A 49,399-nucleotide genomic window follows, 5' to 3' on the forward strand; every position below is an offset into this window, starting at 1 on the left:
ATGCCACGCGACGTAGTTCACTGCCGGCGAGACCGTGATCGAATAGGTGTTGCCGGACTTGGTCACCGAGATTCCAGCCGTGGTCTTGTCGTAGTGGTCGTCGGTGACGGCGACCGTGGCAAATCGGCTGACGGTCTTGCCCTCGGTCAAGGCCGCGTTGAGCAGCACCAGCCAGTCCTGCGTCACCCAGACCGGCTGGCTGAAATTGACAGCGGCCTGGCTCGAGCGACCGGTGACGTCGAGCGCGACGAACGGCCCCTGGACGATCTTGATCTTGCCTTCGGTATAGCTGACGCCGGCGCGGCCGCCCCAGGGATTGACCGGGATGCTGTAGGCGACATTGCCGTTGAGATTGCCGTCGGAGCGGACGCCGTAGAAGGTCAGGCGGTCGTCGACGCCGAACAATCCGTGGCGCTTGTAGAAGGCACCGCCCTCCCAACGCCCGGTGTTTTCGGAACCCTGATTGTCGGTGAAGAGCTGCAAGGTGTCGACCGGCGGCTCGATCACCGCGAACTGGAGGTCGGTGAGGCCGAAGCTCGTGCCGGGCTGCAGCAGCGCCTTGATCTGCACGTCGTTGGTCCGGTTGAACCAGATCACGTCGCGGTTGAGTTTTGGAACGTCGAGGACCTCGCCTTCGGGCTCCTTCACGCGATCGAGGATGTAATCGGTGCGAGTCTGCTTGTTGCCCTCGACGGTCGTCTTCTGCAGCCGTCCCTCGGTCAGCTTGACGCGGACGACGCCGCCCTTGGCATCCTGCTCGGGCAGGGTCGCGATGCCCGTGACGATGCCGCGCGCGGCATAGACCGCATTGATGTCGGCAACGAGCTGCAACAGCGAGGCGATGTCGACGTCCTTGCCGACATATCTCTTCGCGATCTCATCCAGCTCCGCCGGCGTGATGAACTTGGACTCGTCGAATGTGACCTTGCGCAGGCGAAATTTCGGCCCGCCCGGCTTCAGGAGCTGGGACTTTTCCCGCTCGCCGCCGATCACCGCCGGCCCGGTGAGCTTGGGCGGCGCGCCTTGCTGCTCGAGCTGCCGCCGCTGCCGGTCGACGTCGTTCTGGATCACGCCGGGATTGATCGACTGGGCGCGCGCAGAGGCGATGCAGCAAGCTGCAAGCCCGATCGCCAACGACGCCCCCAGAATCCGCATCCCGAATCCAATTACCATGCCTGTGCGAGACGGCCAACGGCCGGCTTTTCCGTTTCAACCGCCGCATCCTTCCAGCCCGGACGTCCCGCACGCTGCCCCTTCTGGCGCAGCTTGCGCATGTCGCTGAGCCCTTCGACGTTGACGGCGGGGCCGGAGCCGACGGCCTCGACCGGCCGTGGCGTCAGCAGCGCGTCCAGCCGCGCCTGGCCGGAGAGACCGAGCAGGTAGAAGGTCCCCCCATCCTTCTTTGCGAGCCAGGTCTCGATGCTCTCTTTGCCCTCGCCGTCGACCGCGATGTTGCGCGCCATGCTGGCACCGGTGAAGACATTGCAGCAGCTGTGGGTCGGGCCGAAATTGGTGACGGTCGCCGAGACGTCGCCGGTGTAGAACACCACATAGGCATTGCTGACATTGGCGTTGCCGAGCTGGCTCATCGTGAACACGCCGCCCGGCTGATACAGCTGCAGCGACGGCCAATTGGACGGCGCCGGCGTACGGTTGTTCAGGAGTATCTGCTGGGTCGCCGTGGTGAGCATGAGCTGGCCCGGCACGTAGCCGTTCAGGATCGAGACGGCCGGCGCATCGGTCCAGAAGGTCGCGTCCACCACCCTGAACTGGTTGACGATGATGTGGTCGGGGTCGATCGAGATGTTGGCAGACTTCGCAACGCCGCCGTTGTAGCCGGTGACGTTCAGGATCAGCGGGACCGCCGGGTTCGAACGGATCTGCTCGCCCTTGACGTTAATCGTATCAGCCGCGAGGTCGAGCTCTCGCACGACGCTGACCCAGTTGATCGTCAAATCACCCGACGAGGTCATCTTGACGATGTCGCCGCTGATCCGGTCGAGCGAGACCGGTCCGACCACATCGAAATGCGTGTCGCCGTGGGCGGAGATCGATCCGCCGCGGAGCGAGCCCGTGTCGGACTTGACGTTGAGATCGCCGGCATCGCCCGGGATCCCCGTCGTGGTGAGCTGGCTGAAGACGACGTCGTTCACGGCATGCAGGGTCTGCGTGCCGCCGCTGATGGCGGTGCCGACGGTGATCCCTCCGGTCGTCGCGGTGACGTCGAGCGTGCCGCCAACGTTGAGATTATCCCAATGAACGACCGTGCCGCTGAGGACTGCATTGCCGGCGGTGGCCGTGAGGTTATGCCCGGTGTTCGCACCCGCCGCGATCAGTCTCGCCGAGCCGTGGGCCGAGACCGAGCCCAGCGTCGGCACGCCGCCTGAAATCACGGTCTGCGCGAGGATGAAACCGGTGTCCGCGTTGACGTTGATGCTGCCGGCATCGCCGTTGATGCCCGTCGCCGTCAACGCGTTGAAGGTGACGTTGTCATGGGCGTGGATGGTCTGCGTGCCGCCGCTCTGCGCTGTCTGGAACGTGATGCTGCCTTGCCCCGCGGTCGCGCCCAGCGTCGTCCCGACATTGAGGACGTTCCAGTTGATCGGGCCGGTGGCAGTCAGCAGGCCCGAGCCCGTCGAAGCCGCGAGCGTGTTGCCGGTGATGGTCGTGGCCGCAACGAGGCTCGCCGAGCCGTGGGCCGAGACCGAGCCGAGCGTCGGCACGCCGCCTGAGGTCACCGGCTGCGCCAGGATGAAGCCGGTGTCGGCGGTGACGTTGATGCTGCCGGCATCGCCGTTGATGCCCATCGCGGTCAGCGCGTTGAAGGTGACGTTGTCGTGGGCGCGAATGGTCTGCGTGCCGCCGCTCTGCGCGGTCTGGAGGGTGATGCTGCCCTGCCCCGCAGTCGCGCCCAGCGTCGTCCCGACGTTGAGCGTGTTCCAGTTGATCGGGCCGGTTGCCGTCAGCAGCCCCGAGCCTGTCGAAGCCGCGAGCGTGTTGCCGCTGATGGTCGTGGCCGCAACGAGGCTCGCCGAGCCATGGGCCGAGACCGAGCCGTACGTGGTCACACCGCCCGACGTCACCGTCTGGGCCAGGATGAAGCCGGTGTCGGCGGTGACGTTGATGTTGCCGACGTCGCCGCTATTGCCGGTGGCCGCAAGCGACTTGAACGTCACATTCTGGGTCGCGTGGACCGTCTGCGAACCGCTGCTCTCGGCGGTGCCGATGAGGATGCTGCCATTGTTCGCGACGGCGCGGAAAGATCCGCTCGCGCCGGTCGCCGTGCCCGCCAGCACCTGGTCGAGCCTCAGTCCGCCGGTGCCGATGATGTCCACACTGCCCTTCACCGCGGACAGCAGGCTCACCTCGGTGTCAGCGAGAACCTTGACGTAGATATCGCCGGCGCTCGCGCTCGCAGACAGCCGCGCGGCACTGAAGGTAAACCGCCCGGTCGCACTGCCGATGCCGTTCGATGCGCTCAGCGAGAGCTCGGCGCCCGCGCCGGAGGCGATGAACTTGGTCTGGCCGTCGCCATTGTCGATGATCGCACCGAGCGAGGCGACGCCGCCGGCGGTGACGATGATCGACGGGGCGTTCGAGGCGGCAGCGTAGGACTGCGAGGAATTCAGCTGGCCGATCGTCGCATCGCCCGTGGTGGTCACCGAGATCAACCCGGGCGCGTTGATGGCCGAATAGGCGCCCATCGATAGCGTCGCGGCAACCAGCGTCACGCCGCCCGTGCTGCTGGTCGCAACCACCGGCGCCGCACTGGTGCCGGCCGCGAAGGTCATGCCGCGATTGGCGAGCAGCTGCATCAGGCCGTCGCTGGTGATGCCAGTATTGATGGTGAGCGCGCCGCGCGCCACGTTCAGCGTCAACGCGCCGCCAGCCGTCAGCGCCCCATAGGGGCCGCTGGTGCCGACCGCGAGATCGCCGGTGACCGCGAGGATGCTGAGATCGCCGACCGCCGAGCCGGTCACCGCGCCGGAGATGTTCACCTGCAGCGGCTGGAAGGCCCCGCCGTTGAAGCCGATGCTGCCGCCGGCGCGCAGGTCGAGGTCGGTGCCTAGGATGTGGATCGCGGAGCGGTCCGTGAAATCGGCCTCGGCGTAGATGCTGCCGGTCGCGGCGAGGTGGATCGCATTGCCGGCGGCGATGTTGCCGAGGATGAGATCGCCGGTGGTCTGCTTCACATAGATGCCCTGCGCCGACGAGACCTGGTCGAGCTGGTCGTTGCCCGGATCGGCAAACGCGATCTGAAGCGCGTTGGCGTTGGTCGCGGGATTGCTTCCGGCAGCGCCCGGCGCGCCGACATTGCCATGCTCGGCGATCAGGGTCAGGTTGGCGATATCGCCCGAGATCACGGCCCCGCCCACATTGGCGGAGATGCTGGTCACGGCGTCGAGCTTGACGTCGCCGCGGCCGGTCACCTCGATGCCGTTGGTCTGCGCGGCCGTGACCGGGCCGTAATTGGCGGTGACGCCGCCGAGCGCGAGGCTGTTTTTGCTGCCGAGATAGATGTTGGTCAGCGCCTTGGCCGAGATCGCGATCGGGTTGTCGACGACGACGAGGTTCTGCTGCGACAGGCTGACCGTATAGGTCGTGACATGGGTCGTCGGATCCGTGACCGCGCCGACGGTGAGCTGGCCGGGGCCGGCGGTGGCCAGCAAACCCCTCTGCTCCGGCGTCAGCGACGAGGAATCGACGCTGGTGAAGGTGAAGGTCTGGGGCGCCGCCGAATTGCCGACCGAGCCGCGCGGCGCGTAGAGCATGATCTGGTTGGCGCTGACATTGGCGATGACGTTCTCGTCGATCGGCGGCGGTGCCGCACCGACGGCCGACGACGACACCGTGTAGGCGAGCTGGCTCTGGGTCCACTGCGAGCCCGCGGTGATGATGCTGTAGACCCGCTCGGTCGATGCGAGCGTGTAGCTGTAGTTTGCATTGTAAGCGCCAAGCGCCGTTTGCAACGCCGTGTTGCTCGGCATCCGCTGGCTGGTGGTCGCCACGCCGTCGAACAGCTTGGTGAACAGGGTCGCCGACAGCGAGCTGCCGAACACGGTCCCCAGCGGATCCGCGGGAGCGGCACCGAGCAATGTCGTCAGCGAGGTCTTGAGCTCGTCGGTGGTGATCTTGCCGAGCAGGAACTGATCCCTCAGGAACCGCGTCGTGGCCTCGGTCTTCATCTGCGTCGCGGTGACGTCGGCAGGGTCGATGCCGAGCTTGGCCGCCACCTGCGCCCGCAGCACCGTCTGCCCCACCGAGGTCGGGTTGTAGGTGCTGCCGTTCGGGAAGGCGATGTTCTTGAGCTGGAAATAGTCGTTGTAGGCCGACGTCACCATCGACTGATAGCTGTTGACGGCGTTGGTGGCGGCGTTGCCACTGACAAGGTCGAGGCTGGCCTGGACGTCCTGAAGATGCTGGCTCTGTGCCTGGGTCAGGCCGACCGCCGCCCGGCCGTTCAGGATGTTGGCCTGGTTGCCGTCGGAGCCGGCGGCCTCCAGGAACACCGGGCCACCGGTCGACTGGATCGTGCCTAGGCGGAGGTCGCCCTTGGACTGAATGATGTAGGTGCCGGTGGCCGAGGCGCTGTCGAGCACGCCGCCATCCACGCTGCCGCCCGCCTGAACCGTCCCCGTCGCCTGGATCACCAGCGGATTGATGTTGGTCAGGGTGGACGCGCCGTTGACCACCGCGCTCGTCGCGCCGATGGCACCGGAGGCGGAGTTGATCTCGATGTTCTTGCCGATCACGACGGGATTGGCGGGGTTGTAGGCGGAGGCCGAGTTGATGTCGCCGGTCGCCGACAGGAACACGTTGCCCTGCGGCGTGGCGCCTGCCGAATTCACCTTCGCCTGGTTGATCGACAGCGCGCCGATGGCCGAAATCGCGATGTCGCGGTCGATCGAGCTGGCGGTCAGGCTGCCACCATAGATCTGCACCTGGACGGGCGTCCTGTTGGCGCCGAGCGTGCCGATGCCGCCGTCACCCCGAAGCGTCACGCTCGTCCCCGAGATCACCGGGTTGTTGGCATTGGCGCCGACCGTGATGGACGAGTTGGCGCCGGTGGCGGCCAGCGTCGTCGTTCCCTGCTGGTTGTTGATCGACCCGTTGATGACGATACCGGAGGTCGAATTGACCACGACGTCGCTGCTACTGCCACCGGTGAACTTGATGTTGATCGGGTTCGACGCCTTGACCGTGTTGGTCAGCGAGAGCGTCAAATGATCATAGATCGCCTGGTACCAGTTGTACTGGGCATCTGCGCCGCAGCACGCGTTGGAGTGGGTGTTGAGTCCAACGGGGCTCCCGTCCGGGTTCGTGCCGCCCGCCCAGTGATAGCTGCCGGTGGCGGTCGTGACCTTCTGGTAGTTGGTGCTCTGCGTGCCTGAAACCAGGCTGGTCGAGCGGGTCCAGCTCTCGCCGGTGGTCTGATTGGGCGTGAAGCTCCAGCCGTAGTCGAACTGCGTGCTGGTGGGTAGACGATCCAGCGTCGCGGTGTCGACCCATTGATAGAGCATGTTCTCCTTCGTCGCGTACTGGATACCCGCCGTACCGGTCCTCGCTGCAAGCATCGACGGGTCGATCGCGGCCGCAGTGACACTGTTGGTCTCGTACCGCGACACCTGCTGGCTGCTTGCAGCCTTGGGATCGTAGACCCACCACGTCGTCTTCCCCTTGAGCTGGTCGACGATCTCGACCACGCTCTGGGCAGTGACGCTGGTATTGATGGTGTTGGTGACGAGCTGGAGCCCGCTGGTGTTGTTGACGGTGACCGTGCCGGCGCCGCCTTTGATCTCGATGTTACCCTGGGTCTGGGTGCTGTCGGTCGAGGTCGAGATGATCTTGCCGTTGAGGTAGACGTAGCCGCCGGCGCCCTGCGCCACGCCATTCAGGATGAGCTGGTCGGTGAGAGCGTTGTACCTGACCCCGATCTTGGCGTCGCCGCTGGCCGACGCCGTCACGGAGCCCGAGATATCGTAATAGACGCCGTTGCGCGCATTGGCCTGGGCCGCGGCAAAGTCCGCGCCGCCGTTGCGGTTCTTGAGGCCGTTGCTGCCATAGATGGCATCGTACGCCGCGGCGCCGATGTCGACCGAGTAATTGCTGCTCGAGCCGGCCTGGATGGTGCCATTGATGTTGATCACCGACGCCGAGATGATGACCGCCTGGCCGCTGATGGTCCGGGAGGCTGTCGCGGTGGCCGGCGAATTGGCGGTCTTCGGCGTGATCGCATCCGGCTGGATGTTGATCACCTGGAAGAAGCCCGAGCTGTCGCAGGCTGACGCACAGTTGAACGGCGTCTTGTACGGACCGCTATCGGTGTAAACGTTGCGGCCGTCATAAGTCGTTTTCTTCCACTGCGCGAGCACGACATTGGTCGAGTCCTGCGACTGCCCCTCGATGATCTTGAGGGTCGCGATGTCAGGCACGCTGCCGGCATCGGGAGTGCTGGTGTTCCCAGGCGTACCCCTGCCCACCGGCAGGAAGATCGATGAATAGAGCGAGGTGCCGTCGTAATACGTCATCAGCATGCGCGCGGTGAAGATCGTGCTGGCGTCGGCGTTGCCGACGGGTTGATACACGCCGTGGCTGCCGTCGGTGCAGCAGTAATAGAAATAGGGGTGATCGGTTCCCGAAGCGATATGCGGAGCGGTATAGTAGTCGCCGTAGGCGCCGAGATAGGTCGCCGCCGTCATCACCGCGGTCAGCGTGTCTTCCGGCCTGTTTTCAGTGGTGGCCCATTGCGAGGTGACCGCGCTGCCGCTGTCGTAGAAGCTCCCGATACCGCCGAGGAAGGTGAAGGTGCCTTTTGGCACCACGATCTGGACGGTCGCGGCACTGAGCGACTGCGATGCGACGACGCTGCCGAGATTGTTGATGATCTTGAGCAGGCCGTTCGCGTTGTTGACGGCGCCATTGAAATAGATGTCGGGCGTGCGGGTCAGCACGTTGCCGTTCTGGTCAATGCCTTGACCGGAGTCAGGATCCAGGCGGTTATAGGTGGCCGAGATGTCGATGACCGGTGTTGCGCTCGGCATCGCGGTGAAGGTCACATTGGAGTGCGAATCCGGGTCGACATGGTCGATCTGGCGGTAGGTGATGTTGCCTCCGCTCACGTCGGTGACCGTGAGGTTGCCGAGGCTCATGAAGTCGAGGCCCTTGTTCTCGATCTTGATCAAGGGCGAGCTGCGCGCGATGACCGCGGGCGCGGCCGGGTTCGTGCCGCTGTTTCCGGTCAGCTTCTGCGCCAGGATCGAGACGTTGCCGGCGGACACCAGCATGTCGCCGAACGCGAAGGCGTTGCCGGGTGCGTCGGAGGTGAACGGCGCCTGCTTGATCAGCGTGTCGATCTGGCGCTGGATGTCGCCGGTCGGATCGGTGCCGGACGGCGCCATCGTCGCGGGCGCCGTAGGCGTGGCCGCCGCGAGCTGGGAGCGTACTTGCGCCTCTGTCAGGCCGGTCAGCGACGCCAGCTGGTTGACCACCAGCTGGTACGGATTGAAGTTGCCGACCACAGTGTACTGGACCGTCTGGTGGTTCCAGCTCATCACCGGGCTGAAGTGATTGACATCGGAAACGGCCTCGAGGGTCAGCGCGGAGTAAGGGCTGGTCGTGCTCAGGGTCGGCGTGCTCGCGCCGAGCACGATCGTGATGGTCACGTCGTTGTTGATGCCCGCCACCACCAGGCCGTTGAGCGCGACATCGCCGGTTCCGCTGGTGTGGCTGTGATTGTCGCTGTTCTTGGCGCTGAAGATGTCCAGATACGGATTGTAATTGCTGCCGTTGCCGGCGGCCGTGACCTGCCCTTGCGTTGCGCCCAGATAGATATTCCGCGCGCCGAGGATGCTCGAGGTCGGGGCCAGCGTCAGGCTCGTGCTGTCGTCGGCATTGGCCGTGCCGCGGTACAGCGTGGAGATCGGAATGGCGGTGTTGTTGTAGACGACCGTCGTCGCCGTCGCCTGCACGCTGCTGAAAACGAGGCCATCGCCGGACAGGCCGGCATACATGGTGATGTCGCGCCAGGCCATGATCTTCGCGCCGGCGCCGACATTGACGGACTGGTTGGCGTGAACCCAGCTGTTGGTGCTGGCGCCGACGCCAGCGATCGCGCCATAGAGGCTGGCATTGGCGTTGTTCGCCGCCGCCATCTTCGCGGCCGTGCCAATATAGATCTTGCCGGCGCTGAACAGCTCGCGGGCGTTGATGTTGACCGCGAGCGTGGCATTTGCCGTCATGTTGGACTCGGCACCGCCGCCGGCGAAGAAGCTGGCGGTGGCGAGGCTCGCGGTGTCGTTGGTGTTCAGCGTGTTGTAGGCCTCGATGTTGATCACGGCCGTCGAGGTCCTGGGATCGTCGTTGAGGCTCAGCACCGTGCCGGCGCCGATATTGGTGGTGACGTTCTGCGTCACAAAGGACTCGCTGAGCGCGGCCGCCCCTGAGAACGAGCCGCCGGAACCCGAACGCGCGCCGCCGCCACCCTGGTTGACGATGTCGTTGGCGATCACGACCATGTCGCCGGCCGCCGAATTGATGATCAGATGCGTCCCGATCTCGGCCGTGGTGGTGGAGTCGACGTCGTTCCGCGCCTTGCCGGCGGAGACGCCGGCCGTGGACGCCTGATAGGCATCGCCGCTCGCCGCGTAATTCGTGGTGTGCTTGGCATTGATGCGGAGACCGCCGAAATAGAGCGTGTCATCAGCCGTGCCGCCGTCGAAGCGCGCGTTGGTCACGGCGGTCGAGCTGGTCGTGGCGACCGCGGCCGCGCCGGCATAGGTGCCGCCCGCGCCGACCGTCGCGTTGGAGACGTTGGCATCCGTGCCGGTGGCCGTGATCCGCAGGATACCGGTGTAATTGCTGTGATTCAGATTATCCATATCGGCAGGCGCACCCAGATAGGCGTAGGTATGCGCGCTGGACGAGGTCTGCGCGACGGTGGCGCCGAGCGCCAGGAATCCGGTCGAAAGGCCCGTCGCCTCGGCGTATTGGGCACTGTCGTTTTCGGCCGCGATGGTCACGTCGGCGTTAGGCAACGTAATCCCCGTCCCGCCATAGGCGCTCACGGTCGCGTTTTCCGACGCCTTGGCGTAGCTGCCCTGTGCCCCGATCAGCGAGCCGCCGCCGCCGGCGAGCGCCTTGGCCCATGTCGACGTGCCGCTGGTCGGAACCAGCGCCATGGCGGTCACCGCAAGCGCACCACCCGAGAAGCTCGTGTTGTCGCCAACATCGGCAGTGACCGTGGCGCCGACCGTGGACTGGGCGATGGCGACGCCGACCGCGGCGCCGCCGACCGAAACGCCGATCGCCTCGCTCGATAGATTGGGCGTGATCGAGGCCGACACCAGTGTGCCGACGCCGGTCGCGGATGTCGTGATCGAGGCACTGCTGCCGATCTCCGCCAGCACGGACGAGTTCTCGTGCGCCTCCGCATCCGCACCGACGCCCGCGACGATACCGCCGCCGAGCGCGGTGGCCGTCGTCGTCAGCGTGCCGGCACCGCTTGCGCCAACTGCCAGAGCCGCGACGTTGACGGTGGAGCCGTTCAGAACCCTCGCGGCGACCGAACTCGCTCGGCTTGCCGTTGCGACCGAAGCACCGGCCGCCACGGCACCGCCGGTGACGCCGCCGGTGAAGACGACCTGGGTCGTCGAATCCTGCGCCATGACGGCGGCGCCATTGCCGGTGCCGCCCGTGCCGGTGATCTGGCCGCCGAGCATGGCCACCACGGAGTTGCTGACATTGCCGACCGCGACAGCCGCCTGGGCGCCAAAGTAAAGCGCCGCACCGCCGGCGATGGCCTCGGTGTCGACGGTCTTGCCGGCATAAGGCCCGGTAGTCGCGTCCTTGACGACCGCCGCAACGGTGATAATCGGCGCCGAGACCGCCAAAGGCGTATCGGCGGCCACCAGCACGCCGGAGCCGTTGCGTCCGTAGTCACTCAGATTGGCGAGCACGGTGCTGTTGACGCTGGTGTAGCCGATGCCCGCACCGATGCCGACATTCTTGGCAAAGCCGGCGCCGAGCAGATACATCTTGGCCGCGTTGGCGCTGGTGGCGGCAACGTTGACCTGCGTGCCCGTGACGTTGCCGCCCGCGATCTGCGCGACGACGACGTCGTTGCCGCCGCTCAGCACGTTGCTGACGTCGTAGGTCGAGCTGACATTGGCGCTGTTCGGATTGCCGGCCGTGCCGCTGGCGACGGCGTTGCTCCCGTGGGTGTTGCTGGTGCCACTGTTGACCGACGCGATGGTGCCGCTGCCGCCCTGATTGAGCTGACCGGTCTGCTGGCCCTGGGTGTCGGCATCGGCGGTGTTGGTGCCGATGATGATGACGCCGACGGTCGCGCCGATGCCGACGCTGCCGCCGATGCCGGCGGTGACCGCGTAGGACAGCACCTCCTTGGTGCTGAGCGCATTGACGTTGATCGCGCCTGACGAGTTCAGATTGCTGTTCCAGCTCTCGGCAACGGTCCGGCTCTTGAACACGATGACGTTGGCTGCGGCGCCGACGCCGACGCCTCCCCCGCTGGCGCCGACCGCAAGTGCGCCTGCGATCTCCTTGATCGCCACGTCTTCGTTGGCGTTGATCGTCACCGCACCGGCCGTACCGCCCGTCACCCCCTGCAGCGTAGTGTCGTAGACGCCGGCGATGGTAGTGTTGTTGGCGACCTCAATGTTGGCCATGCCGGCGATAGCCGCCGTCCCGGTCGAGAGCGCGCCGCCGATCGCATAGGCCTCGAAACGGTTCTTGGTCTTGGCCTCGACGTCGAGCGCGCCGCTCAGATTGAGCGCGGTCGTGTGCGCCGCGCCGTTGCCCTGATAGCGGAACTCGTCGCCGACATAGGCCAGCGTCCGGTTCGAGGAGACCTGGACCAGGAACGCCGCGCCGATCGCGGCCTGGCTGCCATAGGCGCCGGAGCCGTTCGCGGAGAAGATGCCGGTGTTGTTGTTGGCGTTCACCGTCAGTGACGAAGCCGTCAGCGCGCCGCCGTCAACATAGGCTTCCGTGGTCGCCTGGAAGACGTTGAGCCCGACCGAGCCGGTGTTGAAACCGATCGCGATCGACGACGCATCCTGCTCCGCATTGGCCTTCACAGTGACGGCGCCGACCGTCTCGCTCGACGACTGCACGCCGCCGACAGTGGCATTCGTGATATAGGCCAAGGTCTCGCGCGACATCGTCGTCGAGATGATCGTCGCGCCACCGCCGCCACTGCTGCCGTAAGCGATGCCGGCGCCGAACGCGCCGGAATAGGAGAAGCTCGACGCGGCGACCTCGATCTGCGGCTTGAGCGTCGAGGAGGTCAGGCGCGTGTCGATGGCCGCGCTGTCGATATAGGCTCGCGTCGCCCCGCTCATCACATTGGTGATGGGGTTGATCATGATCGCGATGCTGGAACTCGCGGCAAGCGAGGCGACGTTGGTCACGACGGCCTGGTGCGAGCTCGCGACCACGGCAAGGCCGCGCACGGTGTCCTGGTTCTCGGAGAGGTCGGGCGTGGTGTCGGTCGGCGCATGGGCGGCGCCGAGATCGAACGCATGGACGAGCGTGCCGTTGTTGACCGACAGCGTATCGGACGAACTGGTTCCGCGCGCATCGACTTTGGTGTTGGCACCACTGATATAGGCTGCGGTGGTTCCGGTGATCTGGTTGGTCACCAGCGAACCCGCGCCGCCGGCCGCCCCCTTGCTGATCGACAAGGCACCGGCGAACACGGCCGCCTTGTCGTTGTTGCCGGCGATCACCCCGACATTGTTGGCGGCGGTGACGTCAGCGCCGTTGATGCCGTTGGTACCGGCGGCGGTGATGCTAGCCGTGACATTGGTCCCCATCAGATTGGTGGCGACCGAACCGGCCAGCCCGACCTGCGAGGACATCGCGACACCGACGGCGACCGTCGAGATGCTGGCATTCGAGTTCGCACCGACGGCAACGCTGCCCGAGGCCGTCAGCTTGGAGCCAGTGACGCCGGCACTGACATTGTTGGCGATGCTGCTGTAGACCAGCGCCAGGCCCGCGGCGCTGCCTTGCGTCGAGGCGCCCGCAATGGCGGCGGTGCCGGTGATGCTGGAATTGTCGGTCGCGTTGACGGATATGTTGCGTCCGGTGACGGAGGATTGCGACGCGCTCGACAGGTTGTTGCCGATGGCGGCCGAAACGGTGTTGGCGATCGAGCTGATCGTTGTGCCGCCGACGCCGGCAAACTGGCCGGTCGCAAGGCCGAACCCGATCGTAACCGCCTGGATCTTCGAGGAATCGACCGCACTGACGCGGACATTGCCTGGGGCCGACATCAGCACGTTGGCTATGTAGGCCGAATGCGTGGTGGCGATGGTGTTGTAGACAATCGAGGCGCCCGCATTGTTCTTGCCGGCCTGGATGAGACCCGCAACGGAGACGATGCTAGCGCCGGGACCATTGCCCGTGCCGTCGTTGAGCGCGGCCGCGCTGAAGTCGATGCAGTTCTGCCCGCCCGTGCCGCCAGCGACCGTGCAGGTGTCGGTGGCGAGATGGTTGTTGTTCGACTTCTTGACGAGGTTGCCGAGCGCGGTGTCCAGCGCCGAGACGGCGCCGCTGTCGGCCAGCACCGTCACGCCACCGACATTGATGTTCACCGTCGCGCCGCTGTTGATGTAGGCCGTCGTGGTCGGCGCGATCTCGCTGACGACGATCGCACCGGCAAGCCCGTTGGACCCCGCCCCGCCCGAGGCCGCACCGGCCGCAATCACGCTGGCGCTGTCGGCCAACACCAGCAGGGTGTCGTAGTTCGAGATCGACGTGCTGCGGATATGCGCATCTGTCGCGTTGCCGCCCGTGGGATCGGCGACCGACGCATAGGTCAGGCCGATGCCGACGCCGGCCTGGCCACCCGATATGTAGAGCGAGCCACCACCAATCGCGATGTTCGTGGTCTGGTAGGCATCGACCTCGAGCGCGCGATTGACGCCGGTGGACTGGCCCGTGATCGTCGAGCTCTCGATATAGGCGTTGGCACTGTCCGTGACGATGCCGACGGAGGCCGACAGTGACGCGGCATTGGATTTCGATCCTGCCACGCCGAGCGCGACGACGGTCTCCGAGCCGCCATTGAGCGCTTGCACCGTCACCGAACTCTGGTCGCTCAGGGTGGTGCCGTAGATATAGGCGAGCGTCGCATTGTTCGACATCGCCGCGGCGATCGCGCCGCCGATCGCGGCCCCTTGAGCGGATGCTCCGGCTAGATTGAGCGCCGCGGAGCCGGACCCATTGTTGAGCATGGTGTCGTTCAGCGCCTGGACGATCGTGTTGGTCATCACGGTCCCAGTCGTGGTGAACTTGTTGACCGTCGTGTTCCTGATATAGGCGCTGGTGCCGAGTGCGACGTCGCTGATCGACGAGCTGCCGGCGAGATCGATGCTGAAGCCTTCGGTGCTCGATCCCGAGGACGAGCCGATCTTGCTCGCGGCCGTCGTCACGCCGGCGGTGCCTCCGGTCGAGGCGGCGCCGGCAGCGCCTGCCTTGTCGGAGAAATTCGACGACGCCGGGTCGGAGACGGCTGCCGCGACGGCGGCAGCGGTGATGCGCCCCGAAGTGGTCGCGCTGAGTGTCAGATTGTCGACATTGACCGCCCCGCTTCCGCCGCTGGTGCCGGCGAACGGATCGTTGGCGCTGAACACGCCGGGCCGGATGTCGGAATGGTTGTCGCCGATATAGGCGGAGGTGTCGGTGTTTGCACCGAGATAGGCGACAGCCAACCCGACGGCCGAACCGCCGCTGGTGTTTCGGCTCATCGCGCCGGCCAGTGTCACGACCGACAGATCCTGCTGTGCCAGGATATTGACGGTCGGGGCATAGACAGTGGCTTGGCTGGAGATTGACGCATGCGTCGTGTTGTTCAGGAAGCCGAGCGAGGTAATGCCGTTCAGCGCCAGCGCGCCCGCGGCCTTGCCGGACGACGGCGCGACGGCGACGAACTGGTCCGACGTGATCGCGTTGACGGCGATGTCGTCCGCCGCCCGGAGCGTCGCGCGGTCCGAGACGCCGGCAATGGTGTTGGTGTTGAACTGGACGAGATTGAGCGCGCCGCCGACCGAAGAGCCGCCCGACGTGTTGCCGGTCAGGAAGCCGAGCGTACCGACATTGCCGGCGGCGTCGATCGACGCGGTCATCGTGGTCGCCGCAACCTGAATGCTGGTGTCGTAGGTGTGGAGGTCGCCATTGTCCATTCCGACCGACCAGCCGGTGCCACTGCCGCAGGCCGCCGCGGCGCAGTTTGCCGTCAGGTTCGCGCTGCCGGCGACCCACGCCGTCGTGTTGTTCTTCACGACGAAATGGTTCAGCGAGCCGGCGATGCCGATCGTGTCGCCGGCGTCCGCCGTGGCGTTGGCGTAGCTGGTCAGGATGTTGCCGCCGACGCCGAGATTGCCGTTGAGGTGGCTCAGCACCGCGCCCAAACCATCCCACTTCAGCCAGGAAATGGTGATCGGCAGTTCGGTGGTGGCATCGACGGCGATGTTCGCCGCGTTGATCAGCGTGCCATTGCCGACATAGGCGTTCGAATTGTGGGTGAAATTGCCCCAGGCGACGGCCGCGCTGATGGCCGTGCTCTCGCCGGACACCACGTCCTTCGTGATGGCGCTGGCCGTCGCGTTGCTGCGAACGCCGCGATCGATGACGTTGCTGGCGACGGCGACGTTGCCGCTGGCATAGATGCTTGGCGCGCCGCCGCTCGGGTTTTGCGCGATCGCAGCGGTCGCACTCTGCGTACTGTTGGCCAGGGAAAGCGCGCCTGCAGCCTTGAAATTGAAGTTCAGCGGCACTAGCGAGGACATGTGGTCCTGGATGATCGACGTCGGCGCGGTGACGGAACGCAGTCCTCTCTCGATCGCCGCGATCAGCGCCGGCAGGCCGGCGATGGACGAAGCCATCGTGGAATTGCTCGTCGTGTCGGACGTCGCCTCGACCAGAACGGAACCGTTCATCCGGTTGGCGGTATCGGTTCCGAGTGATGCGCCGAGCGTCGCGGTCACGGACGTCGTGATGTCGCTGATGGCGAACGCGCCGCCGACGGCGCCGCTCGCCCCCAATCCGGGTGCAGCAACCGACGTCGCGCTGGTTGAGAACGAATTGTTGTTGATCGCGCGCACCTTCAGGGTGCTGCCGCTCGTGTTCACCGTGCCGGCAGCAATATGCGCGCCGGTCTCGACGTTGGCGGTCGTCGTCACCGAGCCCTTGGAATAGGCCACCGTCGGGACGATCTGCGCGCTCGTCGATGCCGCGAGGGCAGAGACGGCGATGGTCGCATCGTTGAGCGCCTTGATCTCGAGGTTGCCGCCGGCGTTGATCGTCGCGCCCGAGGCGATGTTGGTGGTCACGTTGCCATCGATCTTGCCGACGACCACACCGGCCGCGACCGGCGTGAGACTGCCGAGCAAGGTGGATGCGACCGCCGGATCCGACGCGGTCTCGGTGGCATGTGCGGAAATGGTGACGTCGCCGCGGCCGTTGATGTCGGCATGGCTGTTGATGTTGATCGTCGCGGTCGCGCTGGCCGCGACATAGCCGCCATTGAGCCCGAGCAGCGAGGCGGCGAGCGTCGAGCCGACGAGCGCGAGATCACCGACCGCAGAACCGTTCAGGAAACTCGACACGGCGGTCGAGGTCGCGGTGATCGAGACGGTACCACCGGTAATCTTGCCGTCGACCGTGATCGCCGTCGTGGCTGTGGCCTGACCGGACAGCTTGATGTCGCTCGCCGTTGCCGTCAGCGTGACGTTGCCGTCGGCGTAGCTGGTCCCACCGAAATTGACCGACTGCGCCAGGATCTGCGCACCATTCTTGATATCGATGTTCGGCGCGTCGATGATGACGTTGTTGGCGTTGCCGGTCGAATGGCCGGAGCCGTCGAGGCGGCGGGCATCGATCACCGCATGTGCGGCGAGCGTAATGGAATGATCGGCCTGAATGAGGTAATTGGCACCGGCGCTGAGCCCGGCGAGCGCAGCCGCGACGGAGCTGTTCGAAAGCGTCACGCCGGTGTCGCCCTGGGAGGCATCGCCGACGACCAGGTCGGTCGGATCGATCAGCAGCGTGCCGGCCTTGCCGTTGGCCGCGCTGAGATTGACCTCGATGCCCCGGCCGATGTCGATGACGCCGTTCGCGCTGAAATCGACCAGACCTGCATTGCCGGTCTTCGCGCTGGCGTTGAACCTGGCCCCGCCCGTCACGGTCAGATTCTGCGCTGCCTTCAGACGGATCTCGCCGGCATCGCCGGTCTTGCTGGCGATATTCAGCCTGGCGTTCTTGCCGATATCGATGTTGTTGCCGGCCTGCACCGTGATGTTGCTCGGCGTCGAGGTCTTGCTGTGCGCGGTCAGGCGGCCGTTGACGCGAGCGTTGTTGACGGCGCCGATATGGATCGAACCGTTGCTGACGGTGATCGAACTGGCGCTGCGCAGGCCCTTGGAATTGACGGATGCCGCGAACTTGGCGGCATGGTCGAGATTGGCGATGTCGCGCTGGGTCGCGCCGCCGACGAAGACGTTCTGCCCGGTCAGACGCACGCCGTCCTGGGCATTGACCCGGCCGTAGATGCGGATGTTGCCGTCCGGCGAGACCGGGAACGAGCCCGCCATGAGATTGCCGACGGCCGTGCCGTTGATCGCGCCGCCGGGACCGATCAGGCTGTCGGTGAACTCCCGTGTCGGGGTCGAGACGTTGAGGCTGCCGACATTGACCACGCCGCTGCGGCCGACCACGAACCCCTTGGGGTCGGCGAAATAGACGTTACCGCCGATTGAGCCGTTCATGTAGGAGTTCAGCGTGCCGTTGACGTAGACCGGCGCGTCGCGAACGATGTTGACGAGATTTCGCGTCCCCGTCGGCAGTTGCAGGTTGACCGTATTGCCCTGCCCGACGCTGAACTGCGAGAAGGAGTTGAAGGCGTTGTTGCCCGAGACCGTCGACGTCGTGACGTTGGTGACGCTGCCGGAGGTCTGAAGGCTGGTCCCGGTGCGGCCGTCGGGAACGATGACGTTCGCCGTCTGGGCCTGAAGACGGACGCTGAACACCGGCAGGAAGACCATCTGCATCGCGCAGAGCAGCGACATCGAGCGGAACCGCGCCAGCCGGCGCAGCGTCGTCCGCTCGTCATCGTTTCGCGCCGCAGATGGTCCGCGCATGTCAGATCCTCGTCATCGGCATTGGCGCCGATCCACAACCGGGTGGGAGAATGTCGTGCGATCCAGACATCAGAACTGGCCGGGCGGCAGCTTGAAGATGTCGGGGCTCTTGGCGTCGGCCACGTAGAACAGCAGCAGGCTGGTCGGGGTCAGCACACGCTGGTTGTTCTCCTTGTTCTCGAACGTGCCCTGGAGGAGCAGGATCACCGAGCGATCCCTGGCGTCGCTGCCGCGGAACATCACGATGCCACCGGCGACGGGCATGTTGACGGCGATGGAGTCGGGCTTGAAGCCTTCACCCATGAAATGGGCGCGCAGGATGTTGGCGTTGGAGAACAGCTTCTCCGGCGTGATCGCTGCGTCAGTCGCCTTCGACCAAACCGCGCCGACCTGAATCAGCGACTTCGACTTGTAGCCGAACACGTAGGAGAGCTCGGCGGTGCCGCCGTTCGGCAGCAACTCGGGAACGGACAGCAGAATGCTGTGCGTCAGCTCGGATGCGTTGTCCTGTGACTTGATGGCGTCGGGTTTGGCGTTGAAATCCTTCGTCATCGCCGCGCGCACATCGGCCTCGTTCATGCCGAACTTGGCGGAGCGGAAACCGTCAATCGCCTTGATCTTGTCGTCCGCGGCCGGTGTCTCGGCCGAATTCGCCCCGGCGGCGACGGGCGTGCCGGCTGCAGCGGGGGCGCCGGCCGCAGCCGCTCTGGGTGCCGGCGCAGCCTTCTGCTTCGGTACGGCGCCCTGGGCCGCGAGCGGTCCGGCAGCAATGACGGTGAGCAGGCCTACGACGGCCGGAATGAGATAGATTTTGCGCATCGAGAACCTTCGAAACAACTTGAAACAACGCTTCAAAAATCGGCAGCTGCGAAATCGCCTTCCGCGAACCGTCGTCGCAACCGAGACGGAAAATGTTGCAACGCGAAGGCGTTACAAGGCGTCACGAAGGAGACAACGCTCGAAGCAGCGACTCTTTGGCAGCGTAGGAATACGGTATCGGGCTGCCAAACGCTGCGAATGCGCATTCATAAGCGCATTTTTTCATCAATTGTGGATGCCGGCCGTTCGCGCTAAGCATCCGCTCCGGGGCAAGCCATCATGCGAAGAGTTTCATGACCGAACGGCCTTCCGCTCTCGCGGTCGATCGCCGCGGCTTCATTCGACTTGCGGGCGCAACCGCCGCGGGATGGGTCGCGCTCGGCGCAACGTCGGATCGCATGCGGATCGTCGGATCGCTGACCGCATTGCCGCTCGACGACGAGCTGACCCGGCGGAGCCTAATCGACAGCGCAACCTCCCGCCTCGGCGGCCTCGTCGCCGGCTTGAGGCAGCGCGGCTGGGTCGAAGGCGTCAACTTCCGCCTCGAGCTCCGTTCGACCTTCGGCACACCGGACCGGCTCAAGGCCGCGATTCAGGAATTGCTGGAGCTGAAGCCGGACGTGATCCTGACGGGGTCGACGGTCGAAACCGTGGCGGTCCTTGCCGCCACCAGGACCATCCCGATCGTCTTCGCGACCGCCAACGATCCCGTCGGCAACGGCTTCGTCGAAAGCCTTGCGCATCCCGGCGGCAACGTCACCGGCTTCACCAACAGCACCGCCGAGATGGGCGGCAAATGGCTGCAGCTGATCCGCGAGGCCGTGCCTGATCTTGCGCGCGTCGGTATCCTGTTCAACCCGGCGACCACCCCGCGCGGCGGGCGCTTCTTCCTCGACTCGATTGAGCAAGAGGCGGCCGAGTCCGGAGTGTCCGCAATCCCCGCCCCCGTCAACGCGCCGACGGACATCGACGAAGCCGTCAGGCGCTTCTCCGAGCCGCCGAAGGCGGCGATGATTGCGCTGGTCGACAGCTTCCTGGTCGTCAACCGGAAGGCGGTCGTGGCGGCGGCCGCCAAGTATCGCGTGCCCACGATCTATCCGTTTCATTACTTCATGGACGCCGGCGGATTGATGAGCTACGGGCCGACGCTGGAAGTGCGCTCGGCCGACTATGTCGATCTCATCCTGCGCGGCACCAAGGCCGGCGACCTGCCGGTGCAATCGCCGCGCAAATACGAGCTCTTGATCAACCGCACCGTCGCCCGCACGCTGGGATTGACCATACCATTCACGCTGCTCGCGCGCGCCGACGAGATCCGCGAGTGAACGAAACGGTCGACCAGGGACATTTGCGAACGCCTCCCGGCCGGCTGTTCCGCAAATATCTCTACTCGATCGTCGCCCTCGCCTTTGCCGCGCTCGCCATCAACACGGGCTTCGACGTCTGGTTCTCCTATCGCGAGCAGAAGCAGCTTCTGGCGGCGACCCAGCGCGAGCAGGCGGCGTCCGCTGCGATTCAGATCGGCCAATTCATCGGCCAGATCGAAAACCAGATCAGATGGCTCTCGCGCCTGCCGCCGGAGCTGTCGACCAACGAAGACGAACGCCTGAACGCCATCCGTCTCCTGCGCCTCTCCCCGGCGATCGCGGAAATCGCCGAGCTCGACTCGCACGGGCTTGAACAGATGCGTGTGTCCCGCCGTGTGGCAGACCGAATCGGCAGTAAAGCCGACCTCTCCGCCTCGCCCGCCTTTCGCGGAGCCAATGAAAGCCGGGCCTATTACGGGCCGGTCTACTTCTTCGGCGATACCGAACCCTTCATGACGCTCGCCACGCGGGGGATTGGCCGCAATCCCAATGTGATCGTCGCCGAGGTTAATTTGCGTTTCATTTGGGACCTCGTCGCCGGGATCAGGGTCGGCAACACCGGCAAGGCCTACGTGGTGGACCGCACGGGTGTCTTGATCGCGCATCCCGATTTGTGGCGAGCCCTGCAACGCAGCGATCTCTCCGGCCATGCCGACGTCCGCGCCGCGCTCGACGGCGTGGGGCCGCCCTCCGGCGGCCTGATCAAGGAGGATCTGTCCGGCCAGCGCGTGCTGTCGACCTATGCGACGGTCCCCTCGCTCGGCTTGCTGGTGTTCGTCGAGCTGCCGCTCAGCGAGGCCTATGCGCCGATCTATGCGTCGATTGGCCGTTCGACCTTTCTCCTCGTCGTCCTGCTGGCCGGTGCGGTGCTGGTCTCTCTCTTTCTCAGCCGGCGCATGACGGGGCCGATCCAGCTGCTGACGGAGGGCGCACGGCGGATCGGGAGCGGCGATCTCGGCCTGCGGCTCGCGATCAAGACCGGCGACGAGCTGGAAGCGCTCGGCGACCAGTTCAACCGGATGGCCGCGCAACTGCGCTATTCCTACGCGACGCTGGAGCGCAAGGTGATCGAGCGCACCTCGGAGCTGGAGAAAGCGCGCGATCAGGCCCTTGCCGAGCACGATGCCGCCGAGCGCGCGCGGAGCGCGGCGGTGGCGGCCAATGAGACCAAATCGCGCTTCCTTGCCGTCGTCAGCCACGAGCTGCGCACGCCGCTGAACGGCGTCATGGGCGTGCTGCAGCTGCTCGACGACGGCAAACTCGGCGAGGCGCAGCGGCGCCACCTCACGACCGCGGCGGCATCGGGGGAGACGCTGATCGCGCTGGTCGATGCCATCCTGGAATATGCGCGCCTGGAGGCCAGCGCCGAAGCCCTGGAGCCGCGTAATTTCCACCTCGACCAGCTGATCGAAACGGCCGCCGACCTGATGCGGCCCCAGGCCTTCGGCAAGGGACTGACCTTCGACCTTGCCTGCGATGCCTCGGTCAGGACCTCGGTGCACGGCGATCCCGTCAGGCTCAATCGCATCCTGCTCAATTTGATCGGCAACGCCATCAAGTTCACGCCATCAGGCGCGATCACCGTCAACGCAGCCGCCGAGCGCCATGATGGTCATGTCCTGCTGCGCGTGACCGTTCGCGACACCGGCATCGGCATCGCCCCCGACATGCATGAGCGGATTTTTGAGGATTTCGTGCAGGCGGACGACAGCATCGCGCGGCGGTTCGGCGGCACCGGCCTCGGACTCGCGATCGCGCGGCGTCTCAGCCGTTTGATGCGCGGCGAGCTGACGGTGGAGAGCACGCCGAGCGCGGGTAGCACGTTCACACTCGAAGTGCCGCTCGATCCGGCCGTCAGCGGCATCGCCCAAGGTGCACTTCCGCCACCGTCGCGGCGCCTCCGCGTGCTGCTGGTCGACGACGACCCCATCAATTGCGAGGTCGGCGAAGCAATGCTGAATCGGCTCGGCCATCATGCCACGATCGCCAGAAACGGCGCCTCGGCCGTCGCACTCGCCCGCGATCACGCGTTCGACGTCATCCTGATGGACCTGCACATGCCCGACATGGACGGCGTCGAGGCGGCGTCGCGGATCGGCAAGCTCGGTCTGCCGAGAATGCCGCGCATCATCGCCGTCACCGCGGACGTGTCCTCCAGCGCACGCGAGCGGCTCGCCGACGCAGGCATTGTCCAGATCGTCAGCAAGCCGATCCTGATCAACGCGTTGCGCGAGGCGATCGAGGACGATCCGGAGGTCGCGCCGGCAGCCGTGCAACTCGCCGCGGGCGCCTTGATCGACCGGCACTATCTCGACGACCAGAAGGAGCTGCTCGGCGCCGCGCAAATCACAAAGCTCCACCACTTGCTGGAGGAGACCAGCGAAAAGCTGATCGACGACATCACCAAGGCTGCCGCGACCGGCGACCATAAACAGCTCGCCCGACACGCACATCAACTCGGCAGCGCCGCCGGCGCGCTCGGCCTCGTCCGCCTGTTCGAGCGCTGCCGCGAGATCGAGCTGGCGTCGCCTGCGATGTCGGCGCCTGAGTGCCAGAGCGCCGCGCGCGAGCTCGCTGCGCTGCGAGCAGCCTCGATGAGCGCGCTCGACGATCTGCTCCGGCCTGCCGAGCAGCGGTCGGTCAGCTAGATTTGTTCAGATCGAGCTCTTGGCGTTTTGCCCCCGAGCAGACCAAGACGGCTGAAATCGCACATTGACGTCTGCGAGCCCCCGGCGTTGAATGGTGTCTTCGATGTGGCGGAGGAGCTGCGGCGTCCCGTCGCCCGACAAGCGGTCGGTTAGCCGCTCCTGATCTTCGCCTTCGGGAAGTACAGTTTGGCTTCACCGACGCGCTGGGAGGTCGAGAGCCATGAGATTTCCGACCGCTCTATGGGTGGTCTCGTTGGCATTGCTCACCGCGGCGGGGGCGCGTGCGCAAATCCAGGAGGGCCCGCCAGCATGGGCCTACCCGGTCAACCCGCCCAATTTTCAACGCACGCCTGACGATGGCACGATCAGGCACGTTCCTGACAGCGCCGCCGGTTTTACGCTCACGCAAGTGCGCGATCTGTTCGCCGCGCCCGACTGGCATCCGGACGATCATCCACCAATGCCAGACATCGTGGTGAGGGGGAGAAAGCCAGAGGTGTTCGCGTGCGGCGTCTGCCACCGGGCAGACGGACCGGGCGGTCCTGAGAATGCCAGCCTATTTGGCCTCTCCGCGGAATACATCATTCAGCAAACGGCGGAGTTCAAGACGGGCCTGCGCACGAACTCTGCGCCTCGCGTCGCCACCGACCTGATGATCAAGTTGTCCAAAGCGGTGACGGATCAAGAACTCGCAGAGGCGGCAGCCTACTTCGCCTCCATCAAGCCGAGGTCGAATATTGTCGTCGTTGAGGCCGAGGCGGTGCCAAAAACACAGGTGAGAGACCTGTTCCTGGCTCCGCTGGACGGCGCCGAGAAAGAGCCCATCGGCCAGCGCATCATCGAGATCCCGGAAAACGTTGAACACTTTGTCAGCCGGGACTCGCGCGCTCGTTTCATCGCCTACGTCCCGGTGGGCAGCGTTCAGAAAGGACGGACGCTGGCAACGAACAGCGATCCGCGCGTCCAGTGCGGGACCTGTCACGGTGCTGACCTCAACGGGACTGCCATCGCTCCGGGGCTTGCGTCCCGTTCGCCCACCTACATGTTCCGGCAGCTCTATGACTTCAAATCGGGTGCGCGGAAGGGCGCCAACAGCGAACTCATGAAACCGGTTGTCGAGAATCTCAGCGTCGACGACATGATCGCACTGGTCGCCTTTTCAGCGTCGCTCAAGCACTGAAATTCTTCAGTTGCTGTGCAGCCAGCCGGCGCGCTTGGCGCGATTCTTCAGCAGGTCGCCCGGACGGCAATGTGCCGCCGGCCGGGCCAACACGCCACCCAAGGAATCAACTTCCTTCGTGTGGGACCTGTGACCATTGCGCTGTCACGAACCGGACGTTTTAACGACGAGCTTTATGTTCAGCAGGTTGACGCCCTTGAATGGGTTCGGCGCGCTTTCGATTGTTCCCGTGCCCGTGGCGTTCGCATAGGCACCTGTGCCCGACAGGATGGTGTATTCGCCCGTCGATTTGCCGTCTTTGGCCGAACCGGTGTAGCGCGCGGTAATCGAGCCTTCCTCGAATGTGTACGTGCTGTAGCCGAAGAAGGGGCCCGACCCTTTGAGCAGGTCCGAAGTATTGACGAACTCTTTCACTCCGATACGGCCATCGTTGAAGACGGCGACCCCAAAGAATTTGCCAGACACAACCGTCTGTCCCTCGACGTTTGCGGCCTCTATGACCTTGAGGTCGATCGGCTTCGTAACCAGCTTGAACTCAAGCACCCGCTCACCGGCTACGGCTGTTGACGCCGCGACGGCCAATGCCACGCCAGAAAGGAAAAGGGTGAGAGACTTCCGCATAGCTTCCTCCTGCGCTTGTTGAAATCAAGTCGAGAAGTGTGAGCTACTCATCGTGCCCGGCTCTTCGCGGTGGCACGGAAGAGAGCCCTCGGAACGCCCCGACAGCGGTTGAACTCTTTCTGTCCTGAGGCGCGAAGTCGGGACGCTAATATGAGTCCCAAGGCACGGAAGAAAGTTCAACTTTCCGGTGCGGTATAATCGTATCAAGCCACTGCGCGGACTCTCAGCAAAGGCACAACCATCATGGCCTTTGCTGGTAGCCGGACTTCATCCAGTCGTTCGCGGGGAGAGCAATTCCGAGGAATCACTGTCAGCAACCTTGACAATAGAAGAACCCTTGCCGCTCACCCTTTCATCACCCTTTCAAAGGAAATCCCCCGACTGTCCGCCGTGTAGCTCGCCTTCTTGACTCATCGCGAGAGATCGCTGCGAGCCGTTGCCCGGGCAGAGTCATGGCTTCCCGACCCAGCCTCAGCCCCCCTGCGCGCCGACTTCTTCATCGCGGCCAAACCGCTCAACGAGAAAGTCGATGAAGAGCCTGACCTTCACCGACAGGTGCCGCGTCGGCGGATAGACCGCATAGAGCGCGAGCGGCGGCGCAAAATAGTCTTCCAGGACGGCGCGCAGCTTGCCTGTCCGCAACGCGTCGGCAGCGATGAACTCCGGCAGCAGCGCGAGCCCCCTGCCCTTGATCGCGACGTCGCGCAGCACCTCGGCATTGTTCACACACAGCGACCAGGCCGGCTGGATCCAGTGATCGCCGTCGGCGCCTGTAAGCTTCCACTGATTGCCGGTGAGCAGGTAGCCGTAGGTCAGCGAGGCGTGCTCGCGCAGATCCTGCGGGTGCTTTGGCGTGCCGTGACGTGCGAGATAGTCCGGCGAAGCGCAGATCATGCGCGCCACCGGCATGATTTTTCGCGCGATCAAGCTCGACGATTCCAGTTCCGCGATCCGCAAGGTCACGTCAAAACCGTCCTGGACGGGATCGAGCAGGTCGTCACTGAGCACGATCTGGAGCTGGAGCTCGCCATAGCGCGCCATGAAATCGGCGAGCACGGGCCCGAGCCGCATCGTGCCGAACGACATCGGCGCGTTGACGCGCAACAATCCGCGCGGCGCCGACTGCGCCTGCGTCACCGCCTGGTCGGCCGCCTCGACCTCCGAGAGGATGACGAGCGCGCGTTCGAAATAGCGCTGGCCGTTCTCGGTCGGGCTGGCATGCCGTGTGGTCCGGTTCAACAGCTGGACGCCGAGGCTCTCCTCGAGGTCGGCGATGTACTTGCTGATCGCCGAGCGCGACAGCCGCAGCTGCCGGCCGGCTTCCGCAAAGCTGCCGCTTTCCACCACCTTCACGAAGGCCCGGAGACTGCCGAGCTTATCCAAGGCCTGCACTCGCCGATTGTTTCCAAATCGTAGACATTGCCGTCATATTTGCATGGATTGTCTCCAATCCAAAGCGGAACGATATTTCCGGCCAGAGCAAGACGCTCCCCGAACTCTGGAGGACGACAATGTCTGGACTGCACCATGTCACCGCGATCGCCGGCGACCCCATCAGGAATTTCGGCTTCTACACCCGGGATCTCGGCCTGCGCTTCGTCAAGAAGACGGTCAATTTCGATGATCCCGGCACCTATCACTTCTATTATGGCGACGAGACCGGCCGCCCCGGCACCATCCTGACCTTCTTTCCGTGGGCGGGCGTTCCGGCCGGGCGCCGCGGCGTCGGCGAAACTCATCAGACCGCCTTCCGCGTGCCGCAGCGCTCGCTCGGCTACTGGACCCAGCGTTTCACCGAGAAGGGCATTGCCTACGAGGCGCTGGAGAAGCGCTTCGGCGAATCCGTGCTGCCGTTCACCGATCCCGATGGCATGGCGCTGGCGCTGGTCGGCATTCCCGGCGCCGAGAGCGAGCCCGGCTGGAGCAACGGCGACGTGGCGGCCGAGCACGCGATCCGCGGTTTCCATGGCGTGACCTTGCTGCTCGACAGCGCGGCGAAGACGGCCGCTGTCCTCACCGACGTGTTCGGCTTCAAGGAGACCGGCCGTGAAGGCTCGGTGATCCGCTTCAAGGCGCCCGGCGATGTCGAGGGCAGCGTTGTCGACATCTACGAGGCCAAGGGCTTTTTGCGCGGCCATCAGGGCGGCGGCTCGGTGCATCACATCGCGTTCCGCGCGGCTGACGATGCCGAGCAGGGCAAGATGGCGCAAGAGCTCGTGAGCAATCACGGCCTGCATCCGACTGAGCAGAGGGACCGCAACTACTTCCGCTCGATCTACTTCCGCGAGCCCGGCGGCGTGCTGTTCGAGATCGCGACCGACATCCCCGGCTTCGCCGTCGACGAACCCGTCGCGACGCTGGGACGTGACCTCAAGCTGCCTGTTTTCCTCGAAGCGCAGCGCAAGCAGATCGAGGGTGTTCTGCCGAATCTGGAAGAGACCGTGTCATGACCGAGACTGAATTCATCCATCGTTTCGAGCCCGCGGCCAGCGCGGGCTCCCCTCCGCTCCTCCTGTTGCACGGCACCGGCGGCGACGAGAACGACCTGCTCGGGCTCGGCAAGATGATCTCGCCGGGGTCCGCCCTGCTCTCGCCGCGCGGCCGCGTGCTCGAGCACGGCATGCCGCGCTTCTTCCGCCGTCTCGCCGAAGGTGTGTTCGACGAGGACGACGTCCGCCGCCGCGCGAACGAGCTCGGCGAGTTCGTCAACGCGGCGCGGCAGCGCTACAGCATCGCCGCGCCGGTCGCCGTCGGCTTCTCCAATGGCGCCAACATCGCAGCCGCGCTGTTGCTGCTGAAGCCGGAGGTTCTGGCCGGCGCGATCCTGCTGCGCGCCATGGTGCCGCTGTCGGATCCGCCCAGAGCCGAGCTTGGTGGCAAGCCAGTCCTGCTGCTGTCCGGGCAGGCTGATCCGATCGTGCCGGCCAGCAATTCGGCCAAGCTTGCGGCTCTGCTCTCGCAAGCAGGCGCGAGCGTGACCCACAGGGTCCTGCCGGCGGGCCATCAATTGTCGCAAGCCGATTTGACGCTCGCCCGCGACTGGATCGGCAGCGTCGACGCCAAGGCAGCATGACCGAGCGAGGGGCGCATCGTTTCCAAACGGTGCGCCGCCGCCTTCACTCGAACGGCCCGTCGTAGGTCGCACCCATACGGCCTTGATCGCGCCGAAGGGATGCTCGACTGTCTCGCGTCGCGTCCGCATGGAGTCTGGAGTGGAATCGAGCCGCCTCTGAACTCTCAACAAGTGAGCATTTCGCTACTGGCAAACGCATTGCCTACGCGGTGGGCGTCGCGCCATGCGCTGAGTGCGATGGTACACCCCTTACGAAGTCTATGAATGCGCGCAACGGCGCCGGCACGAGACGTCGACCAGGATAGTAGAGAAAGGGCCCCGAAAAGCTCTGCCACCAGGGTTCGAGGACCGGCTCGAGCTGACCACTGGCGAGATGGGGACGAAGCCAGTCCTCGAAGAGGGTGACAATGCCGGTACCGGCGATGGCGGCGGCAACGGCGAGATCTGTCGCCGCCCCGACGCTGACCAGCAGCGGTCCTTTGGGTTCGACGCGAACGATTTCGCCCTCCCGTTCAAACTCCCACGGAGCCACCATCGCGCCGGACGAAAGACGACTGCCAAGGCAAGCGTGGTCGACAAGCTCGCGAGGATGATTGGGCCGGCCGTAGCGATCCAGGTAATTTGGAGAGGCAGCGGTTGCAAAGCGCTGAACGCGAGGACCGATTGGAATCGCCATCATGTCCTGCTCCAGACGCTCGTCGTATCGGATGCCAGCATCACAACCAGCGGCCAGAACGTCGATAAAGTTATTCTCCGCAATCACTTCCAGCCGGATGTCAGGATAAGCGGCGAGAAAGGGCGGCGCGATGGTGGGCAGCACGAGGCGTGCCGCACTGACCGGTACGTTCAGACGCAGGGTACCTGCTGGCCTGTTGCGGGAGCTGTTGACGACGTCGACGGCAGCTTCCACCTCGGCGAATGCTGGCCCGAGCCGCTCGAGGAGACGTTGACTTGCCTCAGTGGGCGCCACGGTTCGCGTCGTCCGGTTCAACAATCTGACGCCGAGTTGCGCTTCCAGCCTGGTTACCGCTTCGCTGAGTCCTGACGCACTCGCCCCGCTCGACCGAGCTCCGTCCCGAAAGCCTCCGGCCCGCGCGACGGTCACAAAAGCGTTCAGTTCACCCAGATCGACTTTCACTGTTCGCTTCTCCGAACAACCCGTTCGGATTGTACCCGGTTATCGAGCGCGCGGGCAACGTCTACCTACCGGCCATTGGTTCTTATGGAGATGACCTATGCCCAACACCGACCTAACTGCCAGCTTTGACCTCGGAGACCGCCGCGTGAAGCGGCTTGGCTACGGTGCCATGCAGCTTGCAGGCCCGCACGTGTTCGGTCCGCCCAGGGATCGCGCCGCCGCGTTGGCTGTGCTGCGAGCGGCCATCGCGTCCGGCGTGAACCATATCGACACAGCCGACTTCTACGGCCCGCATGTCACAAACCAGTTGATCCGTGAGGCGCTGCACCCCTACCCCAAGGATCTCGTCATCGACACCAAAATCGGGGCTCTGCGTGGCGCGGACGCCTCATGGAATCCGGCCTTCTCGCGCGAAGAGCTCACCCATGCAGTCCACGACAATCTGAAAAATCTCGGGGTCGACGCACTCGATGTCGTCAACTTTCGCGTCATGATCGACCGGCATGGCCCGGCCGAGGGCTCGATCGAAGCGCCACTGAATGTCTTGGCCGATCTCCAACGTCAGGGCCTGATAAGGCATATTGGGCTGAGCAACGTGACCGCGACGCAGGTCGCGGAAGGACGCAAGATTTGCAAGATCGTCTGCGTGCAAAATCAATACAATCTGGCCCACAGGTCTGACGACGCCTTGATCGACGACCTTGCCCGGGACGGCACTGCCTATGTGCCGTTCTTTCCGCTCGGCGGGTTCACCCCCCTGCAATCGTCCACTCTAACCGATGTCGCTGCTCGCCTCGGTGCAACGCCCATGCAGGTCGCGCTTGCTTGGCTCCTTCGTCGCTCACCTAACATCCTCCTTATCCCCGGCACTTCGTCGGTCGCGCATCTGCGCGAGAATCTCGCCGCGGCCGAACTCGATTTGCCGGATGATGCGATCGATGAGCTGAATGGCCTTGCCAGGAGCCGCGGTTGAGACGGTCTGCGGGCGCAGCATGGGACAGTGCTGCCTCATGCCAAATGGGGGCCGACCGTATGAAACTGGAAACGCAAGCGGGAAGTGGTCCTGCTGCTGGGCGGAACGGTGCCACCCGCGTCTCGCCCCGCTGTGGGCGGGGCGAGATCGTTGCTCCCAGCGCAGCTCGCTCAGATGAGGAAGTCGGTCTGGTGCAGGCTCGCCGCCTGCACGCCGTCGAGCGTGATGGTATCGCTCGCCGACAGATGAATCACGGCGTCGCCGGCGGCATTGTCGCTGATCAGGCTCGACAGCGCCGCCCAATCCGCGAACCCGTAATCGTGCACATTGATCAAATCATGCTCGGTCACGGTGCTGCCGACCGCCTTGTTGCCCTGGTCGAAATCAGTGATCAGGTCATTGCCGGAGCCGGCGTTGAAGACGAAGGTGTCGCTGTTTCCCCCGCCCGAAAGCTGGTCATTGCCGGCGCCGCCGTTGAGGATATCCCTGCCGCCGATGATCGAGCCCGGCGTCGCGGGGGCATAGTTCGCGGCATCACCATAGAGGTGATCGTTGGTTGCTCCGCCGGTGAGAATATCGTTACCGCCTTGAGCATTGCCGGACATGGTCCGCGCATCGCCGAAGAGCTCCGGGTTCGTATAATGGAGGCTGTCGATGCCATCGAACTCGACTGTGAGAATATCATCTCCCCCCTGGGCATTGTCGGTCAGCGAGGTCGCCGAATCTCCGTAGCCGAATCCGGCGGTCCAGACGACGTCGGTGCCGAAGGTGAAGGTGAGGTTGTCGTTGCCACCATGCGCATCGCCGCCGATGGAGCCGATGGAATCGCCGCTCGCTGTCGCAAAGCCCTGCATGGTGTTCACAGTGATGTCGAGCGTGTCATTGCCGCCCTGCGCCGTGCCGCTCATGGAACCGCCGGCATCGCCGGCGTATCCATGGTCGTAGCTTCGCCAGCCCACCGCGCCCGTGATGGTGTCACTGCCGCCATGCGAATTGCCCGACATGTCGCCGGCGACGTCGCCGAAAGCATGCACGTTGGTGTACATCCCCGTAGCTTGGACATTGATCGTGTCGTTGCCGCCCTTGGCGTCGTCGGTCATCGCCTGAGCATCGCCAATCACGAGGAACGTGTTCCAGCCGTAGTTCAAATTAACGGCCAAGGTGTCGTTGCCGCCGTGGGACTGGCCATGCAACGTCGTGTTGTCGTCGCCGAAGATCGTGACGTCTGCTTCGGGCTGGCTGATGGTCGCCGTCACGGTGTCGTTGCCGCCCCAGGCGTCCGCGGTGGTCGGAAAGTTCGGATCGCCGTAGATGGTTTCGATTTGACCAAACTGGTCCAGCAGGACGTCGTAGGTATCGTTCGGCAGATGCTGCATGGCGTAACTCCCATTTCATTGTCGGAAACGGGCCTGACGCCTGCAGAGCTGCTTTTTGCAAGACGCGTTGTTGACCACGCTTCACCGGGAGCGAATCTACCTTTGGTAGATGGCAGAGATTTGCAGGAATTCGGGAGAGAGTTTGATTGGGCGCATGGAACCGCGCTGACACCGCGAGGAACCTCGCCGCAGGTTGCGCATCCGTGAACTCTGATGACCTGCAAAAGCGCGCTGGCGCACGCGAGCATGTCCGCCTGCTACGGCACCAGGCGGAACTTGCCTCCGTCCACCGTGATCAGGAAGGCGGAGCGCTCGTCGTACCCGTTGTGGTCGGTCGGGCTCGTCGTCGACAGGGCGTTGTCGAGATCGTGGTTCGCCCGACGGGTCAATGTCCAGCGCATTGCGCCAACCAACGAAGTTCGCAACGCGCAAGCTATTGAAATCCCCGGCTGCTGTGCATGGGGTTGTTTTTCGGGCTCTTGTTTTGGACGTACCAAACGATTGGCCTCTCCCAATGGGGAGAGGCCAGATTGAAACGAGAGGCTCGACTCGATCGAGCGCTCCTACTCCCAAGACCACGTCGAGAAATCGTTCTCGTATTGCGGGACGTCCTTCCAGACGCCCTTCAACTTCTTGTTGGTGATGGTGATGAGCTGCGGCTGGTACAGGTAGGCGGAGACGGCGTCGGTCGCGAGCATACGCTGGGCGTCGCCGAGCAGTTTTGCGCGGGCGGCCTCGTCCGGCGTCGATACGATCTGCTTGTAAAGTGCGTTGAACGCCTCGTTGTTGTAGCCGAGATAGTAGTCCGCCTCGGTGATCTTGACGAGATCGAACGGCTCGACATGGCTGATGATGGTGAGGTCGAAATTGTGCGGACCGTTGCCGGCGAACACCTGCGACAGCCATTGCGCCCATTCGACGTTCTCGATCTTGGCGACGATGCCGACCTTGGCGAGCTGGGCCGCGGCGATCTCGCCGCCCTGCCGCGCATAGGACGGCGGCGGCAGCTTGAGCGACACTTCGAGCGGCGTGGTGACGCCGGCTTCAGTGAGCAGCTTCTTGGCCTTCTCGGGGTCGTAGGGATTGATGCCGGTGGTGTCGACATAGCCGAGCGCCCCCGGCACATAGAAGCTGCCTATCGGCGTGCCGAAACCGTCGACGGCGCCGTCGATCATGGCCTTGCGGTCGATCGCGGCGAGGATGGCGCGGCGGACGCGGACGTCGTCCAGCGGCTTCTTGCGGTGGTTGATCGCGACGATGGTCTTGGCCCTGGAGCCGCCGACCAATACCGTGAAGCGCGGATCGGCCTTGAACTGGGCAATCGTGCGCTGGGCCGAGACGCGCGGGAACGCATCGACGTCGCCCGAAAGCAGCGCCGCGGTCTGCGCGGCCGGATCGGAGATGAAGCGGATCGTCACCTTGGAGAGCTTGACCGCAGCGGCGTTGCGGTAGTCTGCCCATTTGGTCAAGGTGATCGAGGAGCCCTTGGCCCAGGCACCGAGCTGATAGGGCCCGGTGCCGACCGGCTGCGTGACGTTGGAGGCAGCGCTCTTCGGCTCGACGATCGAGCCGCCCGCCTGACCCAGCAGGAACGGCAGGTTCGGCTCGCCGTATTTCAAGGTGATCACGACCGTGTCGGCATCGGGCGCCTCGACCTTCTCGAAGGCCTGGTAGAGGCTCTTGTCCTTGTTGGTGCTGTTCGGCGCGGCGTTGCGCTCGAACGAGAACTTCACCGCGGCAGAATCGAATACCTCGCCGTTGTGGAATTTGACGCCCTTGCGCAGCTTGAACGTATAGGTCTTCAGGTCGGGCGAGGCTGTCCAGTTCTCCGCCAGCAAGGGCGAAACGGAGCCGTCCTCGTTGATCTTGGTCAGGGTCTCATAGATGTTGTAGAGCGTGACCTCGGCGATCGCGGCAGCGGCCGCATTGGTCGGATCGAGCCCCGGCGGCTCCAGCGCCATCGCCATGACGACGCTGTCCTTCTTGCTCTGCGCAAGCACCGGCAAAGGCGTTGCGACCAACGCGGCGGCAAATGCAACGATCGACAATTTCCTGAACATGCGTAACTCCCCGGCCAGTTCTGTTCTAAGCCTACGCCAATCCTGCTCCGGACACTAACCTTCCATGGCCGCCTGCGGCAACGCCATCACAGCCTCGGCCTTGTGGCAGGCGGCAAGGTGCCCCTCGCCCACCTTGCGTAACTCAGGCATGGCCTCGCGGCAATGCTGGTCGGCGAGCGGACAGCGCGCGACATAGGGGCATCCGGTCGCGGCCGCCGATTGCGAGGCGATCGCCTGGCCACCGCGCCGCCGCCGGCCGCCGCCGGCGCGCGCCCGCGGCACCGCCTCCAGCAGCGCCCGCGTATAGGGATGGGCGCAATGCTCGAACAGGTCTTCGGGCCGGCCCTGCTCGACGATGCGGCCGAGATACATCACCGCGACCTCGTCGCAAAGATAGTCGACGACGGCGAGGTCATGGCTGATCAGGATGTAGCTCAGGCCAAACTGCTCCTGCAGATCCTGCATCAGGTTCAGCACCTGCGCCTGCACGGAGACGTCGAGCGCGGAGACCGGCTCGTCGGCGACGATGAGCTTCGGCTGGGTGATCAGCGCACGTGCAATGGCGATGCGCTGCCGCTGGCCGCCGGAGAACTCGTGCGGATATTTCTCCATGTCGGCATCGCGCAAGCCGACCTGGCGCAGCACTGCGGCGACGCGCGCGCGAAAGGTGGTGCGGTCGGCGTCTTCCAGCACGGTGAGCGGCTCGGCGACGATGCGGGCGACGGTCTGGCGCGGATCGAGCGATCCATAGGGGTCCTGGAACACCATCTGGAAATCGCGCCGGGCGCGACGCAGTTCGTCGGCCGAGATGCGATTGAGATCACGGCCGAGCAGCGCGACCTGGCCCGACGTCGGCCGCTCCAGCGCCATCACCAGCCGCGCGAAGGTCGACTTGCCCGAGCCCGACTCGCCGACGACGCCGATGCTCTTGCCGGCGGCGACCTGCACGCTCACGCCATTGAGCGCGCGCACCTGCCCCGGCGGACGGAACAGGCTTTCCCTCGGCAGGGCGTAGCGCTGTTCGAGATCCTTCACGTCGAGAAGAGGCGCAGCGGTCATGCGGTCACCGCTCCAACGTTCTCAGCCATTGAGACATCCGTCCTGATGCAACGCACGAAGTGCCCGGGTCCGACGTCGACCATCCGCGGAAGCGCGGCGCGGCATTGATCGATCACGAACGGACATCGGTCGGAGAACGTGCACCCCGCCGCCAGATCTGCGAGCTCCGGCACGGTGCCCGATATCGTCTTCAGCCGCGTCCCCTTGCGCGCGCCGAGCTTCGGCCGGGCGCGAAACAGGCCCTGCGTATAGGGATGCCCCATCCGGCGGAACACCTCGTCGGTCGGCCCGCTCTCGACGACGGTGCCGCCATACATCACCATCATGCGCTGCACGTTCTCGGCGATGACGCCGAGATCGTGCGAGATCAGGATCATCGACATGCCGCGCTCCTCGACGAGATCGGCGATGAGGTCGAGGATCTGGCCCTGGATCGTGACGTCGAGCGCAGTGGTCGGCTCGTCCGCGATCAACAGATCCGGCTCGCAGGCGAGCGCCATGGCGATGGTGATGCGTTGGCGCTGGCCGCCGGAAAACTGATGCGGATAGGCATCGACGCGCCGCGCGGGATCGGGCAGCCCGACGCGGTCGAGCAAGGCGATCGCCTCCTTGCGCGCCTGCGCCGCCGAGTGCTTCTTGTGACGTCGCAGCGGCTCGGCGACCTGATGCCCGATCGTGTGCATCGGATTGAGCGCAGTCATCGGCTCCTGGAAGATCATACTGATGCGGTTGCCGCGCAGACGGCAATAATCCGCATCCGGCAATCGCGCGAGCTCGTTGCCGTCGAGCTTGATGCTGCCCGAGACCACGGCGCTATCGGGCAGCAGCCCCATCAGGGACATCGCCGTGACCGATTTGCCGCAGCCGGACTCGCCGACCAGCCCCAGTGTCTCGCCGCGCTTCAGGGCAAAGCTGACGCCGCGCACGGCCTGCGCCGGCCCGCGGCTGGTATTGAGGCGGACGCCGAGATGATCAACCTCGAGCAGCGGCACGGCCTGTCGCTCGCCCATCGTCATCGCTCCCGCGCCAGTCTGGGATCGAGCAAATCGCGCAATCCGTCACCGAGAAGATTGAGGCCGAGCACCGCGATCGCGATCGCAGCGCCCGGATAGACCGCGAGCATCGGCGACTGGAACAGCAGCGTCTGCGCATCGTTCAGCATCCGTCCCCAGGACGGCTGCGGTGGCTGCGTGCCGAGGCCGAGATAGGACAAAGCGGCTTCGGCCAGGATCGCGAGCGCGAACTGGATGGTGACCTGCACGATCAGGATCGACAGAATATTCGGCAGCACGTGCTCGATGGTGATGCGGAAGGCACCCTTGCCTGCCGCGCGCGCGGCCAGCACGAATTCGCGCGCCCAGATCGCGTTGGCGGAGCCGCGCGTTAGCCGGGTCAGCGTCGGGATCTGGAAAATGCCGATCGCGACGATCGAGGTGACCATCCCCGGCCCCACCACCGCGGCGAGCATGATCGCGGAGAGCACCGCCGGAAAGGCGAAGGTGAAGTCGGAGAAGCGCATGATGATCTCTTCGGTCCAGCCGCGCCGGGCCGAGGCGATCAGGCCTAGCGTGACGCCGAAACTTAGACCGATGCTGACGGCGATGACGCCGACCATGATGGTGGAGCGGGCGCCGGCGAGCAGCAGCGAGACGATGTCGCGGCCGAAGGAATCGGTGCCGAGCCAGTGCGCCGCCGAGGGCGGCCGCAGCTTCGAGGCGATGTCGATCTCGTAGGGCGACCACGGCGTCCACACCAGCGAGAGCAGCGCCGAGGCAAGCACCAGCAGGCTCAGCGAACTACCGAGCACGAAACTGCGATGGCGCAGCGCGCGGCCCCAGAAGGTCTTGGCCGGCAGGCGGCGTGTTGCGACCGGCGCGTCAATCGGAGTGGTCAGGGGGGTGCTCACAGGTCGTGGACCTTGATGCGGGGATCGATGAAGGCATAGAGCACGTCGACCACGAAATTGACGATGACGACCATGGTCGCCAGCAGCATCACGCAATTGCGCACCACGATCAGGTCGCGGTTGGCGATCGACTGGAAGATCAGCCGGCCGAGGCCCGGCAGATAGAACACGTTCTCGATCACGATAGTGCCGGCGAGCAGATTGGCGAATTGCAACCCCATGACCGTCATGACGGGGATCATCGCATTGCGCAGCACGTGGCTCCAAAGCACCTCGCGCTTGCCGAGCCCCTTCGCGCGGGCGGTGCGGACGAAGTCCTCGCGCAGCACTTCGAGGACGGCCGAGCGCGTGACACGCGCGAGGATCGCAGCCTGCACCACCGCGAGCGAGATCGCCGGGAGCAGCAGCGACTTGACGCCGAGCCAGATGCCCTCCTCCCAGCCGGAGAATCCCCCCGCCGAGAGCCATTGCAGCCGTACCGAGAACAGGAGAACCAGCAGGATCGCGAACCAGAAATTCGGCAACGCGATGCCGACCTGCGTCAGCGACATCACGCCGACGTCGCCGAGCTTGTTGTGGTTGGCGGCGGTGTAGATGCCGGCCGAGAGCGCCAGCGTCACCGTGATCGTCATCGCCATGATCGCGAGGGGAATGGTCAGCACCAGCCGCTCCGCGATCAGGCTGGCGACCGACGTGCCGTAGACATAGGAGTTGCCGAGATCGCCGACGAGGAGGCCCTTGATCCATTGCAGATAGCGAACCGCCAGCGGCTGGTCGAGCCCGAGCTTGACGGTGAGCGCACGCACTGCGTCTGGCGAGGCATCGGCGCCCATCAGCATCTGCGCGGCATTGCCGGGGAGCGCATCGAGCACCAGGAAAATGATCAGGGATGCGCCGACCAGCGTCGCCAGCAAGGTCAACAGACGTCGGAGGACAAATACGCTCATGCGCGCTCGGCTTCAGGGCTCAGCTGCGGCACGATCAACATGTCCGGGCGGCTGAGGCAAGCCTTTTGCACGCAAGTCCTTTGCACCCGAGCCCTTTGCTGCATGCCCCTCTCCTCAAGCCGGCCAGCGGGACAGGAGGTCGTGCGAGGCTTCGAACAGTGCGCTGACACGCAGCAATTCCGCATCGGCACGGAAGCGGCCGACGAGCTGAAGCCCGATCGGCAGGCCGTCGCGGCCGAAGCCAGAGGGCAGGCTGACGGCGGGATGGCCGGTCATGTTGAACGGCATGGTCCAGGGGAACCAATGCGGCCGGACGCTGTCGAAATGCGCTCCGTCGATCTCGATGGTGCCGAACAAATCCTGCTTGATCGGCAGCGCGGTGCGCGTGAGCGTCGGCATCGCCAGGAAGTGCCCGCGCGCAAGCAACGATTGCACGCGGCGGAACAGCGCGGTGCGCGCGAACATCGCCTCCTGATAGTCGACGCCGCTGACTTCGGTCGCAAGCGCGAGCTGCTTGAGGAAGGCCTCGCTCAGCTCGTCCTTGTGCTCGGCTGCGAGTTTTGCAAAGCGCGTGCGCCAGACCGTGTGGTTGATGGCGCGCCAGATCGGCTCGATGTCGAAACCGTCGCCGGAAAATTCCTCGAGCTCGGCGCCGAGCCCCGCCAGCCGGTCGAGGCTCGCCTTGAAGCTGGCTGCGACCTCGGCGGACACCGGACGGCCCGGCGGCGTCAGGCAGTACAGGATCCGCTGCCCGCGCAAATCGCCGCACGGGGCGGCCGTGCCGATGAAATCGGGCACGGGAACGCCGATCGACCAGGGGTCGCAGGCATCGTCGCCTGCCATCGCCTGCATCATCAACGCGGTGTCGGCGACGGTCCGCGTGGTCGGCGTGACATAGGTCTGGTTGCCGAACACATCCAGCGCCTGGCTGTGCGGGATCACACCGTTGCTCTGCTTCAAGCCGACCACGCCATTGCAGGCGGCGGGAATTCGCGTCGAGCCGCCGCCGTCGGTCGCGATCGCGAGCGGCGCGATGCCGCTGGCCACCGCCACCGCCGCGCCGCCGCTGGAGCCGCCGGAGGAACGGCACGCGTCCCAGGCATTGCGGGTGCGACCGAACAAAGGCGAATCCGTCAGGCACTTGCTGCCGAATTCCGGCGTCGTGGTCTTGCCGATCAGAATCGCGCCTTCGCTGCGCAGCCGCGCCACCGCGACGGCATCCTCGGTCGGCACATTGTCCTTGTAGGGAACGGCGCCAAAGGTGGTCTTGACGCCCTTGGTGTTGACGATGTCCTTGACGGTGACGGGGATGCCGTGGAGCAGGCCGAGCGGCTCGCCGGCCATTATTTTGCGCTCGGCGACGCGCGCCTGCGCCATCGCCTCGTCGCCACACAGCGTGATGAAACAGTTCAGCTCGGGCTGGAGCGCCTCGGCGCGCGCGAGCACGGCACTGACGATCTCGACGGGGGAAATCCGCTTTTCGGCGATGAGGCCGCGCAGTTCGGTTGCGGACAGCAGACAGGGATCGCCGTTCATCGTCACATCACGCTCCGAAGCGGGCCGTCGTTGGCCCGAAGACATTGACAGCGAGAATGACAGTTTTGTTAACTCGCCGTCCAATACGATTTTGGTCGCCAACCCATACGTTTTCGGTATGCCAATGGATCTTCGCCGCCTCCGCTATTTCGTCGCCGTCGCCGAGACACGCAGCGTCGGCAAGGCCGCCGAGCGGCTACGGATGGCTCAGCCTCCACTGTCCGTCCAGATCCGCAAGCTCGAGGCCGAGATCGGCGCGCCGCTGTTCCGCCGCGGCACCCGCGGCATGGACCTGACCGAGGCCGGCCAGGCGCTGCTGGCGCGTGCGAGCGAAGCTCTGGCGCTGGCCGTCGACGGCGCCGAAGCCGCGCGCGCGGTCGCCGCCGGCAAGCGCGGGCGGCTCTCGGTCGGCTACATGTTCGTCCTGTTGCGATGCTGCCGCGGCTCATCCCTGAGCTGCGCCGCTCGGTTCCGGGCGTCGATCTCGACTTTGCCGAGCTCAGTGCATCGACGCGCGAGGCCAGACTGCTCGACCGCAGCGTCACGGTTGCGCTGTGCATGCCGGCCATCAACCATCCTGAGATCCAGGTGGCTCGGATCGGTGCGCAGCCATTTATGCTGGCAGTGCCGATCCGCTCGCCGCTCGCACGTCTCGGCGCCGTGCCGATGGCGCGGTTGCAGGGCCGTCCGCTGATCGCGTTGCCGCCTCCGGAGCAAGATCCCGCCTCCTCCGCGGTCGCAGCCCTGCTACGACGACATCAGATCGTGATGCCGATCGCGAGCCGGGTGGAGACCGTGCATTCGGCGATGAGCCTGGTTCTCGCCGGCGAAGGTCTTGCGATCGTGCCGGCCTGCGCCCAGCTCGGCGCGCCACGCGGCATCGTGTTCAGGCCGCTGCGCGATGCGGCCGATTCCATCGACATCGCGGTGTGCTGGCGGAGGGATTCCCAGAGCCCGCTGATCTCCAGGTTCATAAAATGCGCCGAGAAGGCCGTTGCGCGGATGTGAGGCGGCGCTACCAGCTCCAGTTGATCTCACGGCTCCAGGGCGGATCGGCGCCCGGGCGGGTGCAGGTCAGGCCGGCGCAATTGGCGGCAAAGGACAGCGCCCGGCGGAGCTCGTCGACATTGATGTCCTTCAGTGCTTTCCGGGCAATGCGCCCCTGCTTGTGCAGGGCAAAGAGCAGCGCCGCCTGAAAACTGTCGCCCGCGCCGATCGTGTCGGCGACTTCAACCTTGGGCGCGGCGACCTCGATCTGCCCTGCCCCCGCGTGCCACGCGATCGCGCCATTGTTGCCGCGGGTGACGACGACGAGGCTCGTGCCCTGCCCGAGCAGCGCATTCGCCCGCTGCTCGTAAGGCTCGTCGCCAAAGAGATAGGCGAAGTCGACGTCGGACATCTTGATGAGATCGGCGTGGCTAGCGAACTCGGCCATGCGCGCCAGGTAAGCCGGCTTGTCCTTGACCAGATTGGGCCGGCAATTCGGATCGAAGGAGACCGTCGATGACGCCCGCGCGTCCGCGATCAGGGCTGTCGTCTCCGCCGCGCCCTGGTCGTTGACGAGCGTGGTCGAGCCGACATGAACGGCTTCCACATTCGCGAACGGAATCGTCCCGCGCTGGTAGGTCCAGTTCCGCGTCGCGGTTCCCGCGTCGTAAAAGGCGTAGTGCGTCTCGCCCGCGACGATGCGGACGAAAGCCAGCGTGGTCTGGTGATCACTGCGGGTGGCGAGATTGAGGTCGACGTTGGAGGCCGCCGCATGATCTGCGATCATCCGCCCGAACATATCGGTCGAGATGCCGCCGACGAATCCGGTGGGTGCGCCCAGCCGGGCCATGCCGATGGCAACGTTGAGACAGGAGCCGCCGACGGCCGGCATCACTGCCTCGCGTCCTTGCGCATTTCGCGTCGGCACGAAATCGATCAGCGCGTCACCGCAGGCAATCAGCATGTCCGTCAACCTCTCGCGATGTCGGCCATCGCCGCGCGGCTGCCGCGATCGACGTCGCGCAGGAGCTTATAGACCTCCCGTTTGCGGGTGTGAAACGCGGCCATGTCGGGCGCGGTCGGCTCGCTCTTCCGTCCCAGCGCCGACATCTTTGCCATGGTCTCGCCGATCGAGGCATAGGCGCCGCCGGCCACCGCCCCCAGCATCGCAGCCCCCAGCAGCACCGGCTCCCTGGTCTGCGGCAGCGCGACGGTGAGGCCCGTCGTATCCGCCATGATCTGCCGCACCAGCGGGCTGCGGCTCGCACCGCCCCCCATGATCATGATGCTGGAGCGAACGCCATGCGCGGCAAAAGCCTCGATCACCTCGGCGAGCCCATAAGCGAGCCCGCACAGGCCGGCGACGAACAGCCGCTCCATCGCGGCGATGTCGGTGTCGAGATCGAGGCCCGCGATCACCGCGCGCGTATCAGGGTCGGCATAGGGCGAGCGGTTGCCGATGAATTCGGGGAGAACATGGATGTCGCGGGCGAGCAGCGCGGCACGGCTGGCGCTGCCTGCGCGCGCGATGATGCGGCGCTCGAGGAAGTCGATGAGGTCGAGGCCCTCGCTGCGCGCCGCCGCGCTCGCCTCGGTGTGGCCCGGATGCGACTTGAGCAGATGGTCGATCGCCGCCCCCGCGGCCGACTGGCCGCCCTCGTTGAGCCAGAAATCAGGAACCATGCCGGAATAATAAGGCCCCCACACGCCGGGAACGAAGCACGGCTCCGTCGTCGTCGCCATGATGCAGGCCGACGTTCCCATGATGTAGGCAAGCCGGTCATTGACATCGCTCGCCCCGCCCGATCCGTCGCGGCCGCCGATCGCGCCGATGCCGCCGGCATGGGCATCGATCAGCGAAGCGCCGACCGGTATGCCCGGCGACAGGCCGAGCTCGGCAGCAGCTATACGGGTGAGCCCCGCACCGAGCCGCGTGCCGGGGGCGACGATCTCGGTGCCGATGCGGGCGTATTTCTCGTTGACGAAATCAGACAGGCCGATGCGCTTGAAGAATTGCGCGCTCCAGCCGCCGCGATCATGGGCGAGATAGTTCCATTTGCAGGTGACGGTGCAGGTCGAGCGCTGGAGCGAGCCGGTCGCGCGCCAGGTCAGATAATCCGCGAGATCGAAGAAGTGGCCGGCGGCGTCGAAGCTCGCGCGCAGATGCCGCTTCAGCCATAGCAGCTTCGGCATCTCCATCTCTGGCGAGATCGAGCCACCGACATAGCGCAGCACGGCGTCCTCGGTCTCATTGATTAGCCGCGCCTCGGCGATGGCGCGATGATCCATCCAGACGATGACATTGCGTTGCTTGTCGCCGGATGCGCTGACCGTGAGCGGCTCGCCCTGCCTGTCGAGGACAACCAGCGAACAGGTCGCGTCAAAGCCGATGCCGCCGACGCTGTCGGGCGCGATGGCGGCTTCCGCCATCGCGGCCCGCACCGATGTCGCGCAGGCGTCCCAGATGTCCTGGGACGATTGCTCGACGATATCGCCGGCCTCGTGCCAGATCCGGATCGGATGCCGGGCGGTGGCCAAAAGCGTGCCGGCCTCGTCAAACACTCCGGCCCGCGTGCTCGTGGTCCCCACGTCGACGCCGATATACGCTCGCGGCATTGTCGCTCCCGGTCGCTTTCCGTCAGCTTTGACGGTGAGCCTACCAGCAAGTATAGCCGCCATCCACCAGCACGATGCTGCCGGTCATCAGGCTCGCGGCCTCCGACGAGAGGAACAGCACGACCGAGGCGATCTCCTCGACCTGCCCCATCCGCGCCATCGGGGTTCCGCCGATCCAGGCGTCGTACATTTTGGCGTTGCTCTTCACGAAAGCGTTGAGCGGCGTCTCGATATAGGTCGGCGCCACCGCATTGACGCGGATGCCGCGCGCGCCCCATTCGGCAGCCAGCGATTTGGTCAAATGATGCACCCCCGCCTTGGAGGCATTGTAGAAGCACTGCTCCTGCGGCTTGTTGACGATGAAGCCGGACATCGAGCCGACATTGACGATGGCGCCGCTTTTCGCCTTCAGCATGTGCTTGCCGAACTCGCGGCAGCACCAGAAGGTGCCGTTGAGATTGACGTCGATGACGTTGAGCCAGTGCTCGTCGGTCACGGTCTCCGCCGGGGTTTCGCTGCGGGCGATGCCGGCATTGTTGACGAGGATGTCGACCTTGCCATGGCGGGCGAAGAGGTCGTTCGCGACCTCCGCCACGCGCTTGGTGTCGGTCACGTCCATGATCGCGGTCTCCACGTCAAAGCCCTTCGCCTTCAGGCTGGCCTTGGCGCTGTCGGCGACCTTGCTGTCGCGGTCGCCGATGATGACCCTGGCGCCGGCTTCGGCCAGCGCTTCCGCGCAACCAAGGCCGATGCCCTGCCCGCCGCCGGTGATGAACGCGGTCTTGCCGTTCAGCTTGAATTTTTCCAGGTACATGGTGATCTTTCCGTTTCTTGCCGTTTTCTTGTCAGTTCCGAAGCGCGTTGCCGCTTGCGTCGAAGCGATGAATGCGCGCGGGGTCCGGCACCAGCGACACATGGTCGCCGGCATGCAGGCTCAATTCACCGATATAGCGTGCGGTCAGCATCCCGAGCGGGCCGGCATCGACATAGAGGAAAGTGTCGCTGCCAAGATGCTCGGCCACCGCGATGGTCCCCTGCCAGCCTCCGGTGCCATCGCGGTCGATCTTGAGATGCTCCGGCCGGACGCCGATGGTGGCAGCACCACGTTGCAACGCGAGCTCGCCCGTGACGAAATTCATCTTGGGCGAACCTATGAAGCCGGCGACGAAGAGATTGGCCGGCCGCTCGTAGAGCTCCAGGGGCGAGCCATATTGCTCGATCTTGCCGCCGTTGAGCACGACGATCTTGTCGGCCATGGTCATGGCCTCGACCTGGTCGTGGGTGACGTAGATCGCGGTGGTGCCGAGCTGCTTCTGCAGCCGCGTCACCTCGATTCGCATCTGCACGCGCAGCGCCGCATCGAGGTTGGACAGGGGCTCGTCGAACAGGAACGCCTTGGGCTCGCGCACGATGGCGCGGCCAATCGCGACGCGCTGGCGCTGGCCGCCGGAGAGCTCGCGCGGCTTGCGATCGAGATAGGGCGTGAGGTTCAGCGTTGCGGCGGCGGCCTCGACCTTGCGGTTGATCTCGTCCTTGGCGAGGCCCGCCATCTTCAGGCCGAAACCGATATTGCCGCGCACGCTCATATGCGGATACAGCGCGTAGGACTGGAACACCATCGACAGCCCGCGCTTGGCGGGCGGCGTATCGACGACGTTCTTGCCGTCGATCAGGATCTTGCCGCCAGAGACGTCTTCGAGTCCGGCGATCAGCCGCAAGAGCGTGGTCTTGCCGCAGCCGGACGGACCGACAAACACCACGAAGGAGCCATCGTCAATCTCGAGGTCGGCGCCCTTGATGATGTGCACGGGGCCGAAGGATTTCTGCACGTCCTGAAGTGTGATCTGACCCATGATCCGGCAGCCCCTTTACTTCACCGCGCCGAAGGTGAGCCCGCGCACGAGCTGCTTCTGGCTGAACCAACCGAGGACGAGAATGGGCGCGATCGCCAGCGTCGAGGCCGCCGACAGCTTTGCCCAGAACAGCCCTTCCGGGCTCGAATAGGAGGCGATGAACGTGGTGAGGGGCGCCGCGTTCGAGGTGGACAGGTTGAGCGTCCAGAACGCCTCGTTCCAGGCGAGGATCAGATTGAGCAGCATGGTGGAAGCCAGCCCCGGGATCGCCATCGGCGTCAGCACGTAGACGAGCTCGCGGCCGATGGTGGCGCCGTCCATGCGCGCGGCTTCAAGGATGTCGCGCGGGATCTCCTTGAAATAGGTGAACAGCATCCAGATCACGATCGGCAAGTTTCCGAGACACAGGATGAAGACGAGGCCGATGCGGGAATCGAGCAGGCCGAAGGTCTTGTAGATCAGGTAGATCGGCACCAGCACGCCGACCGGCGGCATCATCTTGGTCGAGAGCATCCAGAGCAGGATGTCCTTGGTGCGCTTGGTCGGCGAGAACGCCATCGACCAGGCCGCCGGGATCGCGATCAGAAGCGCAATCAGCGTCGAGCCGCCTGCGATGATGACCGAGTTCATGGCGTGGTGGAAATAGTCGCTGCGCTCCTGCACGGTCGCATAGTTTTCGGTAGTCCAGTGGAAGAACAGAAAGGATGGCGGGATGGCGAAGGCCTCCAGCTCGGTCTTGAAGCTCGCCAGCACCATCCAGAGAATCGGGAAGAAGATCAGGAAGCCGAACAGCCAGGCTACCGCCGTCGAGACCACCACCCGCCGCGTCGTCGCCATCCGTGCCATGCTTCAAGCCTCCAGATTGCGGCCGACGATGCGGACGAGGAAGAAGGCGACGACGTTGGCGATCACCACCGCGACGAGGCCGCCCGCGGAGGCGCTGCCGACGTCGAACTGGATCAGCGCCTGCGAGTAGATCAGGAAAGCGATGTTGGTGGTCGACAGTCCCGGGCCACCGCCCGTGGTGACATAAATTTCCGCAAAGACCGTGAGCAGGAAGATCGTCTCGATCAGGATCACCACGGTGATGGGCCGCGCCAAGTGCGGCAGCGTGATGTAGATGAAGGTCGAGACGGCGCTGGCGCCGTCCATCTCGGCGGCCTCCTTCTGCTCCTCGTCGAGCGACTGCAGCGCGGTGAGCAGGATCAGCGTCGCGAAGGGCAGCCATTGCCACGTCACGATCAGGATGACGGCAAACAGCGGCAAATCGTTGAACCAGTCGATCGGCGTCAGATGGAACAGCGAGGCGAGCCAGGCGAACAGACCGGACACCGGATGCATCAGCAGGTTCTTCCAGACCAGCGCGCTCACCGTCGGCATCACGAAGAACGGCGCGATCACCATCAGCCGCACGAAATTGCGGCCGATGACCGGTTGGTCCATCAAAAGCGCCAGGGGAATGCCGAGCAGGATCGTCAGCGCGAGCACGGAGCCGACCAGCACCAGCGTGTTCTGGAGCGAGGCCAGGAAGGCGGGATCGGTGAGGAAGTAGCGGAAGTTCTCCAGCCCGACGAATGATTCCGAGCCGGGATCGAGCAGGCTGTAATGCAGCGTCGAGAAATAGATCGTCAGCGCCAGCGGGACGATCATCCAGATGAACAGCAGCCCGACGGCCGGCGTCAGGAGCGAGCGCGCAAGAGTCTGCGTCTGCCGGGTTGCCATCAACGCTTCTCCGCTGGCGGGAAGAAGGCGGCCATCCATGACGCTGGATGGCCGCAAGTCTGAGCTCAGGAGGAAGAGCTCGGGTTCACTTGATGTAGCCGGCGCGCTTCATCTCGCGCTCGGTCGCGGACTGCGCGGCGGTCAGCGCGGCATCGACCGTCATCGAGCCCGCAAGCGCGGCGGAGAATTGCTGGCCGACCTGGGTGCCGATGCCCTGGAATTCGGGGATCGCAGCGTATTGCACGCCGACATACGGCACCGGCTTCACCGTCGGCTTGTTCGGATCGGCCGCGTCAATCGAGGCCAGCGTCAGCTTGGCGAACGGGGCGACCTTCAGATATTCATCGTTCTTGTAAAGCGAGGTCCGCGTGCCCGGCGGCACGTTGGCCCAGCCCTCCTTCGATGCCACGAGCTTGGTGTAGTCCTTGCTCGTCGCCCAGGCGATGAACTTCTCGGCGGCTTCCATCTTCTTGGATCCGGCGGGGATCGCGAGATTCCAGGCCCACAGCCAGTTGGCGTTCTTGCCGAGCCCGGTGTTGGGCGCGAGCGCAAAGCCGACCTTGTCGGCGACCTTGGAATCCTTCGGATTGGTGACGAAGGACGCCGCCACCGTGGCGTCGATCCACATCGCGCATTTGCCGGCGTTGAACAGCGCCAGATTCTCGTTGAAGCCGTTGGAGCTTGCGCCGGGAGGGCCGGCTTCCTTCATCAGATTGACGTAGGTCGTGAGCGTCGTCTTCCATTCCGGCGTGTTGAACTGCGGCTCCCACTTCTCATCGAACCAGCGCGCGCCGTAGGAATTGGCCATCGCGGAGAGGAACGCCATGTTCTCGCCCCAGCCGGCCTTGCCGCGCAGGCAAATGCCATAGGTGCCGGCGCTCTTGTCGGTGAGCTTCTTGGCGGCATCGACCACGAAATCCCAGGTCGGCTTCTCCGGCATCTTCAGGCCGGCCTTCTCGAACAGATCGGTGCGATACATCACCATCGAGCTCTCGCCGTAGAACGGCGCGGCATAGAGCTTGCCGTCGGCGGTGACCGCGTCCTTGATCCTGGGCAAGAGGTCGGCGACGTCGTAATCGGCGCCGAGATTGGCGAGCGGCACCAGCCAGCCCTTCTTGGCCCAGATCGGCACCTCATAGGTGCCGATGGTGAGCACGTCGAACTGACCGCCCTTGGTGGCGATGTCGGTGGTGACGCGCTGACGCAGCACGTTCTCCTCCAACGTCACCCACTTCACGGCGATATCCGGGTACTTCTTGGTGAACTCGGCCGTCAGCCCCTGCATGCGGATCATGTCGCCATTGTTGACGGTGGCGATCGTCAGGGTCGTTTCGGCCATCGCGGGGACGGCCAACAACAGAACAGACGCGCCGCAGACGGCGCCCAAGACATGTTTCACGGTGACCTCCCTCAAACTCGCGTTTGAGCATATGCCCACGCGTTGGGCGTATGTTCAACGCAAGGGAGGAGGATTGTCAAGCAGGCGCGAAGCCGTTTGCGCAACTTATGAGTGCTGCGGTGCGGGAGGGGTGGGAGGTCGTGCGTTGCAGAAGCGACGGTAGTTGTTCGGATCGAGCGCCGCGGCTTGCTTCACCTCTCCCGTTTGCGAGAGCGGGAGCCGTGTCCCTTTGCCGTGCGAAGCCCGCCTACCGCTCCAAAATCGCCCTTGCCGTCGTCTCGTCGGTAATCAGCCCGTTGATCAGCCCGCCGTTCAGCGCCGCCGCGATCGCCGGCACCTTGGCGGCACCGACCGCGGCGGCGATGGTCGTGGTCTTCGCCGGCACTTCCGGCGGGATGCTGGTGAGGCGCTTGTTGGTGCCGGCCTTGAGCAGGCGGCCCTTGGAATCATAGGCCCAGCCGGTGATCTCGCCGATGGCACCCAGCCGCATCATCTCGAACAATTCGTCGCGAGTGACGAAACCGTCGACATGCACCTGCGCCTTCTGGTCCATCTGGCCGATGCCGACGAGGCGCAAGTCCGCCTTGGCCGCGACCGCCTTCACCTTGGCGATCGGCTCGATGCGGACCATCTTGTTGCGCTCGTCCTCGGACGACATCAGGAACGGCAGCGGCATCGGATAGTGCCGCGCTCCCGTGCGGTCTGCGAGTCGGCCGACGGTGTCGTAAAAGCTCGCCGAACCGTCCGCGGAGATGGTGCCGACCAGCGAGACGATCTGATGGTTGGGCCTGTCGATCGGCGTGACGCGCTCGACCGCGGCGCGCACCGCACGGCCGGTGCCGAGCGCGACGATCACCGGCGTCTCCGAACGCAGCGTCGCATCGAGCAGATTGGCGCAGCGTTCGGCGATGCCTGCGGTGGCCTGCGGCGCCGCGGGATCAGCGGGCACCACCTCGCAATGAGCAAGGTCGAAACGCTCCTTCAGGCGCGCCGCAAGCTCCATGCAGGCGGCGATGGGATGTTCGAGCCGGAAGGTGATGAGGCGCTCGGCAAGGCACAGCGACACCAGCCGCTGCGCCGAGGCGCGCGAGACCTGCAGCATCTTTGCGATCTCGTCCTGGGTGTGACCGGCGATGAAATACAGCCAGCCGGCGCGCGCGGCATCGTCGAGTCGCGACTTGTCGTTCTCGGCGGCCATGCGGGCCTCACGCCTCCCAGAAATCGCTCATGCGCGCGAAGACCCGATCGGCCCCCGCCTCGGACAATATAGCCCGCCCGTCGCGTCCGCGGTAATGGCTGCCGCCGACAAATCCCCAGACGGTCATGCCGGCCGCCTTGCCGGCCTTGACGCCGCTGACGCTGTCCTCGATCACCAGCGTGCGCGCAGGTTGCACTCTCATCTTTTCTGCCGCGAGGAGAAAGAGGTCGGGCGCCGGCTTGCCATGCCGGACCATCTGCGCGGTGTAGAGCCGCTCGCCGAAATGCGCCCTCAGGCCTGTGACGTCGAGGGAGAGCGCGACGCGGTCGAGGTCGCTGGACGAAGCCACGCAAAACGGCACGGACAGGTTGGACATCACGCCGGCAATGCCGGGAATCGGCTCAAGCGAAGCTGCGAACGTCGACAGCACTTGCGACTTCAGGCGCGGCAGAAAGCCGTCGGGCACGATCTGCCCGAGATCGCGATAATGCTGCTCGATCGCCTTGGTGCTGCGCCCGAGAAAGAGCTCGAGCGCCTGCTCCTGGCTGAGCGCGATGCCGAACTCGGCCAGCACCTCGGACAGGCATCGGCAGCTCAACAGCTCGCTGTCGACGAGCACGCCGTCGCAATCGAAGATGATCAGATCGGGTCTTGGCTCGCCGCGGTCCATCCGGCCATACGATCATATACTCAAGCTATGAGCAATAGTTCACCGGAGGACCGGGCGCCGCGGGGGCGCGCCGGATGAGCGCGCGACCGG

At 65.1% G+C, this 49,399-nt stretch carries 29 protein-coding genes and 1 pseudogene (1 of these 30 only partly in view); 7 read left to right on the forward strand and 23 right to left on the reverse strand.

Annotation, left to right across the window (positions count from 1 at the left end; translation table 11 throughout):
• The 3 genes from XI03_RS40085 to XI03_RS40095 form a co-directional block, all read right to left on the reverse strand.
• Positions 1-1,155: the 5' portion of a ShlB/FhaC/HecB family hemolysin secretion/activation protein gene (locus XI03_RS40085; protein WP_271595215.1), read on the reverse strand. 534 nt of this gene lie to the left of the window's left edge; the window shows 1,155 of its 1,689 coding nt (coding positions 1-1,155); its start codon is at positions 1,153-1,155; its stop codon lies off the left edge, out of view.
• Positions 1,156-1,166: 11 nt separating this feature from the next.
• Entirely contained in the window at positions 1,167-18,161 is a 16,995-nt protein-coding gene (locus XI03_RS40090; protein WP_271595216.1) for a leukotoxin LktA family filamentous adhesin, read from the reverse strand.
• Positions 18,162-18,230: 69 nt separating this feature from the next.
• Positions 18,231-18,980, reverse strand: coding sequence for a hypothetical protein (locus XI03_RS40095; RefSeq protein ID WP_028142430.1), 750 nt, complete (start codon positions 18,978-18,980; stop codon positions 18,231-18,233).
• Positions 18,981-19,273: 293 nt separating this feature from the next.
• Here XI03_RS40095 and XI03_RS40100 point away from each other — a divergent pair, with 293 nt between their 5' ends.
• The 3 genes from XI03_RS40100 (at position 19,274) to XI03_RS40110 (ending at position 24,175) form a co-directional block, all read left to right on the forward strand.
• On the forward strand, positions 19,274-20,305 hold the full coding sequence (locus tag XI03_RS40100; RefSeq protein ID WP_028142429.1) for an ABC transporter substrate-binding protein: 1,032 nt from the start codon (positions 19,274-19,276) through the stop codon (positions 20,303-20,305).
• Positions 20,302-22,995: a hybrid sensor histidine kinase/response regulator gene (locus XI03_RS40105; protein ID WP_271595217.1), complete on the forward strand. Its 2,694-nt coding sequence runs from the start codon at positions 20,302-20,304 to the stop codon at positions 22,993-22,995. Before XI03_RS40100 ends, XI03_RS40105 begins: the two co-directional genes overlap by 4 nt.
• Before the next feature lie 220 nt (positions 22,996-23,215).
• Positions 23,216-24,175: a c-type cytochrome gene (locus tag XI03_RS40110; RefSeq protein WP_271595218.1), complete on the forward strand. Its 960-nt coding sequence runs from the start codon at positions 23,216-23,218 to the stop codon at positions 24,173-24,175.
• A gap of 144 nt (positions 24,176-24,319) precedes the next feature.
• Here XI03_RS40110 and XI03_RS40115 read toward each other — a convergent pair whose 3' ends face one another.
• Together XI03_RS40115 and XI03_RS40120 are read right to left on the reverse strand one after the other, a co-directional pair.
• The gene (locus XI03_RS40115) at positions 24,320-24,796 is read right to left on the reverse strand and encodes a hypothetical protein (RefSeq protein WP_028142426.1); all 477 of its coding nucleotides are present in this window, start codon (positions 24,794-24,796) and stop codon (positions 24,320-24,322) included.
• A 471-nt stretch (positions 24,797-25,267) separates the two neighbouring features.
• The gene (locus XI03_RS40120; protein ID WP_271595241.1) at positions 25,268-26,179 is read right to left on the reverse strand and encodes a LysR family transcriptional regulator; all 912 of its coding nucleotides are present in this window, start codon (positions 26,177-26,179) and stop codon (positions 25,268-25,270) included.
• A gap of 128 nt (positions 26,180-26,307) precedes the next feature.
• Here XI03_RS40120 and XI03_RS40125 point away from each other — a divergent pair, with 128 nt between their 5' ends.
• Both XI03_RS40125 and XI03_RS40130 read left to right on the forward strand, forming a co-directional pair.
• Positions 26,308-27,246 (forward strand): ring-cleaving dioxygenase, encoded by a 939-nt coding sequence (locus tag XI03_RS40125; protein ID WP_271595219.1) that lies wholly within the window; start codon positions 26,308-26,310, stop codon positions 27,244-27,246.
• Positions 27,243-27,869, forward strand: coding sequence for an alpha/beta hydrolase (locus XI03_RS40130; protein WP_271595220.1), 627 nt, complete (start codon positions 27,243-27,245; stop codon positions 27,867-27,869). Before XI03_RS40125 ends, XI03_RS40130 begins: the two co-directional genes overlap by 4 nt.
• Positions 27,870-28,071: 202 nt before the next feature.
• On the opposite strand, the gene XI03_RS40135 is transcribed toward XI03_RS40130, so the two are convergent.
• A complete protein-coding gene (locus XI03_RS40135; RefSeq protein ID WP_271595221.1) occupies positions 28,072-29,007 on the reverse strand; it encodes a LysR family transcriptional regulator in 936 nt (311 codons plus the stop codon).
• Positions 29,008-29,104: 97 nt separating this feature from the next.
• On the opposite strand from XI03_RS40135, the gene XI03_RS40140 reads away from it, so the two are divergent.
• Positions 29,105-29,980 carry an aldo/keto reductase family oxidoreductase gene (locus XI03_RS40140; protein ID WP_271595222.1) on the forward strand — a complete coding sequence of 292 codons (876 nt, stop codon included), beginning with the start codon at positions 29,105-29,107 and terminating at the stop codon, positions 29,978-29,980.
• Between the two features lie 170 nt (positions 29,981-30,150).
• Here XI03_RS40140 and XI03_RS40145 read toward each other — a convergent pair whose 3' ends face one another.
• The 8 genes from XI03_RS40145 to XI03_RS40180 form a co-directional block, all read right to left on the reverse strand.
• A complete protein-coding gene (locus XI03_RS40145) occupies positions 30,151-31,356 on the reverse strand; it encodes a calcium-binding protein (protein ID WP_271595223.1) in 1,206 nt (401 codons plus the stop codon).
• Positions 31,357-31,613: 257 nt separating this feature from the next.
• Positions 31,614-31,745: a hypothetical protein gene (locus tag XI03_RS40150; RefSeq protein WP_271595243.1), complete on the reverse strand. Its 132-nt coding sequence runs from the start codon at positions 31,743-31,745 to the stop codon at positions 31,614-31,616.
• Positions 31,746-31,919: 174 nt separating this feature from the next.
• Positions 31,920-33,416, reverse strand: a complete 1,497-nt coding sequence (locus XI03_RS40155; protein ID WP_095426501.1) for an ABC transporter substrate-binding protein — start codon at positions 33,414-33,416, stop codon at positions 31,920-31,922.
• Between the two features lie 54 nt (positions 33,417-33,470).
• Positions 33,471-34,475 carry an ABC transporter ATP-binding protein gene (locus XI03_RS40160; RefSeq protein WP_038947896.1) on the reverse strand — a complete coding sequence of 335 codons (1,005 nt, stop codon included), beginning with the start codon at positions 34,473-34,475 and terminating at the stop codon, positions 33,471-33,473.
• Positions 34,472-35,485, reverse strand: coding sequence for an ABC transporter ATP-binding protein (locus XI03_RS40165; RefSeq protein ID WP_271595224.1), 1,014 nt, complete (start codon positions 35,483-35,485; stop codon positions 34,472-34,474). The genes XI03_RS40160 and XI03_RS40165 overlap by 4 nt, the downstream gene beginning before the upstream one ends.
• Positions 35,486-35,487: 2 nt before the next feature.
• Complete coding sequence (locus XI03_RS40170; protein WP_097668715.1) at positions 35,488-36,381, reverse strand: ABC transporter permease; 894 nt, start codon at positions 36,379-36,381, stop codon at positions 35,488-35,490.
• Positions 36,378-37,328: an ABC transporter permease gene (locus XI03_RS40175; RefSeq protein ID WP_271595225.1), complete on the reverse strand. Its 951-nt coding sequence runs from the start codon at positions 37,326-37,328 to the stop codon at positions 36,378-36,380. The genes XI03_RS40170 and XI03_RS40175 overlap by 4 nt, the downstream gene beginning before the upstream one ends.
• A 114-nt stretch (positions 37,329-37,442) precedes the next feature.
• Positions 37,443-38,864: an amidase gene (locus XI03_RS40180; RefSeq protein WP_271595242.1), complete on the reverse strand. Its 1,422-nt coding sequence runs from the start codon at positions 38,862-38,864 to the stop codon at positions 37,443-37,445.
• Positions 38,865-38,988: 124 nt separating this feature from the next.
• On the opposite strand from XI03_RS40180, the pseudogene XI03_RS40190 reads away from it, so the two are divergent.
• A pseudogene (locus tag XI03_RS40190) lies at positions 38,989-39,872 on the forward strand (LysR family transcriptional regulator).
• Between the two features lie 7 nt (positions 39,873-39,879).
• Here the strand turns inward: XI03_RS40190 and XI03_RS40195 are convergent.
• From XI03_RS40195 to XI03_RS40235, 9 genes are all read right to left on the reverse strand, one after another.
• The gene (locus tag XI03_RS40195) at positions 39,880-40,815 is read right to left on the reverse strand and encodes a carbohydrate kinase family protein (RefSeq protein WP_271595227.1); all 936 of its coding nucleotides are present in this window, start codon (positions 40,813-40,815) and stop codon (positions 39,880-39,882) included.
• 5 nt (positions 40,816-40,820) lie between these two features.
• Entirely contained in the window at positions 40,821-42,467 is a 1,647-nt protein-coding gene (locus XI03_RS40200) for an FGGY-family carbohydrate kinase (RefSeq protein WP_028142413.1), read from the reverse strand.
• Between the two features lie 40 nt (positions 42,468-42,507).
• Positions 42,508-43,281 carry an SDR family NAD(P)-dependent oxidoreductase gene (locus XI03_RS40205; RefSeq protein ID WP_271595228.1) on the reverse strand — a complete coding sequence of 258 codons (774 nt, stop codon included), beginning with the start codon at positions 43,279-43,281 and terminating at the stop codon, positions 42,508-42,510.
• 31 nt (positions 43,282-43,312) lie between these two features.
• On the reverse strand, positions 43,313-44,320 hold the full coding sequence (locus XI03_RS40210) for an ABC transporter ATP-binding protein (RefSeq protein ID WP_271595229.1): 1,008 nt from the start codon (positions 44,318-44,320) through the stop codon (positions 43,313-43,315).
• Between the two features lie 15 nt (positions 44,321-44,335).
• Positions 44,336-45,166, reverse strand: a complete 831-nt coding sequence (locus XI03_RS40215; RefSeq protein WP_028142410.1) for a carbohydrate ABC transporter permease — start codon at positions 45,164-45,166, stop codon at positions 44,336-44,338.
• Between the two features lie 3 nt (positions 45,167-45,169).
• Positions 45,170-46,042 (reverse strand): carbohydrate ABC transporter permease, encoded by an 873-nt coding sequence (locus XI03_RS40220; protein WP_038947890.1) that lies wholly within the window; start codon positions 46,040-46,042, stop codon positions 45,170-45,172.
• A gap of 85 nt (positions 46,043-46,127) precedes the next feature.
• Positions 46,128-47,441 (reverse strand): ABC transporter substrate-binding protein, encoded by a 1,314-nt coding sequence (locus XI03_RS40225; protein ID WP_152103233.1) that lies wholly within the window; start codon positions 47,439-47,441, stop codon positions 46,128-46,130.
• Between the two features lie 247 nt (positions 47,442-47,688).
• Positions 47,689-48,639, reverse strand: coding sequence for a sugar-binding transcriptional regulator (locus tag XI03_RS40230; protein WP_028142407.1), 951 nt, complete (start codon positions 48,637-48,639; stop codon positions 47,689-47,691).
• A 7-nt stretch (positions 48,640-48,646) separates the two neighbouring features.
• A complete protein-coding gene (locus tag XI03_RS40235) occupies positions 48,647-49,309 on the reverse strand; it encodes an HAD family hydrolase (RefSeq protein ID WP_271595230.1) in 663 nt (220 codons plus the stop codon).
• Positions 49,310-49,399 lie beyond the last annotated feature (90 nt).

It is taken from the genome of Bradyrhizobium sp. CCBAU 65884 (assembly GCF_028128835.1).
Classification (GTDB): Bacteria; Pseudomonadota; Alphaproteobacteria; order Rhizobiales; family Xanthobacteraceae; genus Bradyrhizobium; species Bradyrhizobium ottawaense.

Coding starts and splice junctions, on each gene's coding strand:
- XI03_RS40090 (WP_271595216.1), bottom strand. CDS start 18,161: ATGCGCGGACCATCTGCGGCGCGAAACGATGACGAGCGGACGACGCTG.
- XI03_RS40095 (WP_028142430.1), bottom strand. CDS start 18,980: ATGCGCAAAATCTATCTCATTCCGGCCGTCGTAGGCCTGCTCACCGTC.
- XI03_RS40100 (WP_028142429.1), top strand. CDS start 19,274: ATGACCGAACGGCCTTCCGCTCTCGCGGTCGATCGCCGCGGCTTCATT.
- XI03_RS40110 (WP_271595218.1), top strand. CDS start 23,216: ATGAGATTTCCGACCGCTCTATGGGTGGTCTCGTTGGCATTGCTCACC.
- XI03_RS40115 (WP_028142426.1), bottom strand. CDS start 24,796: ATGCGGAAGTCTCTCACCCTTTTCCTTTCTGGCGTGGCATTGGCCGTC.
- XI03_RS40125 (WP_271595219.1), top strand. CDS start 26,308: ATGTCTGGACTGCACCATGTCACCGCGATCGCCGGCGACCCCATCAGG.
- XI03_RS40130 (WP_271595220.1), top strand. CDS start 27,243: ATGACCGAGACTGAATTCATCCATCGTTTCGAGCCCGCGGCCAGCGCG.
- XI03_RS40140 (WP_271595222.1), top strand. CDS start 29,105: ATGCCCAACACCGACCTAACTGCCAGCTTTGACCTCGGAGACCGCCGC.
- XI03_RS40145 (WP_271595223.1), bottom strand. CDS start 31,356: ATGCAGCATCTGCCGAACGATACCTACGACGTCCTGCTGGACCAGTTT.
- XI03_RS40155 (WP_095426501.1), bottom strand. CDS start 33,416: ATGTTCAGGAAATTGTCGATCGTTGCATTTGCCGCCGCGTTGGTCGCA.
- XI03_RS40160 (WP_038947896.1), bottom strand. CDS start 34,475: ATGACCGCTGCGCCTCTTCTCGACGTGAAGGATCTCGAACAGCGCTAC.
- XI03_RS40165 (WP_271595224.1), bottom strand. CDS start 35,485: ATGGGCGAGCGACAGGCCGTGCCGCTGCTCGAGGTTGATCATCTCGGC.
- XI03_RS40175 (WP_271595225.1), bottom strand. CDS start 37,328: ATGAGCGTATTTGTCCTCCGACGTCTGTTGACCTTGCTGGCGACGCTG.
- XI03_RS40180 (WP_271595242.1), bottom strand. CDS start 38,864: ATGAACGGCGATCCCTGTCTGCTGTCCGCAACCGAACTGCGCGGCCTC.
- XI03_RS40195 (WP_271595227.1), bottom strand. CDS start 40,815: ATGCTGATTGCCTGCGGTGACGCGCTGATCGATTTCGTGCCGACGCGA.
- XI03_RS40200 (WP_028142413.1), bottom strand. CDS start 42,467: ATGCCGCGAGCGTATATCGGCGTCGACGTGGGGACCACGAGCACGCGG.
- XI03_RS40205 (WP_271595228.1), bottom strand. CDS start 43,281: ATGTACCTGGAAAAATTCAAGCTGAACGGCAAGACCGCGTTCATCACC.
- XI03_RS40210 (WP_271595229.1), bottom strand. CDS start 44,320: ATGGGTCAGATCACACTTCAGGACGTGCAGAAATCCTTCGGCCCCGTG.
- XI03_RS40215 (WP_028142410.1), bottom strand. CDS start 45,166: ATGGCACGGATGGCGACGACGCGGCGGGTGGTGGTCTCGACGGCGGTA.
- XI03_RS40220 (WP_038947890.1), bottom strand. CDS start 46,042: ATGGCAACCCGGCAGACGCAGACTCTTGCGCGCTCGCTCCTGACGCCG.
- XI03_RS40230 (WP_028142407.1), bottom strand. CDS start 48,639: ATGGCCGCCGAGAACGACAAGTCGCGACTCGACGATGCCGCGCGCGCC.
- XI03_RS40235 (WP_271595230.1), bottom strand. CDS start 49,309: ATGGACCGCGGCGAGCCAAGACCCGATCTGATCATCTTCGATTGCGAC.